Raw genomic sequence first — 56,233 nt, 5'->3', positions numbered from 1 at the left:
AACAGCTCGACAACAATCCCGAGGAGGCGATCGCGCTTCCCGATCAGCGCTTTACCTCCAAGGCGGTCCGCGAGCCGCTGGGCGTCGCCGGCGCGATCATTCCCTGGAACTATCCGCTGCTGATGGCGGCGTGGAAGGTTGCGCCGGCACTGGCCGCCGGCTGCACCATGGTGCTGAAGCCTGCCGAATTGACGTCGCTGACGGCGCTCGAACTGGCGGCGGTCGCCGACGAAGCCGGGTTGCCGCCGGGCGTGCTCAACATCGTTACGGGAGCGGGGTCGGTCGCCGGACAGGCGATCATCGATCACAAGGAGGTGGACAAGCTGGCCTTTACCGGCTCCGGGCCGGTCGGCTCGAAAATCATGGCGGCAGCCGCTCGCGACATCAAGCGCGTCAGCCTCGAACTCGGCGGAAAGTCGCCCTTCGTCGTCTTCGAGGACGCCGATATCGACAAGGCCGCCGAGTGGATCATGTTCGGCATCTTCTGGAACCAGGGCCAGGTCTGCTCCGCGACGTCTAGAGTCCTGGTGCAGGACACCGTCTACGAGCGGTTGCTTGCGCGTCTCATCGAGGAAACGACCAAGATCAAGATCGGCAACGGCCTGGACGCGGGCGTTCTGCTGGGGCCGCTGGTTTCCGAGCGCCAGCACGAGCAGGTCGTTGCGGCGATCGAAGCGGCCCGGCAGGCAGGCGCGACGGTTGCCTGTGGTGGAGCCCGTCCCGAAGGGTTCGACAGGGGCTACTATCTCCAGCCGACCGTTCTGACGGACGTTCCGCTCGACAGCGCCGCCTGGGTGGAGGAAATCTTCGGGCCCGTCGTCTGCATAAGGCCGTTCAAGACCGAGGAGGAGGCGATCGAGCTCGCCAATGATTCCCGCTTCGGCCTTGCAGCCGCGGTGATGTCGAAGGACGACATTCGGGCTGAGCGCGTCGCGGCCGCCTTCCGCGCCGGCATCGTCTGGATCAACTGCTCGCAGCCGACCTTCACCGAGGCGCCCTGGGGCGGCTACAAGGAATCCGGCATCGGCCGCGAACTCGGCCGCTGGGGTCTCGACAACTATCTCGAGACCAAGCAGATCACCCGCTTCGCCAGCGAAGATCCCTGGGGCTGGTACATCAAGCCGGAGGCGGCCGAATGAACTGGGACCGCAGCCTCGACTTGCTGCAGGTCCACTGCCAGGGTGAGATCGGCAAGGTCATCGTCTCAGGCGCGCCCGAGATACCGGGTGCGACGATGCTCGATAAAATGAACCATATCAACACGGTCAACGACAGCCTGCGCCGCTTCGTCACCTTCGAGCCGCGCGCCAATGTCGCCATGTCGGTGAACCTGCTGGTCGCGCCGACGCGCGCCGATGCCGACGCCGGCTTCATCGTGCTGCAGGCCGACCGCGCTCATCCGATGTCCGGCAGCAACTGCATCTGCGTGGTCACCGCCCTTCTCGAGAGCGGGCGGCTGCCGATGTCGGAGCCGGAGACGATCGTCCGCCTCGATACGCCGGCCGGTCTCATCGTCGCGCGTGCCATCTGCCGTGACAACAGATGCCTGTCCGTCAGTCTCGACAACGTGCCCAGCTTCGCGGAAGCGCTGGACCGGGAAGTGGAGACGCCGAAATGGGGGCGCATCAAGATCGATGTCGCTTTCGGCGGCGTCTATTATGCGCTGGTCGACGTCGACCAGCTCGGCCTCGATATTGCGCCTGTCAATGCCCGACTGCTGGCGGAAGCCGGTATCGAGCTCAAGGCGCTTCTGGCTGGCCAGGTCTCGGTCGCTCATCCCGTCCTGAGCGGCGTCGACGAGATCGCTTACGTGATGTTCCGCGGCCGTGAAGCCGATGGCGCGGTGAGGACCTGCACGACGCTGCAGCCGGGCCGCGTCGACCGCTCGCCCTGTGGAACCGGCAGTTCGGCGAACCTGGCAACGCTCTATGCCCGCGGCGAGGTCTCCGTTGGAGATGCGAGGACGTCGCGGTCGATCATCGGCGGCGAGTTCCTGGCAGAGGCGATCGGCGAAACCGAGGTGGGCGGCCGCCGCGCCGTGCTGCCGAGAATAACCGGCCAAGCATATATCTATGGCCGGGAACAGCTGCGTATCTCCGACGACGATCCCTTCGCCGCAGGATTTGCCCTGTCCGACACCTGGGGCCCCCAGGTCGACCTGCTCGGTTAGGAGTCACGATGTCCCACGTTCAATCCCTGGCCGGCCAGACGGTCCTCGTCACCGGAGCATCGGGCGGGATCGGCGCCGCCATCGTCGAGCGCCTGTCTGCCGAAGGCGCGCGCCCCGTCATCCATTACGGGCGTGACAAAGAGAGGGCGCAAGCCCTGCTCCGCAAGCTCGGTGGCAACGGCCTGATCGTCCAGGCCGACCTCTCCAGCCTGGACGGCGCCTTCGCGCTATGGCGCGACGCGCTCGCGGCGGCGGGGCGCATTCATGCCGTCGTCAACAATGCCGGCATCCGCAACGAGATTTCGATCGACGCCGATCCGTCCGATTGGCGGGCCGCCTGGCAGAAAGAATTTCAGGTGAATTTCTTCGCAGCGGCGGACCTCTGCAAGGAGGCCATCATGTATTTCAAACAACAGGGCGGCGGGCGGATCGTCAATATGGCCAGCCGCGCCGGACAGCGCGGTTACGCCGCCGACGCCATGCCCTACGGCGCGACCAAGGCCGCGCTCATCAATCTCACAAAATCGATCGCGCGCAGCTTCGGGCGCGATGGGGTCGTCGCCGTCTCCATTGCGCCGGGCTGGGTGCGCACCGACATGGCCGAAGAGTTCGTGGCGAAACACGGAAAGGACGCTGTTGTCGGCGACATCCCGATCGGCGAGATGGCAGAGACAGCCGAGATCGCCGAGCTGGTGGCGTTCCTGCTCCGCCCTTCGCAGGCGTCGGTCAATGGAGCGACCTTCGATGTCAACGGCGGCAGCTATATCAGGTAGGAGAGTGACATGAAGAGATTTTCGGGCAAGGTCGCGGTCGTGACAGGCGGCGGAGGCGGCATCGGGTCGGCCATCTCAAGGAGGCTCGCCGATGAAGGCGCTCTGGTGGTGGTGACGGATGCCAACGCCCAGGCCGCAGGCGAAGTCGCCGCGCTCATCGAGGCGGCAGGCGGATCGGCGACCGCCATTGCGGCCGACATCTCCCGCAAGCCGGAATGCGTCGAGTTGGTCGAGAAAGCCTTTGCCATCAAGGGGCGGCTCGACGTGCTGGTCAACAATGCCGGTATCAACCGGCGCGGCAACTTGCTCTCTCTGTCGGATGAAGATTGGCAGACGAGTTTCGCGGTCAATCTGGATTCGATGTTCCATCTCTGCCGCGCGGCCCTGCCGCATATGATAGCGGGCGGTGGCGGTGCGATCGTCAACACGGGCTCGCAATGGGGGCTCCATCCCGCGCCGAACCACATTGCCTATAACACGACGAAGGCGGCGGTCGCCGCCTTCACCCAGAATCTCGCCAGGGACTACGCGCCCGACAAAGTGCGGGTCAATGCCGTCTGTCCTGGCGAAATCCACACGCCGATGCTGGAGGCCGGCGTCACCCGCTCGGGCCGGACGATCGCCGATCTTGACAAGCTCGTTCCCTACGGTCGCATCGGCAGGCCGGAGGAGGTCGCGGCCCTCGTCGCATTCCTCGCCTCCGACGAGGCGGCATTCATGTGCGGCTCGCTCGTGGAAATTACCGGCGCACAAGCCGTGGCGTGAAAGTGCCGATCGGCTTTGCATCCGGATCGTTCCTCGAACATCTCCCCGAAAAAAGCCCCGCTGTGCGGCAGTTCATGATCGACGGGGACCCGTCAGGCGCCCGCAATCTTCACGATGGCTTCGAATACCGCGCGCGGCATTTTCAGCCCTTCCGACCCTGGCCTGGGATGTTCGATGCCGCTGACGCCAGGCACGAACACGCCGTGCTCTTGGAGGCGGGCTGCCTGGCGACGTGCACGTTCGACAAGGCCATCATCAGGGCGCCCGGGCATCATCGCCACGACCGTCAAGCCCACTGCGGGGCTGGCGCTCCCCTCTCTGAAAGACGGCGTGTCCAATGACCAGGGGCCGCCGGACAGGCCGGCCGACAGCATTTCCACCATCAGCGCCACATTGGCGCCCTTGCGCCCGCCGAAGGGAAGCAGGGCTCCGCCGAGCGCTTTTGCGGCATCGGAGGTGTTCATTCCCGCTTGGTCGACGGCCCATCCTTCCGGGATGCTGCGCCCCTCGGCTGCTGCTGCGACGATATTGACATAGGCGGTGGCGCTGGAGGCCTGATCGATGATGAGAGGCAGCGACCCTTCTCCAAGCGGAAAGCCGAAGGCCAGCGGGTTCGTGCTGTAGACAGCCGGGCCGCCTGCTTTGGCGACCACCATGGCATTGGCGTTGGTTGCGGCGATGCCGACAATCCCTTCGCCGGCGAGCCTGCGAACATAATAGCCGAGTTCTCCTGCCGTATAGCTGTTCGTCTGTGTGAAGACGGCGAGCCCGAAATTGCGCACCGCGGCCGTGAGATCGTCGAACGCAAGATCGAAACCGAGTTGGGCGATGCCCTGATCGGCATTGGCGACGAAGAAGGCGGGATAGGGACGCTCGCAGGTCGGCGCAGGATCGCAGTTGATGCGGCCCTCGCGGAAGCTGTCGAGGTAATCCACCATGTGCGGAAATCCGAGTGTCGAAGGCCCATAAAGCGCGGCGGACAAGGTGGCGCCCACAAGGGAGCGGGCGGTGGCTTCCCGAGCGCCGGCTGCCAGGCAGGCTCGCATCGCTAAAGCCTCGGCTTCCGCCTGATAGACTACGACCTCATCCGGCATCTCAAATCTCCGCTCTTTCAGGGCATCCGGTCCGATCGGTGCCGTGGCCCGACCGTCCTAGCAAAAGCAGGGGACCGCCAACAGCAAAATGTACAATAGTGTCTGCAAGACTAAAGCATGTCGCGCAAAAGTGTGCAGCGGTTTTGCGGCAACGACATGCGCAAAAACAAAGAGCTAAAGCGCAAGGAGCGAATCTGAAAGATCGCGACGCGCTTTGATGCGTGAATTCGCCATTGGATTGAGACGCCGCCGGACTCGCTCGCCGTCCCGGCGGGGCAACATCCCTTCGCCTGGCGCCTTTCCATTGACGGGGCACCGATCCATGGGTGTGGCCCGCTGGTCAAGCAGGCCGGTGCTACGAATTGCAGTGGCTGCCGGGATCTTGCGGGCATTGCCGATCTCAGGATGCCGCGACGACATATGCGAACGCAGCGTGGTCAGCAGAACGAGGGCGCGCCGCGGCGGCGGTCGTCCGTTACTCTTCTGACCCATGCCTCGTCACTTACGGTCTACTTGTAGGTGATCGTATCGCTGGTCCGCGGTCGATTGAAGAAATGCTGATCGAAGCTGTAGCCGTTCATTCCGGTAAAGCTTGAAAAGAACGCCGAGACGGGTGTCGTCAATTTGTATTGCACCCGCGTCAGTACGACCTGAACGCCTTGATCCTGGATTTGCGACGGGATTTCGATCGCGCTCGCGGTACCGGATTTGAGCGCGGTGGTGTTGAATGCGGCAGACCAGTTGACCGTCGCGCTGCCAGTCTTGCTGATATCGTTGACGGTGACCGTTATCGTGAGACCCGTCGTGTCATAGGGTTGGAGGATGAAGCTGGCGCCGGAAAGAAGCTTGGCGACGTCAGACGTCGTCCAGGTGTTCTGCTGCGAGATCATGTCGCCCGTTGTGGAGGCGATTTCGTCTATCTTGCGGCTGACCGTGAGCGCATGGCCGAGGTCGACAGTGCCGAACAGCAGCATCACCAGGAGCGGCAGCACGAGCGCGAATTCGACCCCCGAGGCGGCTCTGCGGTCGCGCGTAAGATGGAGGATGCGGGATAGGACGCATCGGAAAAAGGAGAGATTCCGCTTTATCATCATCTCAGAAAGGCTCGTTACGAAACAGCACGGAAGATCCGATGAGATAGCGGCCGTCGGAAAGCTTAGCGCTCGAAAGACTGAGGAAATTGACGACGGCCGTCCAGGGCAGGAAGGTCTGGACCAGGATATAGTCGCTGCCCTGACCGATATTGTAAGTCTCGGTGACGGCGAGCTTGCCGCTGGTGTCGATTGGATTGCCGCTGGTCGCGGACGACAGATCGGAAAGCACACTCACCTTGACCAGGAGATCGCTGGAGCAGTTGAACGAGAGCAGCATGTCATTACAAATTCTGGCTTTGAAATCGGCCAATGTGATCTTCGAAGACGCTACCTCGCCGGTGCGGATCATCCGCGAGATCTTGTGCACCGAAGCGTCAAGCGTGGCGTTGACGAAGAACATCAGCGACACTTCGATAATGCCAAATATGATGATGAAGAGCGGCAGGGCCAGGATCGCAAATTCAATTGCAGCGACGCCATCGCGATCACCCAAGATGCGGCGAAGCAAGACAAACAATCCCCTTCGCCTCATTGGGTCAGCCGAACGGAAGAGAGATATTGTGTGAAGAGCGCCGACAGACCTGCCGTGATCTCGGCTGATGACGCTGCTGAAATGAACAGGCTCTTGGAGGATGCGCAGTCCGAGAGCGCATAGGGAATGTAGTCGCGTCTCGTGATGCTTGTAGACACGCCGCTCTGCATGGTGCCGCCCCAGGTATTCTTCCAGTTGGCGCTTGCCATGGTCGAGCCGACGGTCGCGTTGTAACCCCAATCCGAGGTGAGCGGCAGGTATTCAGTGTAAAGCACGGCCATCGTGTCGGATTGATTTTTCAGATAACCGCACCAGTCCGGATTGAGCGGCGCGACTTTATTCCAGTATGCTCCGGATACAGCCTTGTTGTTCTTCCATACGACGCTGTCGGTAACCCATTCGCGCTGCGACTGGACGCCATCCGTCAACAGCAGAACGAGCTTGAGCGGCGTGCCTGAGGTAGTTCCGTCCCCTCCGGTGCCGACCTTCTGCTTCAGCGTCGCCAGCGACACGTCGAAATAGGTGGCCGCCTTCGAGGTCGCGCTGGTGAGGCCGTAGCTCGAATCCGCGAGGCGGCTGCGCGCGGTGTCCGTGCTCAGCGTTGGGGCCAGAACCTCCGTCAGCGTATCGCCCAGGCTATATAATCCGACCTTGATTCGTTGATGATTGCTGTCGGACGTGTCGACCAAAGCAAGCACGTCCTTGACGGCGTCACCGGCGACATCGGCGCGCAGCTTTATGTTCTTGGCCGTGCTGTATTCATAGTTGTTGGCGTATGTCTTGTTGCCGATAGTGTGGGAATCGCCCGTGTGGCAGGCGAACTGGCAGCCGATCCCGGAATACATGGTCGCCTGACCTGCAGTCGTTGCCGCCAGAAGCATCGAAGGCGACGTGTCGATGACGATATAGACGTTGAGGTAGGAGGTGGCCGGCCCCTTGACGGCGCTGCCGACGCTGATGGGAACGGTGTTGATGTTGGCAATCTTCATCAACGTCGTCGGAACGGTGCCGCTTGCCGTCGCGGTTATCTTATGGTTGCTGGTATCGATATTGATGTCACCAAGCGTATAGCTGCTTTCCACCTGCGCGCCGAACCAGTCGGACACTTTCTGTTTGAGGGCGGTGCTGTCGTCGGTGTCGATCTCTTTGACAGCGGCAATCAGGGCAGTGTCAAGATCGCTCTGCATCCTCTGTCGGATATTGTAGGTGCGAATGTAGTCGAAGCTCGCGCCGACCGCGATGATCATCGGGACCAGGGTGAGGGCGACGACGATCGCGACGTTGCCGCCTCTATCTCTTCCGAGACTGCGAAGGGTTCCGAAGACCCGGGCAAGTGAATGTGAAAGAGTCGACCGCAAAGAAACACCGCATATGGATTATGAAAATAGTCCCGTGCGAGATGTCGCTAAAGCGCTTAAGCCTCTGTTAATTCCTGCAGTTCCTGTAGAAAAACGGGTAGCCGACGCACGGTTTCCTGCGCATATTGTACATGCCTGCGAAATTTGGATATCGCAAGGATACGCATCGAACTGAGTGCGGCTCGTTCAATGGACGCCCTTTTGATCTCCCCCGTCTTTGTCAGTGGCTGAAAGCCGCGCCTGAAGTTCGGTGGTAAGCCACCTTGCCGCCGGCCCCGGCGGGTTTGCGACATTGCGTATCACGTGGATGGGGTACTCACCCTGGTCGAAGATGGGAAACTGGAGATGGACGAGACGGCCATCGGCGAGATCATCTCTAACCAAGGATGCCGGAAGTCCGCCCCAGCCCAATGCGCCGCGGATATAGAGATGTTTTGTCGCGTTGTCGCTGACACGCCAAGTCTTGAGCGAGAACACGTTGAAATCGCGTCCCTTCGTCAAGCCCGAAGCGTCGTAGACGACGAGCTGGGTTTCGTCCCGCACATCAGCGAGGGTCATCGGCCGGCGCAACTTTGCAAGTGGATGGTCGGGGGCGGCGACGGGGATCATCGCCGACTGGCCGATCCGTTCGAAAACGATCTGATCGTTCCTCGTCGCCATGGCGCCGCCAAAGCCGACGACGGCCCTCGCATTGCTAACCGCATCTATGACGATCCCCAATGTGCCGACCGTTACATTCAGGGAGACGGTGGGATAATGACTGCGGAAGGCACGCAGCACGTCGACGACAATGTCCGTCGGCACGATAGCGCTCATCGCCACATTGAGCTCGGCCTCCAGCCCGTCGCTCAGGGCCTGGACGCGCGCCCGCATCAGATCGAGATCGCCGAGCAACCGGCGGGCATCCTCGAGCACCGACCTTCCGGCTTCCGTCAGCTGCGGCCGTTTGGTGCCGGAGCGGCTGAAAAGCGCCACCCTGAGCTGCGCCTCGAGATTGGCGATCGTATAGCTGACGACCGACTGCGTTCGGTTGAGGGCGCGGGACGCGGCTGAAAAACTGCCTTTCTCCACCACGGTCAGGAAGACCTGAAGCTGATCCAAAGTCGGGTGGGGCTGCATATCTCATCGATCCTGTCGATAAATTTTCACGAAAATATAACGGTTTTCACGATGAGCTTCCAGTTGTATCTGTTCGCTCGACGGGATTGCCGTCATCCCTTATCAAGGAGGTTCGAATGTCCAACACCGCGACTGGTTTGCCTGCGCCCCAGGGGAAGTTGCTTCTAATCGGGCTATGGTCCGCTCAGGTGCTTCTCTTTATTGCCTTCACGCTGTTCGGCTGTATGAAGTTTTTCATGCCGGTCGACCAACTGGCGGCAATGTGGGTATGGCCCGGCGACGTTCCCGCATGGTTTCTGCGCCTCATGGGTATTATCGATTTCGCCGGCGGAGTGGGCGTGTTGCTGCCGGCCCTAACTCGGATTCAGCCGCGTCTGACCGTGCTTGCGGCGCTTGGCTGCGTGCTGCTGCAGATCACTGCGATGATCTTTCATCTCTCCCGCGGCGAAGCGTCCGCCTTGCCCCTCAATGTCATCCTGCTTGCCCTTTCAGCTTTCATCCTGTGGGGCCGTGGCAAGAGGGCGCCGATTACGCCGCGCCAATGACGGACGCCGCCGATCGGGAGGCGCGCGCCCGGATCCAACAGGTTTTGGACGAACTCGACAGATTGAGTTTTGAGCTGCATCGCCAGTCATGATGTCTTTTGGATTAGGCTCAGGACCCATAAACGGACTTGTGGAGCGGGGCCAGTTTGATTCAGTGGCGGCGTCGAGGTGGCGCTGCCGATGACCGACATGTTCCTGCTGAACGAGGCGCAGATGCGCCGGATCGAGCCCTACTTCCCCTTGTCGCGTGGTCGAGCGCGGGTGGACGACCGGCGGTGCTGTCGGGCATCGTCTAGGGCAGGTAGGGCGCGAGGCCGACGTCGGAGTGGACCTCCGCCAAGGCCGAGCAACGCTGCCAAGGCCGCCGCTTCGATAGGGGCCTTGGCCGACGAATTCTCGAGGAGGGTTTGAGCTTCTTGTTCGTTCCTTCAACAATACGACGAAACCCGAACCCTCCTCAATTTACGAACCCAAGTGTTACCACTATACGATGATGGACAAGAGGTGTCGTCAAGACCTGATGAAAGACAGCAGGTCAGGGTTGAGGACATCCGCATGTGTGGTTAGCATGCCGTGGGGGTAGCCCGGATAAGTCTTCAGCGACCCGTTCTTAAGCAGGTCGACCGCACGCGGCACTGAACTTGCGAACGGGACGACTTGATCAGCCTCGCCATGCATCACCAGCACCGGCACAGTGATCTTCTTGAGGTCTTCGGTATAATCTTCGAGCCAAGAGTCGACGGTCGCGTAATGAGCGAGGGCACCGCCGGCCATGCCTTGGCGCCACCAGTTCGCAATGATTGCCTCCGAAGGCTTCGCCCCATCGAGGTTGTAGCCGTAGAACGGGTTCTCAGGGACGAAACGGTAGAACTCCGACCGGTTGCCCAGCACGCCGGCCCGGATCGCTTCGAACCACTCCGGCGGCTGACCGGCCGGGTTGTCCTCGCTCCGGTACATGTTCGGCGTCAGAGAAGCGACCAGCACCGCCTTCGCAACCCGCTCCTGGTGGCGAGCGACATAGCGAGCTACCTCACCGCCACCCGTCGAATGCCCGATATGGATCGCGTCGCGCAGGTCGAGGTGTTCAGTCAGCGCCGCGAGGTCGGCAACCCAGTGGTCCATGTCGTTGCCGGTGCTGGGCTGGTCGGACCGGCCGTGGCCGCGCCGGTCGTGGGCGATCACCCGATACCCGTGATGAAGGAAGAATGTCATCTGGGCATCCCAGTCGTCCGCTGTCAGCGGCCAACCGTGGCTGAAAACGATCGGCTGACCTGATCCCCAGTCCTTGTAGAAGATATTTACGCCGTCTGTAGTAATTATCGTGGACATGATTTGCTCCTTTGATTGCCGCGGATAAAGGTCAGCACTCGTTGTCGCGGCGTTCCAGCGAGAAACTTGTCAAATGCATGACCGGTCGTATATTTACCGGCCAAAATTGTTCAGGTTACAAGGGCGGGCAAAACGAAACCTTCAAAGCTGTCGAATGGCGACCGGTTACGTTCGACCTTGGCACGCGTGACCGCGCCTTCGAACGCGTCGATCAACGCGACGGCAACCTGTCCCGGGTCCTTTCCGGCCGGCAATTCGCCCTGGGCCTGGGCTTCCCGGAGGCATTCGGTGAGCGAGGCCATCCATTGGCGATAGATTGCCGCCAGCGTAATGCGTACATGCTCGCTCGACGGCGTGACCTCGAGCGCCATATTCCCGATCAGGCAGCCAACCGCGTAACCGCGGCGCTCGTGAAACTCTGCTAGGCTCGCGAAATAGCGCGCGATACGCGCGAGCGGCGCCATGTTGTGATCGGCCAAGATCGGGCCGTAGGTAGCAACCACCGAATCCCAATACTCGGTCAGTACTTCGACAGCGAAGGCCTCCTTGCTTTCGAAATAATTGTAGAACGAACCCTTGGGCACACCGGCGACCGACGTAATCTCCTGCACGCCCGTGGCATTGAAGCCGCGGGTGCTGATGAGGTTTCCCCCCTTATCCAGGAGGCGCGATCGCGTTTCGGGATTGGCTGGTCTAGGCATGAATAGATATATGACCGGTCGTCTTGTTATTGTCAAGCAGTTTTTGGTGGGGACACGGGTAACACATTCACACCCGCTACGATCGCTGCGCCAACACCTTCATGGGCGCAATCACCCTCGCCGCCATCCTCCTATTTGGCTACCCCGTTGTGAGTCCTGAGCCTAGGGCGGCAATGACGCGATCGGCCATGAAAGCGCACCGGGCGCCATTGAACGGAAACAGCGCCGAGAATGCGCCGGAGAGCCGTTTTTCGATCGACTGACGCATCATCTTCCGCGCCCGGTGCAATCGGGTCTTGGCAGTTTCGGGTCTTATGCCGAGATAGGATGCGGCCTCGTCGGTGCTCATGCCCTCGACATCACGCAGTACGAAGACGGCGCGAAAATCATCCGGAAGTTCGTCGACCGCATGTTCGAGGAGATGCCGCGCCTGGCTCCGCGACAGCTCGGTTTCTGGATCGGTTGCGGACAAGGAGGAAGGAAATTGTAGTACTTCACCGCCCGGCGATGTCGTCTGCATGTCGATTTCCTCGAGCCTAGCTGTGTTCTTTCGGCGCCGCACGCGGCCCAGCGCTTCGTTGATCGCAATTCGGGTCAGCCACGTCGAAAACTGCGCATCGGCTCGGAACGCCGCCAGATTGGTGAATGCTTTGATATAGGCGGCCTGAACGACGTCTTCCGCCTCGGCATCGTTGCGGATGATGGCGCGCGCGGTGCGGAACAGGCGCTGGTTGTGGCGTTGAATGATGGTGCGGATGGCGGGCTCGTCGCCCATTTTCGCCAAGGGCACGAGATCTGCGTCGGAGAATGTCGACATCTGCTGCTGGTGCTGCTGCTGTCGCTCGGTCGGAACCGGAATGGCTGTCATGGGAATCCTCCGCCTGCCGTATTTGATTGAAGCCCGGCCCTATGGCCGGACGTCCAGTTTGCCCGTCATGGCCGGATGAAAGCGGCAATAGAAGTCGACTGCTCCCGCTCGGCTGATCGTCATGCGACCTTCCGATTTCGGCGGCAGGTCGATATCGAAGCTTTTGTCGCGGGCCGTCACCGTGTGCCGGAAGATATCATCATTTCGCCAGACGATCACGTCGCCCACATGCAGTTCGGCAGGCGGCGCGCTGTATTTCATCCCTGCAATGGTGACTTGGTATTCCGCGGCAGAGGCGACGCCGCCGCCTGTCCAGAGTAGCGCACACAGCAGCGGCAGCGATTTCGTCAGCAAATGCATCGCCAGTCTACTTCATCGTCGAGGCAAGATGCTCGGCATGCATCTGGTGCTGCTTGAACAGGGTCAGGCCCGTTTCCAGGAGCGACTTGAGCTCGTTGTTCTGCGCCGAGGGGATCAGCACCTTGGCAAGCGCATCGTTGACCGACTTGTGATAGGCGACTTCGTTTTCGACATAGGCCTTGTCGAAAGCCGCGCCGTCGAGAGCGTCAAGCGTCTTCAACTCCTTGCTTGCTTGAGTCGAGAGCGACTGGCTGATCTTGTTGTCTTCAGGCGTCACCTTTAGTTTCTTGACGAGGGCGAGCGCCTGATCGTTGACGGCCTTGTGGTCGCGCTCCATGGTCTTGGCGAATTCAATGACTTCGGCATTCTTGCTTTTCTTCAATGCCTGATCCGCGGCGGTGACGTCGATCTGTCCCGCCGTATAGGCGATATGAGCAATCTGAGGGTCGGTCGGCTTTGCATCGGCGGCGATCGAAGCCGTGCCGAGCGAGGCTGCCAGGAGGGTTGCGCCGAGAATCTGTTTCAACATGATCTGTCTCCTTTGTGTCCATGTGACGGAATGGCTTCTGCGGCGGTGGCGCCTTTGGAAGCAGGCATTGGATGCAGATCGGCCGAAAAGGTTCCCGGAAATTTTTGCAGGCAAGCGGCGCCTCATCGGCGTCGGCCGCCGCCAAGCCCCTCGGATCACCAGCAGCTTTCGAAACGCGTGGCAGGCCGCTCAATCATAGTCAAAAATACGTCGATGCTATCCGTTTCGCGCGCAAAACATCCGACCGGGGATGGCGCCGAGAGCACTTTTTTTAAGCCTTGCCGCCTTGGATGGGATCGCGCTTGTCACGGGGACAGCGGCACGATTGGTCGGCAGGGATACGGGAATACGACATGGTCCATAGCAGTTGTGCACTTATGATCCGCCGCTGGTTCTACGGCTGCGGTGTATTGCGTTAAGGCTCGATGTGCATGGTCGAGACAACGAACGGTTCGGGTTGGAATGCGGCGCATCAGGATCGAGTTCCCGATGATCCCGGCAGCATTGAAGCGCCAACTGATCTCAAAGATCAGAAAGACAGATTCTGCGCGGAGATCGCGGCATTGGCGACGGCTGTCCTGAGCGGAGATCTGACGCGGCGGATGAATGCCGACTACGCCGATCCGGATCTCTCCCGTTCGGCTGTCATCCTCAATGAGCTGATCGTGTCGATTGACGATAACTTGTCCGATTTCAACGATGCGATGGCCGCTCTCGCCCACGGGGATCTCCATTGAGGCATGCGGGACAAACATCGCGGCGCCTTCGGACAATTGCAGAAGAACTTCAATCTCGCCCTGGCGACGGTCCGCACCGTGCTGGGCGAACAGGGTTCGGGCCCGTTCACGGAGAAGGCGACGAAATTTCGCCGGATGCTGGCGGGCTTCAGATCGAATGGGGTCGCTTTCGAAATCCGGATCTCCGATGAAGATTCACGGCCAATTCCTTCGCCTCCCCATGATCTCTGGCTGAAACTTGCCGATGCGCTGGATGGCTTCTCAGCCTGAACATTGACCGCGCCACAACTGCAATAGCCGTTGTGGCACGGTGATGTGTTTCGTCGTCAGAAGGGGTAATGCTGGGCGGAATCCTCGATCGTGATCCAGCGCAGGTCGGTGAATTCGGCGATCGCCGCCTTGCCGCCGAAGCGGCCGTAGCCGCTGCCCTTGACGCCGCCGAAGGGCATCTGCGCCTCGTCGTGCAGCGTTGGGCCGTTGATGTGGCAGATGCCGGATTCGATCCGGGCCGCAACTGCCATCGCCCGTTGCACGTTACGGCTGAAGACGGCCGACGACAGGCCGTATTCGGTATCGTTGGCGATGCGGATCGCTTCTTCCTCGCCGGAGACGCGAATGATCGGCTTGACCGGGCCGAAGGATTCTTCCGCATAGACGCGCATGTCGGATGTGACGTGATCGAGCAGCGTCGCCTCGACCACGGTGCCGGAGCGCTTGCCGCCGGCTACGAGTTTTGCCCCCTTGGCCGTCGCATCGGCGATCAACTCTTCCATCTTTTTGGCTGCATCGAGGCTGATCAGCGAACCGAGAACGACATGGCCGCGTGGGTCGCCTGCCGGCAGCTGGCTGGCGCGGGCGGCCAGCTTGGCGACGAACTGATCGGCGATCGTCGCGTCGACGATGATCCGCTCCGTCGACATGCAGATCTGGCCCTGATGCATGAAGGCGCCGAAAATGGCGGCATTGACGGCGCCGTCGATATCGGCGTCGTCGAGGATAACCAGCGGCGCCTTGCCGCCGAGTTCGAGGAGAGCGGGTTTGAGATGCCTGCCGCAGGTCTCGGCGATGATCCTGCCGACTTTGGTCGATCCGGTGAAGTTCACGCGCTTGACCGCGGGATGGGCAATCAGCGCGGCGACGATCTCAGGCGCATCTTCGGGCGCGTTGGTAAGAACGTTGATGACGCCAGCTGGCAGGCCGGCCTCGGTCAGCACTGTGGCGATTAGCCGGTGTGTGCCCGGGCATTGTTCGGATGCCTTGAGGATGACGGTGTTGCCGCAGGCGATTGGCATGGCGATGGCGCGGGTGGCGAGAATGACGGGCGCGTTCCAGGGAGCGATTGCCAGGCAGACGCCGGCCGCCTGGCGAACGCCCATGGCGAGCGTGCCGGGCTTGTCGGACGGGATGATTTCGCCTGATATCTGCGTCGTCATGGCGCCGGCCTCGCGCAGGATATTGGCGGCGAGCATGACGTTGAAGCCGGCCCAGCGCGCGGTCGCGCCGGTTTCCTCGATCATCAGCCGGGTAAATTCGCCCACTTTGGAATCCATGATGTCGGCAGCCTTCATCAGGATGGCGCGGCGCTGGCCAGGGCCGGTCTTTGACCAGGCGCCGAAGGCGACGGCGGCGGCATCGACGGCTGCGGCAACGTCTTCCAGATTGGCGGCGGCGGCGCGGCTTGCGAGCTTCTCGGTGAAGGGATCTAGGCGGTCGTAGGTCCGGCCGCCGGAGGCTGCGCGGTCCGCGCCGTTGATGAGGAGGGAAATATTCATCTGGGGTCTCCTGAGGGAAAGAACTAGAAGCCGAGGACTTCGGCGTTGATGGATGCTTCGAGGCCGCCGTCGGTGGCTAGATTGGCGCCGTTGATCCAGCGCCCGCCGTCAGAGCAGAGGAAGAGCACGGCGGGCGCGATATCGGCGGCGGTGCCGGCGCGGCCGACGCGGGTAATGTCGCTGTCGACCCTGGCGTCGCCGAGCACGGCGCGGAACTGTTTAAGGATCGGCGTTTCCACCGGCCCGGGGCTGACCGCATTGACCCGGATGCCACGGTTCTTGAACAATGGTTGGTGGGCCGCGCGCATGGTCCAGAGTAGGAGCAGTTCCTTGGAGAGCGGGTAGCCTTGCTCGTCCTTGAGGCCGTGTTCGCGAACGATCGCCGCCACATCGGGAAAGCCCTCGATTGATGTCAGCGACTTTGCTCGCTCGAGATTGGCGCGCCAACCGTAGCCGGCGATCGAGGCGACGTTGACGATGGCGCTGCCTTCGCGCAGGCGGGGTGCCACGGCTTCCGACAGGGCGCGAAGACCGTAGAAGTTGACCGCGAGCGTCGCGACGACGCCGGTGCTGCCGGAAAGGCCGGCGACATTGGCGAGCGCATCCAGGCGCGTCGGGAGCCGTGCAACGATCTCGGCAACGCCCGATGGCGTGGACAGATCGCCCGTGATGAAGGCGGCGCCTCCATTGGCCGGCTCGCGCACATCGACACCGATGACCTCGGCGCCCATCTGGCCGGCCAGTTCCGCCGTCCGGGCGCCGATGCCGGAAGCCACTCCGGTTACCAGGATTGTTTTACCAAAAAGCATCAACGTCACCTTTCACAATAGAATCCGGAAGCCGGCTCATTCTTCCCATTTGATCTTATTCGGACCGGGCAATTTCAGCCGGTAGCCGACGGGAAGAAGTTGCAGGTCGAAGCGGCGCTCGATTTCGCCCCAGAGGCCGCGCGGCAGGTAGAGCGAGAAAATCAGGGCGGTGGCGCCGAGGCCGATCAGGTACCACACGCCGGCTCCGCCGAAGAAGGTCTCGATCATGAAGAACAGGACGGCGCCGATGATCGCGCCTTCGAACTTGCCGATCCCGCCGACCAGCACCATGAAGATCATGTAGGCCGTCCATTGGACGCTGAAATAAGTCTTCGGCTGGAAGGTGGTGGCAGTCGCCAGCCACAGGCCTCCGGCGATCGCGATGCCGAAGGCGGCGAGCACGAAGAGCAGCCTCTTGGTGGCGATCACACGCACGCCGACCGAGGTCGCCGCCTCTTCATTGTCGCGGATCGCCTGCATGGCCGCGCCGGCGCGGCTGCGCATCAGCATGAAGAGCGCACCGAGCAGGGCGGTCATGGACGCGAGCGCAAGCCAGTAGATTGTCGCCCGCCGCGTGCCGCTGTCATAGACGTTGAGCGAGATCAGCGAGGTTCCGGTTTCTCCCTGGATCAGCCGGTCGAGGTTGACGAGCAGGTGGGCGAGTTCGGCGATGACCCACATGCCGATCGCGAACTCGCCGCCCTTCAGCCGCAGCATGAACAGCGAAAGCGGGATCGACAGCGCGCCGGTCACGATCGCGGCCGCAAAGAGCGCGATGAACGGATCGAGCCCGGCATCGGCGAGCCGAATGGTGAAGTAGGCGCCGAGCCCGAAGAACACCTGTTGGCCGACCGAAACCAGCCCGCCAAAACCGGCGAGCGCATTCCACATGGCAGCAAGAATTACGTAGATGAACAGGGCCGTCATCCGGTCGATCGCGCCGGCGCCGAGGACGGCGGGGGCGAAGATCAGCAGGACAAGCACCGCGGCCATGGAGCCAAGCGCCACCCGCGACGATTTCGTCCAGCGTTCTATCGATATGCCGTTGGAGACAAAGGTCATGTCGGGCTCCGGAGACGTGCACGAAGGTTGAAAAACGCACCGAGCTTGTCGAGTTGAGGCATGCCGAAGCGGGACAGCCTGATGAAAAGTACCAGCAGAAATACGGCGTGGCCGCCAATCAGGAAGCCTTGCGGATGCAATTGCGCACCGAGCGATTGGGCAAGGCCAAGAACGATGCCGCCGGCAAGCGTGCCCCACAGCGATCCCGCTCCGCCGATGACAGCCGTCTCGAAAGCGAAGAGAAGCTGCGGGCCGCCGGCATAGGGGCTGAAAGTTGCCCGCATCCCGAGAAAGGCCCCGGCAATCCCGATGGTGACCATGGTGATCGCGGTGGCGACGGCATTGACCCTGCGCGCATCGATGCCGACCAGCCCTGCCGTATCGGGATCCTCGGCCGTGGCGCGGATGGCGCGGCCGAGCGCAAAGCGGCCGAGGAAAAACTGCAGCCCCCCGAGAATGAAGACTGCCGTCACCATCATCATGACGGCAAGCTTGCCGACGAAGATGTGGCCCGGCAACTGCCAGGACGCATAGGACAGGTTGCCGATGAAGGGCGCGAGCGACCGTGTGTCGGCGCCGAACTGCTCAAACAGCAGGTTGTCGATGACGATCGACAGGCCGAAGGTTGTGAGGATCGGCAGCAGCGTCCCGCCACGGGCGCTGCGTTCCAGAATGAATCGCTGCAGCAGCCAGCCGAGGATCGCCATGACGGGCAGCACGATCAGCAGGCCGGCGAAAGGCGGAATGCCGGCCTTGGCGGCAAGCAGCCACAGCCCATATGCGGCCGCGACCGCCAGGCTGCCATGGGCGAGATTGATGATCCGCATGACGGAGAACATGAAGGACAGGCCGCAGGCGATGACGGCGTAGTAGCCCCCGAGCAGAATGCCCTGGATCAGAGTGTTGATCATGATGCGCTCCTTTCGCCGGCGGCCCGGTGCAATCCGAAATAGGCCTGGGTGACGTGCTCGCGAGTGACGGCTGCGGCCGGCCTGTCGAGGACGATGCGTCCTTCCAGCATGCAGATGACGCGGCTTGCCACGCTCATGGCGCGGGCAAGGTCCTGCTCTACGAGCACGATGGTCGTTCCCGAGGTCAGCAATGCCTGCAGTTGGGCGTAGACGCGATCGACGACCAGAGGCGAAAGTCCGAGCGAGACTTCGTCCAGCAGAAGAATATCGGGATTGCTCATCAGCGCCCGGCCGATGGCAGTCGCCTGCTGTTCCCCGCCCGAGAGATGCCCGGTCTTTGCGTGGCGGCGGGGTTTGAGGTTCGGGAAGGCGTCGAGGACGCGGTCGACGCTCCATTCACCCTTGCGGCCGCAGCTCTTTCCGAGAAGCAGGTTCTCTTCCACGGTCATCTGCGAGAAAAGGCGCCGGCCTTCCGGCACCAGGGCAATGCCCTTGGCGATCCGTTTGTGGGAAGGGACGGCGGCCAGGTCTTCATCGTTGAGAAGGACTTGGCCGGAGCATGGAAGATGGGCGCCGGCGATCGATCTGAGCAGCGTCGTCTTGCCCGCGCCGTTGGCGCCGACCAGTGCCAGCACCTCACTCTTGGCAATATCGAAACTGACGCCGCGCACCGCCTGAAGCAGGCCGTGGCGGACGTCGAGGTCGCGGATGGAGAGAAGGCTCATGCGGGTGTCCCTCCGAGATAGGCCTTGACCACCTCCGCATTGCTCATGACCATTTTCGGCTCGCCGTCGGCGATAATCCTGCCCGCGTCCATGCAGATCAGCCGTTCCGCCACCTGCAGAAGGATATGGACGATGTGCTCGATCCAGACGATGCCGATACCGCGGCGGCGCAATTCGAGGATGGTTTCGACGAGCTCGCTCGCCTCGCCATCGGTCAGTCCTCCGCCGATCTCGTCGAGCAGCAACAGCCTCGGCTGCGTGGCCAGCGCACGGGCAAGCTCCAGGCGTTTGCGATCGAGAAGGCCGAGCGTGTCGGCCGGGCGGTTGGCGACGTCGAGCATGCCGCAGAGCGACAGCGAATCCACCACCCGCTGATATGCTTCGTCGCGGCTTGCGGCATTGCCGTGCGATGCGGCGACGAAGACGTTTTCGAAGGTCGTCATGCCGCTGAAGGGTTTGGGAACCTGATGGGTCCGGACGAGCCCGGAGCGGCAGCGCTCCGCCGCCGTCCGGCTCGTGACATCGGCGCCATCGAAGGTGATGGTTCCCGCACTTGGCGGGAAGGCGCCGGCGAGCACGCTGAGCAGCGTCGTCTTGCCCGCGCCATTCGGCCCGACGATGCCGACCGCGTCGCCATCGCCCATGGAAAAATCCAGGTTTTCCAGGACGACGAGCGCGCCGAACTGCTTGTGGATCCCCTTGGCCGAGAGAAAGGCTCCCCCCGGCCGATTTTGAGCTAGCTGCTGCACTATCCGTTATCCGTTATCCGTTATAAGCGATGAGCTTGGCGCCGACCGGCACATTGGGGTCGGTGGCGTTTTCGGTGACGACATAGTCGAGCGCGAATTTCGAGCCCTCTGCCGCCTTCACCCATTGCGTGCCGATGATCGGCCCGGGAGAGACGTTGGCGACGGGGCCGCTGGTGAAGTCGACCTTGCCGGCGATCGTCGTCGTCTTCAGCGTGCTGATCGCTTTGGCCACTGCCTCTTTGCTCTTGACGTCGGTACTGGCCTTCAGCGCATCGAAGCCTGCATCGAGAAGTGCAAGGCTGGCGCCGAGCTGCTGTGTCCACTGTTTGCCGCTTGCCGTTTCGTAGCCGTCTGCGAGCTCGGTTCCGGACACGCCCGTCAGCGTCGATTTGTAGGGGAAGGCCTTATGCCAGTAGGCGGCGCTGCCAATGTTCAAGCCGAGGTCGCCGAGCGCCTCGATGTCGGAAGGAAACAGCCCCGTCTTGGCGACCTGGCAGATCTTGATCTGCTGGGTGAGGCCCTGTTGCGCGGCCTGGCGCCAGAAGGCGGCGAAATCTGGCGGTATCGGGAACGAGTTGAAGATCTCGACGCCCTCCTGCCGGAAGAGAGCGATCTGCGCCGTAAAATCGGTGGTTCCGGTTTCATAGGCGCCGGGATCGACGATGGTGAAGCCCGCCTTGGCAAGCGCCGGCGCCAGATGGGTGCGGATCGCATTGCCATCGGCGTCGTTTGGATACATGACGCCGACCTTCTTGTTGGTCTCGATCAGGTTCCATTGCGAAACATAGGCCTTGTGGAACTCTTCGACGCCGAAGCCGAAATGATAGGTCCACTTGAACGGTGAAGGCGCGCCCGGCTTGGCGCCGCGACCGAAATACCAGGCTTCCCAGGGCATGACTGTCGAGAGGCAGGGAATACCGGCCGCTTCACAGGCGTCGGCCACCGGATTGATGGTTTCGGGCGTCGAGACGGCGAGCATCAGGTCGATCGCCTTGTTGTTGATCAGGTCCTTCGCCAGTTGGCCGGCGCGCGAGGGATCGGACTGGGTGTCCTGGTCGAGGATCTCCACCTTCCAGGTCTTGCCGCCCGCCTGCAGGCCGTTCGCCAGCGCCTTGCGCGCGAGGTCGAGCACGTAACCGTCGGTCTCGCCGAAGCCGCCGAGCGGGCCGGTGCGCGGGCTGATGAAGCCGACCTTCAGCGTATCGCCGCTCTGAGCGAAGGCCGTGCGACCGGAGAGCGCCAGTGCTGTTCCGCCCGCTGCGGCCGATGCGATGAAAGAGCGGCGGGTGAGCGATGCTGCGTTGAATTTTCCGTTGCGGAAAATGCCGTTCATGAAATCATTCCTCCCTCTTGATGCTGGCCTCTTGGGCCTGCTCCCATTGTTCATCCCGCCCGATCTGGTGATTAGATCGGGTAGTGCCGTTTTCCCGATGCCATGGTGATCCATCTCAGCTCGGTGAATTCGTCGATCGCGGCCTTGCCGCCGAAGCGCCCGTAGCCGCTCGATTTGACGCCGCCGAACGGCATCTGCGGCTCGTCGGAAACTGTGGCCTCATTGATGTGGCAGATGCCGGATTCGAGCCGCATGGCAACGGCAAGCGCGGCACTGACGTCGGCGCTGAAGACGGCGGCCGAGAGCCCGTATTCGTTGTCGTTGGCGACCGTCACTGCCTCGTCAACGCTGCCGACCCTGACGATCGCCGCGACAGGCCCGAAGCTCTCCTCACGGTAGATGCGCATGGCCGGCGTCACGTGATCGATGACGGTCGCGTCCATCAGCGTCCCGTGGGCCTGACCGCCGCAGACGAGGACTGCACCCTTCTGCAGCGCGTCGTCGATAAGCGACCTGACGCGGCGCACCGCCTCTGCGTTGATCAGCGTCCCGAGCGGCGTGTTGCCGTCCCCTGGGTGGCCTGCAACGAGGGTCGCGGCTTTCGTCCCGAACTTGCCGACGAAGTGGTCGGCGATCTCGTCCATCAGGATGATCCGCTCCGTCGACATGCAGATCTGGCCCTGGTTCATGAAGGCGCCGAAGGCGGCGGCGCTGACGGCCTCGTCGATATCGGCGTCGGCAAGCACGATGAACGGCGCCTTGCCGCCGAGTTCGAGCAGGCAGCGCTTCAGATGGCGTGCCGAGGCTTCGGCGATGATCCTGCCGACACGCGTGGAGCCGGTGAAGTTGATGCGGCGCACGGCCGGATGGGCGATCAGGGCGGCGACGACTGCGGCGGCATCGCTCGGCGCATTGGAGACGACATTGACGACGCCGCGCGGGAAACCGGCGTCACGCATGATGTCGCCGATCAGGCCATGGGTCTTCGGGCAGAGTTCGGAGGCCTTCAGGACGACCGTGTTGCCGCAGGCAAGCGGCATGGCGACGGCGCGGGTGCCGAGGATAATGGGCGCGTTCCAGGGGGCAATGCCGACGCAGACGCCTGCCGGCTGGCGCAGGGCCATCGCGAGGCTGCCGGGAATGCCCGACGGAATGAGTTCGCCTGATATTTGCGTGGTCATCGCCGCCGCCTCGCGAAGAATATCGGCGCCGAGCCCGCAATTGATCGCCGCCCATTGGGCGGTGGCGCCGGTTTCGCCGGTCATGGCGGCAATGAGCTCCGGCGTGCAGGCCTCCAGCAGATCGGCGGCGGCATTCAGCAGCCTGCGCCGTTCGCCGGGGCCGGTCTGTGACCAGTCGGGAAAGGCTGCCGCGGCCGCATTGGCTGCCCGCGTCATGTCGGCGACGGATCCCGCCGAAGCAATCGTTGCGACATCGCCGGTCAGCGGATCCATGCGTTCGAAGGTGGCCCCCTCGAAAGCCTCCATCGCCTCGTTATTGATCATCAGCTTTGCCGAAAACACTGTTTCACCCACCCGCCATGTGCTGGCGCTTGCATTGTTGCCATGGGGAGAAAGACGAGCCGACGCCGCAGCCTCAAGGCCGCTTGACCATCTCTGTGTCTGTCGGAATGCCTCCTCCCAAAGGCTGATGACGGTCAGGTTACGCCGATCATCGGCGGATGGAATGCGATTTATTGGGTTAATATTGTAATTATCCGGCGATTGCTGCAATGATTGGTGGAAGCGGAGGAGAGGCGTTGGCGACGGACGGAGGCATTCATCATTATGCCAGGGGCGAGTGGCACGCGCCGTCGCTTTCGCATCGGCGCATCCGTCTTCAGAAGGGACTCTATGCCGATTTCCACCATTTCCTTCTGCTCGGGGAGGGGCGGGCCGAGCTTCACTTCGACAGCGGCGAGGATCGGCCGTTGCAGGGACCGCTGCTTGCCTTCCTGCCGCCTCAGGCTCGCTGCGACCTGTCGATTTCTGCCGGAACCGCTGCCCATCTCGTTGGAACCTCGCCGCAGATCATGGTCGATGCGATCGGCGACAAGGTGGAATCCTATTCGCTGCGCATCTTCACCGAGCAGCGCAGGCTGGTCGAGGCATTGGATCCCCTGCTGATAGCCGAAATCAGTCCGCTGATTTTGGGTTTCGTGCGGGAACTCAGTGATCCCTTGCGTTCCTCCTGGATGGTCGCGTCCGCCTATATCAGGTTGATCCTGATGGCGCTGTGGCGCGGGGATGGCGAGAGAAGCGAGCCGCGCGGGCAGGGCGAAACCGGATCGATCCTGCAAAGATATCGGCAACTCGTCGAGGCCGGCTTCCGCCAGCACCGGCCCATCAGCGACTACGCCGCGGAATTGGGCGTCACGGCCGACCGGCTTCATTCGATCTGCCAAAGGGCGCTCGGCCGCTCGCCGATCCAGCTTTTGCATGAGCGCGTGGTGCAGGAGGCGAAGCTGAGATTGGAGCGCTCGGCCCGCAATATCCAGGAAATCTCCGACGGCCTCGGCTTTCGCGACCCGACCTATTTCAGCCATTTCTTCAAACGCAAGACCGGCCTTTCCCCCGCCGGCTACCGCGAGATCGCCCGCGCGTCGGCCGGATCGGAAAACAGCATGCTCTCCTCGGGTTATGCCGACTGGCCTTAGGCTCGGGGCTCATTGGTCAAAGCTGGAATTTGCCGGTCTTGGATCGCAAATCACATCCAACAGACGTAGGACTGCAATGCGCCAATAGTAACCGTCACAACGGATCGGTCGAGCGTCCGCTTTGGGCCGCAAGCTGCCGGTCCGCTATGGAATGAAAAGACGTGGATAGCGGCATTTGGCCTAGGAACCGCCTGCGCGGCAAGGTTGAGCCTGCCAGGCGGGAGTGGAGGCGCTTCGCGTTGCTTTGAGCTGTTGAGCTCTGCCCGTAATGCGTCCGGCGCAGAAGCGGGCAGTCTCCGTCTCATACCTGATCCGTCCCGGACTTACGCTTTGACGGCGTTCTGTGCAGCCTCGAATACATCGCGTGCGGACATCGTACCCGCTACGTGCTCCGTACCCGCGACTCCGAGGTCCATCCATCCTGCATTCACGGCCTCAAACATTTCTTCGGCAGGTCCGGTGTGGCCCTTCGGGATGCCGAATTGCTCGAACGCTTCCGCCCATCCTGCACGCGGGACTGCAAAGGCTTTCACGTCGAGATTCAGGACTTCACCCAATTGCTCCGCGACTTCATCCGCGGTGACCATCGAACCAATCTCGACGACGCGCTGCCCTGACCACGCTGGCCCGGTCAAAAGGGTTGCGACTTCCGCGCCGATGTCGTTCGTCGCGACCATGGTCGATTTGCGGTCTGTCGGATTGTAGTAGACCGGTAGCGTTCCGCCCCGGGCGACCTGCAAGCCGTAGAGGAAATTTTCGAAGAAGCCGCCTGCGCGCACAAATGCGATTGGGGATGTCAAGTCGCGAAAACCTTGCTCCAGAAGCGACAAGGCCGTGATCATCCCGAGCCCGCTGGTTCTGTTCGCACCCATCGACGAAAGGGCAACCACTCGCGGCGGCGCTGCCTTGGTGAGCGCCTCAACATAGTTTGCAATCACGCCCTTTGCTTCTTTGTAATCGGGCGAGGGCGCCCAGACAGCCGGCAACATGACGAACGCGCCTTCGACGCCTTTGAGCGCTTGCCCGATGGCTGCCGAATCATTCCAATCGCCGTCTACCAGTTCCACGCCCTGGTTCGCCCAGTTAGCCGCCTTCTCGCGATTGCGGACGAGCGCGCGTACTTCCTTGCCGTGCGTCAACAGATGTTCTGCCGTTGCGCCGCCCACTTTTCCCGTGATTCCCATTACTAAAAACATGTGTTTTCTCCTGATGATGAGGGACAGAGCACTGCCCCTGTTGGTTCAATGAATGAGCGGTAGAATGGCCCGGATTCGGGGATCGCGCGCGTAGAGGCCGCTCCAGGTCATCGCGCCCAGAAGCAGGGAAATGATTTCCGGCGGCGACCCCAACTCACCAATGCGGACATGGGCGCAGATGGCACCTCCCAAAAAGCCCGTCACTAGGATCGCGCCGAGGACGGCAGTGGCCGGGATGGCGTAAAGGATGGCGCAGGCGAGTATGATCGGACCCACGACACGGGTCAGGTCCATCGCGAACCCGGTTTCCTGCAACATGCTCGCGATCTGTGCCGGCGCGAAAAGCTGAATAGTGCCGTCTGCCACCAGAGCGAGAACGACAAACGCGCTCATTATCCGGCCGGCCCACAGGGCGCGATGCAAGGTCATAGTTTCAGGCACCTGATGCAGGTTCATAGTTTCGGACACTTGTCATTCTCCGATGAGTGGATCCCATATTCGGAGCTTACTGTGTCACCTAGGTATGATAAACACCGAGGAAATGAACTAACTGTTCTCTCTGTGGAGGACAATGCCGAGGCACGAAAATGCAGAATCTCGAACCCATCCTCATTTTCATAACGGTAGCAGAAATGGGGAGCTTCACCCGCGCGGCCGATAGCCTGGGCATCCAAAAGGGGAGAGCCTCAACGGCGGTCCGGAAGCTGGAAGAAGATGTCGGTGTCAGGCTCCTGCACCGCACGACGCGCAGCGTGCAGTTGACGGAGGACGGGCGCGCATTTCATGCCCGTGCCCGCGATCTGCTTGCTGAAGTCGATGACCTACACTCGATGTTCGCAGGCGATCACGTGGCACTTCGCGGGCGTTTACGGGTCGATCTTCCGACCGAGGTGGCGCGCACAACGATCGTGCCGGTCTTGCCGGATTTCATGGCGACTTATCCCGAATTGGAGCTGGAGGTGTCGAGTACGGACCGCCAGGTTGATCTGGTTCAAGAGGGGTTCGACTGTGTATTGCGGCTTGGACCCATAAGGGACGAGACGCTAATTGCCCGCCCACTGGGACTGTTGCGCATGGTCAACGCTGCCAGTCCCGCCTATCTGGCGCGCTATGGCACTCCTCGATCGCTAGAAGATCTCCAGCGTCAGGAACACCGGACAATTCATTTTTCGACGATGCTAGGCGCAAGACCCTATGGATGGGAATATCCGGACGGCGACAGTTACGCGACGATTCAGTTGCCAGGTGCGCTACACGTCAACAGCGCGCAGACCTACGAAGCTGCTGCCCTCGCCGGCCTTGGCTTGATTCAGGCGCCACTCTTGGGGATTGGCCCATACTTAGAGAGTGGAGCGCTTGTGGAGATCATACCCGATTTTCGTCGCCGGGCGCTCGCCGTTTCCCTCGTCGTAGCACATCGGAGCAATCTTTCGCGCCGAGTCCGCGCATTCATGAAATGGATCGAAGATGTGCTGACACCGTATCTGGAATAGGAGACGAACATCTTCATCCGGCCCTCGAAATCAACATTCTGAAGTTATGTCTGTCGGTCGGCGGCCGGCGGTCCAACAGAATGCGACACTGAAACCGGCGACCTTTTGAAATCTGACAGAGATATCCTCAAACTTTCCGCCTTCTGTCTCCACTACGCCGTGCCAATGCAACAGAACCATTCCGTATCAGGTTCGGAGCTATCCTGTTGCTCGCAACCTTATCCGGGGCCGCCCGTCGATCTCCGTAAGGCAGCAAATGGGCAATGGGAACGAATGGTCGCTTTCGGGGGCGGCTCACTTTGCCTGGGAACGGCGAGGATGAAGGCGCGAAGCTGCCGAAGCACTTCTGCAGCTGTCGGCCCACGCCAGACGATTTTTGCTGCCGCCGCCGCGGCGTGTGACCTCGGATGCCCGGTCTACGGCGTGGAAAGGTCGGGACGCTTGTGCTTCCTGCGCGAACAGGGTAGATACTGAACTAGATGGTTCAGTATATAGGTCCTCCTCTCGATCTCTCGTTTGCGGCACTGTCCGATGCGACCCGCCGCGGGATTATCGATCAGCTTGGGCGAGGCGACGCGTCGATCACCAGTCTCGCGGATAAGTTCCAGATGACGCTGACCGGCATGAAGAAGCACGTCCAGGTTCTCGAGCGGGCGGGGCTCGTCGTCACGCAGAAGGTCGGACGGGTAAGAACCTGCAACCTTGGGGAACGCGGCCTCAAGGCGGAGGCCGAGTGGATCGAGGCGCATCGCAGGCTCTTCGAGGCCCGCTTCGAAGCATTGGACGCATTCATCAGCGAAATGAAACAGGAGGGAAGCGATGAATCAGCAAGTTAACAGTGCAGGCGGTGCGCAGAACCGCACGTCAGTCGAGCGCAGAGGGGACCGCGAACTCGTCGTAACGCGGACATTCAATGCACCGCCGAGCACGGTTTACAAGGCATGGAGCCAGCCCGAGCTGTTCCAGCGCTGGTGGGTGCCAAAATCGGCATCCGGCGTTTCGCTCGTATCGTGCGATATGGACGTCCGTACCGGCGGCAAATATCGGCTGGAATTCGGCGCCGGCGGTTCGGACACCATGGCCTTCTATGGCAAGTATCTCGAGGTGGTGCCGAACGAGCGCATCGTCTGGACCAACGACGAGGGCGAAGAGGGCGCGATCACGACCGTGACCTTCGAAGACCAGGGCGGGAGGACACTACTGAATTTCCGCGAAGTCTATCCTTCCAAGGAGGCGCTTGAGGAAGCACTACAGGGCTCGGCGGCCGCATTGCCGGAGCAGTTGGATCAGCTCGACGAATTGCTTTCCAGCCTAGGCGAGTAGCGCGGGTCGGGAAACTCGCCTCGGGGGAACGTCTGCTCTTGGGAAGTGACTCCACGGCCTTTCTGGCCGGAGCGAAAGCGCGAAGCTGCCAAACACTGATTGCCCAATGAAAGTCCGCAATGGACCGTTAGCGGAAACTGCTGACGTTCACTTGACCTCGAAGAGCAGACCAACCTCACGACAGGGCAAAGATTTTGACTTCCCGCCCGATGCCCTGAAGTTCCGCCATCCGAGAGGCGGATTTGATGCCGCTGTCACGCAGGATCTCCGAAACCTGGGCATCCCCGACAATTGCTTCCGTCGTCATGATCACGTTGGGATCGGCAAGGCCCTGAACGCGGGAGGCGATGTTGACGGTCTGGCCGAAATAGTCCTGCCGGTCGTTCAGGTTGACTGCAAGGCATGGTCCTTCATGGATGCCGATCTTCAGCAGGAGATCGTCGCTGCCGTGTTCGGCATTTAGACGAAGCATCGCCTCCCGCATCCGAAGTGCGGCCGCCACTGCGCGGTCCGGGCTCGGAAAGGTCGCCATCACGGCATCGCCTATGGTTTTGACCACCGCTCCGGCCTCCGTGGCGACGATCTCGTGCAAAACCCTGAAATGCGCCCGCACCAGATCGAAAGCGGCAAGATCTCCGACGCGCTCGTAAAGCGCGGTCGAGCCTCTCAGGTCGGTGAAGAGGAAAGTCAGGCTGGTGATTTTGAGGCGCTGGTCGACGTCGAGCGTGTCGGTCCGATAGATGTCGCGGAAACTCTGGTTCGTCAGCAGACGTTTGGCTGTCAGAAAAGCGCGCCTGCTACCCAGCAGATCGTGCAGGTCATCTCCAGCGATGCAAACGTTTGGTACGACTCTGCTATCGGTGTGGTTTTCAAGGGTCAGCCGCAGCAAGCCGGGACGCAGCGTGACCGTTTCGTTCAGCGCATGCCCCCGACTGATGACCATTGAGAGGTTTTGACGTTCGTCGGTGGGCTCACCCTTCACGTCGATGAACTGCGCCGAGTGCGTTACCGCATCGAAGATGATGACGAATTGCGCCGGCAGTTGCAGTGAGACGAAAGCCTTCTCGCCCGGAGCCAACTCGATCATCTCCAACATGATGCGGGCGAACTTCGCTTCCAGATCCTCCGGCAAGTCGACGCCGGAGCTGAAGAAGATTTGGCGGTAGTATTCAAGCGGAGTCAGCCGATTGGGGTCGTGGGCAGCGATCCTGCGAACGCGCGGACTGACTGTGAACGTTACCTCGACCATCTCGTCGAGGGTGGGTTCGTATCCGGCGGCGCAAAGCGCACAATGGTACGTCTCATGGACGACCCCTTTGAGAGTTGCGCCACTGTCAAGAACTCCGCCGCATCCCGGGCAAAGGACATTCCAGGTCATCTCGAACGCGCCTATGCGGGCTGCATGCAGAAGCGCTGCGATCGTTTTCTCTTCATCGAGATGATGCGTCTTGGCGAAGGCGAGCGCATTGATGCGATTGAGATCGCGATCCGAGCCATGCATGACGACGTTTTCTATACACTCGACCGTCTGCGGGTCAGCCGCCTGTCGCAATGTGGCAAAAAGCACGTCCATTTCACTCATGAGACAAGTCTCCGTGTGCATAACCCACGGCGGACTACGCCAGGGCCGAGATCATAACACGGGAGTTTCCCAATAGAAATCTATGGGCTTAAATGCTGCTTGCTTCACAAGCGGAAGCGGTTCAGCCCCCCTTATAGATCCGCTTCAGCGCGGCCAATAGCGCATCCATTTCGTCCGGCGAAAACAGCTCGATGAAGCGCTGTTCATGCATGGCGATCAGCGCGCGTGCCCGCGCGAGCATGGCGCGTCCCGCCTCCGTCAGATGCAGTTCCTGGCGCCGGCGATCTGCCGCGGAAGGACGGCGCTCGATGAAGTCACGGGCCGCCAGCCGATTGACGAGGGCCATCATGGTCGCGCGATCGGTGCCGAGCGTATTGGCAAGGTCGATCTGCGATACGCCGGGATTGCCCGCGACAAGTTCCATCACTGCGAGCTGCTTCTGCGTCAGCCGAAGCTCCTCCATGGTTTCAGCGAAGTCGCGATAGATCGCGACATGCGCCATGCGCAGATGAAAGCCCAGGAGATCGCCGAGCCGACCGACGTCGAGCGGCGGCGTAAAGGAGGCCTCCTCGGCTTCGACATCCTCCGGCGGGGGTTTTGTGCGCATCGTTCGCTCTCGCTTCGTTCGGGATCATAACCATCAAAATCAGCGGGTTAGTCAATATCCTTGTTGGCGGCAGCAGGGATATTTTCCCGCGATCCTCCGAAGGCTCGGATTTGCCGAAAACAGCCTCTTGCATCTCGTCGGAAAAAGATATTAGTATGTGTTGCATACAAATTTGATGCTTGCGGCGGAGGAGCGGCGGGCATGGGAGGAGAAAATGGTGCATTCCTTTTCCGGGATGGCTTCTTCGGCGGATTGCGGACTGGTGAAGGATGATCCGATCCTCTACCGCGCCCACGTCGCGCCGGATCGTCGGGCTCTGTTCGAGATCGCCACCGGCCGGCAGCTGACCTATGCCGAACTCGATGTGCGGATTGCCCGCTGCGCCGGTTTCCTCCGCGATATGCTGGGAGCGCGGCGGGACGGGGCGCGTGTCGCCATGCTGGCGCGTAATTCGATGGATTCGCTCGTGCTTGCCTTTGCCTGCCAGCGCGCCGGCGCCATCTACGTGCCGCTTAACTGGCGCCTCAATGCCGCCGAGCTTCGGCCGATCCTTGCCGATTGCGCGCCAGCTCTCCTGGTCCACGACCAAGAGTTTTCGGCAGCCGTGGCAAGCCTTGCGGACGTTGATCCCCAGATGGCGGTGATCGCGACGGCCGATGGCCCGGGCGGGTTTGCCGCGCGGATCGAGGCGAGCCTCCCGGGGGAGCCCGTGCCCGTCGAAGCGGATCAGCCTTGCGTCCTGCTGTACACGTCGGGCACGACGGGCCAGTCGAAGGGCGTCGTCATCACCCGCAGCAACGCCTTCTTTGCCGCGGTCAATTTTTCCTTCGTCGGCGAGATCGGGCCGGGATCGGTCGCTTTGTGCGACCTGCCGTTCTTCCACACGATCGGCCTGATCGCCGTGGCGCGCACAACATTGATGCTGGGCGGCACGCTTGTCGTCTCCGACCGGTTCACGCCGGCGCGCACACTCGCAGCTCTTGCCGATCGGCAACGCGCCATCAGCCATTATTTCGCCGTGCCGCAGATCGCGCTCGCCCTGCGCGGCGACCCCGCTTATAGCGCCGCGGCACTTTCCGGCCTGCACGCGCTCTTCGTCGGCGGCGCGCCGCTGACCCAGGCGTTGATCGAAAGCTATCTCGGCGATGGCGTGGCACTGGTCAACGGTTACGGCCTGAGCGAGGCGGGAACGGTGCTGCATGTGCCGATCGACCGGCGTGCCGTCCAGGACAATCCCGGCAGTGTCGGTCTTCCCGCACCGCTTCTCGACATCCGTATCGTCGGCGAAGAGGGCAGCGACGTCGGGGAAGGCGAGATCGGCGAATTATGGCTGCGCGGGCCGGCGGTGACGCCGGGCTATTGGAACAAGCCTGAGGAGACCGCTGTCGCCTTCACCGACGGCTGGTACCGCACCGGCGATCTTGGCCGCCGCGAAGCCAACGGCTTCTATCGGATCGTCGACCGGCTGAAGGACATGTATATCAGCGGTGGCGAGAATGTTTATCCCGCCGAGGTCGAAGCAGCGCTCGCAAGCCATCCCGATATTCTCGACGTCGCGGTCGTTGGTATTCCCGATATCAGGTGGGGCGAATGCGGCGTTGCGTATGTCGTGCAGCGGCCGGGTGCCGCGGCAACGGGCGAGGAGATTGCCGGCCATTGCGCGGCAAGGCTCTCCGCCTTCAAGCGCCCGGCCCGCATCCTCTTCATCGAGAGTATTCCCCGCACCGCCTCCGGCAAGGTGCAGAAACATGTTCTGCGCCGGTTGCATTCCGACGAAACCCTTCAACGACAGGCCTGATGAAGCGGCCCCGGCATTCAATGCCGAAACCAATGGAGTAGACCCATGACTGAAAATCAATCGCCGGTTCTGGTCGAATTCGATAACGGCATCGCTTTCGTGACCCTCAACCGCCCTGAAAAGCGCAATGCGATGAATCCGGCTTTGAACGCCCGGATGATGGAAGTGCTCGATGAACTCGAGGGCGACGAGCGCTGCGGCGTTCTCGTCCTGCGCGGCGCCGGCGAGTCCTGGTCCGCCGGCATGGATCTGAAGGAATATTTCCGCGACAATGACGACAAGCCGCGCGATGCCACGCTGAAGGCGCGGCGCCAATCCGGCGGCTGGTGGGGCCGGCTGATGTATTTCGAAAAGCCGACGATCGCCATGGTCAATGGCTGGTGCTTCGGCGGCGCCTTCACGCCGCTGGTTTCCTGCGATCTCGCCATCGCCGCCGAGGAAGCGAATTTCGGCCTTTCCGAGATCAATTGGGGCATCCTGCCGGGCGGCAACGTTACCCGCGCGGTCGCCGAGGTGATGCGCCATCGCGACGCGCTCTACTACATCATGACCGGCGAATTGTTCGGCGGGCGCAAGGCCGCCGAAATGGGTCTGGTCAATGAGGCCGTGCCGCTGGCCGAGCTTGAAACCCGGGTCCGCAAGATCTGCGCCAGCCTGCTCGAAAAGAACCCGGTGACGCTGAAGGCCGCCAAGGATACCTATAAGCGCGTGCGCAACCTGCCCTGGGATCTGGCCGACGATTACATCTACGCCAAGCTGGAGCAGATGCTGTTTCTCGACAAGACCAAGGGGCGCGACGAGGGGCTGAAGCAGTTCCTCGACGACAAGACCTATCAGCCGGGGCTCGGTGCCTACAAGCGCGGCCGCTGAGGGTTCGCGGGCAAATCATCAGGAGGAGGAAACCATGAAGATTCATGCCGCGGTGGCGCGTGCGCCGCATATGCCGTTTTCGCTGGAAAGCCTCGATCTGGAGGAGCCGCGCGAGGGGGAGATCCTGGTTCGCGTCGTCGCGACCGGGGTTTGCCACACCGATATCGTCATGCGCGACCAGCATCTGCCGGTGCCGCAGCCGGTGGTGCTCGGCCATGAAGGTGCTGGAATCGTCGAGCGTGTCGGGCCGGGCGTTGCCAAGGTAGCGCCAGGCGATCACGTGGTCATGACCTTCAATTCCTGCGGTCATTGCCCGAGCTGCAACGATCACGAGGAGACCTATTGCCACGAATTCTTCCCGCGCAATTTCTTCGGTTCGCGCGCCGATGGTTCGAGCGGGCTCTCCTATAGAGGGGAGCGGGTGAACGGCAATATTTTCGGGCAATCCTCCTTTGCCAGCCACGCGCTCTGTCATGAGCGCAATATCGTGAAAGTGCCAAGCGATGCCGATCTGGCGCTGCTCGGGCCGCTTGCCTGCGGCATCCAGACCGGCGCCGGCGCGGTCATGAATGCGCTCAAGGTCGAACCGGGAAAAGTGCTTGCGGTTTTCGGCATGGGGTCCGTGGGCCTCGCCGCCGTCATGGCGGCGCGGATCGTCGGCGCTTCGCGCATCATCGCCGTCGACGTCAACGAGGCGCGGCTGGCGCTTGCCACTGAACTCGGCGCGACCGATATCGTCAACGGCAAAGCGAGCGACGCCGTCGCCGCGATCATGGCGCTGACGGGCGCGGGCGTCGATTATGCGATCGATGCCTCCGGCGTGCCCGCCGTCATCGACCAGTGCGTGCGGGTGCTGGCGCCGCGCGGCACCTGCGGCATTGTCGGCGCTTCGCCCCATGGCGCGACGCTGACGCTCGATCTCACTCATATTCTCTCCGGTGGACGCCGGGTGCGCGGCATCGTCGAGGGTGATTCCAATCCCGACGTGCTGATCCCGCTGCTGATCGACCTTCACCGACAGGGCCGCTTCCCCTTCGACAGGCTCGTCACCTTCTATGATTTCGCCGACATCAACCGGGCGGTGGAGGATGCCGAAAAGGGCATCGTGCTGAAACCGGTCGTGCGCCAGCCGGCCGTCTGACACCGTTCAAGGGAGGAAAGAATGAACACCGTCGCCCCAATCGCTACCGATACCAGTCCCGATGCCATGAAGGCGCTGCTCGAACGGCAAAGGGCGTCCTTCCTGAGGGAAGGGCCACCAAGCATCCAAACCCGTGCCGATCGCATCGATCGCGTCATCGCTCTTCTCGTCGACTACAAGGATGCGATCGCCGCGGCGCTGTCGCAGGATTTCGGCAGCCGCAGCGTCGAGGCGAGCCTGCTTCTCGATGTCTTCACCTGCGTCGGTTCGCTCAAATATGCCAAGGGCCATCTCGCCGAATGGCTGAAGCCCGAGCGGCACGAGGCATTATTCCCGGACGCGGTGGCCGAAGTGGTCTATCAGCCGAAGGGGGTGGTCGGGATACTCAGCCCCTGGAATTTCCCGTATCAGCTGGCCCTTGCGCCGCTTGCCGGCATTCTCGCCGCCGGCAACCGCGCCATGATCAAACCGTCAGAGGTGACGCCGGCTTCCTCCTCCTTGATGGCGCAACTCATTGCCGGCGCCTTCGACGAAACGGAAATCGCCGTCGTGCAGGGCGGACCGGCCACGGGCACGGCCTTTACATCACTTGCCTTCGACCATCTGATCTTCACCGGCGGCACCGCGATCGCCCACCACGTCATGCGCGCGGCGGCGGAAAACCTGACGCCGCTGACACTTGAGCTCGGCGGCAAGTCCCCCGTCGTCATCGGCCGCTCGGCCGACCTCGCGGACGCGTCGCGTCGCGTCATGACCGTCAAGACGCTGAACGCCGGCCAGATCTGCCTGGCACCGGACCATGTTTATGTGCCCGAGGAAAGTGTGACGGCCTTCGCCGAACATGCGGCCGCGGCGGTCGGCGCGATGTATCCGGGGCTGAAGGAAAATCCTGATTACACCTCGATCGTCAATGCCCGCCATCATGCCTGCGTCCAGAGCCTGGTCGCCGACGCCAGGGCCAAGGGTGCCCGCGTCGTCGAGATCAACCCGGCGGCGGAGAATTTCTCCCAGCAATCGGCCCATCGCATACCGCCGACCCTGATCCTCGATCCCACCGAAGACATGCGCGTGCTGCAGGAGGAAATCTTCGGGCCGGTGCTGCCGGTTATTGCCTATCGCGATATCGCCGACGTCATTGATCGGATCAATGCCAAGCCGCGCCCGCTCGCTCTCTATTACTTCAGCCAGGATGGTGACGAGGAGCGCCGGGTTCTCGACAATACGACCTCCGGCGGGGTGACGGTCAACGATTGCATGAGCCATGTCACGCGGAAGGCTTACCCTTCGGCGGCGTCGGCCATTCGGGCATGGGCGCTTATCACGGCAAATTCGGCTTCCTCGCCTTCTCGCATCCGCGCGCCGTCTACCACCAGAGCAAGATGGTGGAAGCGGAATATATGATGCGCCCGCCCTTCGGCGAGGCAATGCGCGGCTTCCTGGCCGCGGCGATCTGCAAGTAACGACAGAACAGGGATCGATGGCACCGCATATTTGCGAGGCCATCGATCCCTGTTCATTCGACGTACCGTCAAGCGTCCCTTATCCGAAGGCGTGGCGGCTTAATCGAGCCGCAGCGTCTTGCCCGATCCAGCATCAAATAGATGGAGCTTTTCCGTACGGGGAGCCACCGTCACGACTTGCCCGGGCTCGAACTCATGGCGTTCCGAAAACACCGCGACAAGTTCGCCCGGCCCGTAGCGCAGGAACACCATCGTTTCATGGCCGGTGGGTTCGGTGACGCTGACCGTTGCCTTCAAGCCGCGTTCGGCGAGCGACAGATGTTCGGGGCGAACGCCGAGGAGCACGGACTGCCCGTCTGTTGCTTCGGGTGTGAAACCAAGACTGATCTCGTCGCCGGTCTCGGTGACGAAGATAGCGCCATCGGCCTTGTACCGGCCTTTCAGGAGGTTCATCGACGGCGAGCCGATGAAGGTTGCCACGAACGTGTTGTTGGGACGGTCGTAGAGTTTCAGCGGCGTGCCGATCTGTTCGACCTTGCCTCCCTGCATCACCACGATCTTGTCGGCCATGGTCATCGCTTCGACCTGGTCATGCGTGACGTAGATCGTCGTGGTTTTCAGCCGCTGGTGCAGTTCCTTGATCTCCTTGCGCATCTGAACGCGCAGCTTGGCATCGAGGTTCGACAAAGGTTCGTCGAACAGAAATACCTGCGGAGATCTGACGATGGCCCGCCCCATCGCCACACGCTGCCGCTGGCCACCCGAAAGCTGGCGCGGATAACGGTCGAGGTAAGGCACGAGATCGAGTGTTTCGGCCGCCGCCTGCAGGCGCTGTTTGATAACGTCGGCTGGCTGCTTCTGTAGGCGAAGCGCAAAAACCATGTTTTCGGCAACGGTCTTGTGCGGATAGAGCGCATAGCTCTGGAAGACCATTGCGATATCGCGGTCCTTCGGGGGGAGATTGTTGACGACGTTTCTGCCGATTGAAATCGTGCCGTCGGTGATGCTTTCGAGCCCTGCCACCATGCGCAACAGAGTTGACTTGCCACAACCGGAAGGGCCGACAAGCACCACAAACTCGCCGTCGCGGATTTCTATATCGACGCCATGCAGGACATTTAACGCGCCGTAGGCCTTGCGTGCCCTCGAAATATTGACCTCAGCCATGTGCCTCCCACTCGCTTTCTGCCGGCCCCCGGGCGCTCCCCAAGGGCCGTACATCTCACGACAGGTGCTTCCTGCAAGAGGGCCGATGAGCCGCCTTTTGCCGATTTGAAACTACCTGTCAGGCCTCCTCCATGAAACGTTTCATTTCCTGTTGACTTTTTCCACCTGCCGTCTAATTCTCGAAATCGAGACCGGGAGGAGCGGTTTCAGGCAAGATATGAAACGTTTCATTTTCTTGTTACCAGATAGTTCCGCACGAGGCCAGTGTAAAAAAGCACTGGAGCCAGCCCGGCAAGGCCAGCTGGCGGCAGCACAACGAAACATGGAGGAGGAAGGCATGAGAGTTGAAATATATGATGCATTGATGCGCCGTCAGGCAAGTCGCCGCGACGTCTTGCGCGGAACGGCAAGTGCCGCAGCTCTGCTCGGGCTGTCTGGCGCGATGGGCGGCATTGCCGGCACGGCGTTTGCTGCCGATGATCTGCGCGCCCAGATCCTGAAAATTCCAGGTGTCGGCAAGGGCTCGCCGACGGACTCAGATTGGCAGAAGGTCGGCGAGCTTTGCCTCGGTCCGACCAAGGCCAATGTCAAGCAGGGCGAGTTCGCCGGTGTCGAGCTGACCTTCATGGGGCTCAACAATCAGAACCTCCACAACTTCCTGTTCCGCGGATTCCTGAAGCCGTGGGAAGCCTATACGGGCGCCAAGATCAACTGGATCGACCTTGCTCAGGCTGATTACAACGCTCGCCTTCAACAATCGATCGCAACCGGCACGGTCGACTTCGACATCCTGGAGATGGGTGCACCGTTCGAAGGCGACACCGCCGGACGCGGGCTTCTGGACGAGATGCCTGACTGGGTTGCAAAGCAGATCGAGGCGGACGACATGGTCAGCTACCTGAAGCCACCGGTCGGCACCTGGGATGGCAAGACCTATCGCGTGACGATCGATGGCGACTGCCACACCTTCGCCTACCGCAAGGATTACTTCGGCGAAGGCTCGATCAGCGGCATGGCCGAGCCGCCGAAGACCTGGCAAGAAGTGAATGCAGCTTCCCAGGCGCTGATCGGCAAGACCGATCCGCTGACCAGTCAGCCAGCCTACGGCTATCTCGATCCCCTCAAGGGATGGGGCGGTTTCGGCTTCTATTTCATCGAGAACCGCGCAACGGCCTATGCTAAATATCCGGGCGACCCGGCCTGGCTTTTCGATCCTGAAAACATGAAGCCGCTGGTCAATAACCCGGCATGGGTTCAGGCGATCCAGGACGTCTTGGATCTGATTGCGGCGAAGGCCTATCCAGCCGACCAGATCAATGCCGATCCCGGCACCACAGCCTTCTCGCAGTTCCTGGCCGGCACCGGCGCAATGTTGATGTGGTGGGGCGATGTCGGCTCCAGCGCACGCACCTCCGACACCTCGGTCGTCGGCGACGTGGTCGGCTTCGGCATCAACCGCGGCTCCAACCGTGTCTACAACCGCAAGACCGGGCAGTGGGAAGACAAGTATAACGAAGCGCCTAACATGGCCTATCTGGGCTGGGGCATTTACGTTACCAAGCAGGTCTCCAGCGACGAGAAAAAGCGCAAGGCGGCCTGGTCTGCTGCTGCCCATCTCGGCGGCAAGGATCTTTCTCTGTGGACGTCGGCCTATCCCTCCGGTTTCCAACCCTATCGTCAGTCCAACTTCAACTATGACGAATGGGAAAAGGCAGGTTACGACCGCGCCTATATCGAGGACTATCTGGGTTCGAACGTCGATAGCTACAACCATCCGAACGCCGCTATCGAACCGCGTATCCCCGGCATCTTCCAATATTACTCCGTCGCCGAAGACGAACTGGCGAAGGGTTTTGCCGGACAGTACGAGTCGGCACAGGAGACCGCGAATGCGATTGCGGCCGCTTGGGAAAAGATCACCGACCAGATCGGCCGCGATAGCCAGCTGAAACTTTATCGGACGAGCCTTGGGCTCTGATCGGTGACTGCTGCATAATTCCTTAAATTGGAATCGATTTGAGGATAAAATTATGCAGCAATTCAAGGTGTACGGCGTCCTTTGCGCGTCTTTCAGACGCGCGGCGCTGTGAGCGCGCTGGCGGATCGGGAACGATTTCGCCAGCGCCCATTCTGTTCGGGCGAGGAATATCATGTCGACAGTCGAAGGCGACCTGCTGCACACGGTCGAAGCCGGCTCAATTTCCGTGAGCCGTCGTTTCTGGGGCCAAGCGGTTCTGTGGCTGAGCGCCATATGGTTCGTAACGTCATTTGCATTGCAGGGTGCCCATGCGTTGGGCTGGATCGATTGGGGTTTTTCGAACTGGCGCCCGATACTTTATGCCTATTTTCTCTGGGCCGCAGTTCTCTGCGTCACGCGCGTCGTCATTTACGGCGAGTCGGGCAAGAAGGCGCTTTTTGTTCTGCCGGCCGCGCTTTTCGTCGTGTCGATGGTGGTCTTTCCGCTGATCTTTGCGCTCTGGATCGGCTTTTCTGATTGGAACCTCGCCTCTTCGGCAGGGCGGCGCTTCAACGGGCTCGACAATGTACGCCGGATGATCACCGATCCGTTCTATGGCAATGCCCTGCTCAACATGATCCTTTATTGCCTGGCGATCGTCGTCGAATACGCAATCGCGTTCGGCCTGGCGTTGCTCCTCAATCAGGAAATCCTTGCCCGCAAGTTCTGGCGCGTCACCTTTCTGGTGCCCTTGATGTTATCGCCGGTCGCGGTGAGCTGGATGGTCGGCAAGTCGATGATGGAAACCCGCTTCGGCCCGGTCGCGCGGTTTGCCCGCTGGCTCGGCTGGGAAAATCCCTCCTTCTTCGGCGATCCGCTCGTGGCGCGGCTTTCGATCATGATCATGGATGCCTGGACCTTCATTCCGTTCATGATGATAATGCTGCTCGCCGGACTGCAGGGCCTGTCGCGGGAGGTGCTGGAGGCGGCCGAAGTCGATGGTGCCACCAAGTGGCAACGCTTTTGGAAGGTGATTTTCCCGCTCATGCTGCCGGTTTCGGTAACGGCGGTGATGATCCGCATCATCTTCAAGCTGAAGCTCGCCGACATCATCATAACGGTGACATCGGGAGGTCCCGGCGGGGCGACCGATTCCGTCACCAGTTTCATCTATCGCGAATATCGCGACCGTTCGAATGTTGGATACGGCACCCTTCTCGCGCTCGTCTATCTGGTGATCATCGTTTTCGGCATGACCGGGCTGATGAAGATTTCCGACCGTATCGTGAAGCGCATGACAGGAAGGCTCTGATGGTTCGGATCGATTTCGAAAAATACGCGCGCGGCCAGCGCATTCGTTGGTGGGTCATGCGTTTCGCCATCTACGGCCTGCTGGTCACCTGGGCATTTGTCTGCGTATTCCCGCTGTTCTGGACGGTCTCGACCTCGTTCAAGACAGCGGCTGACGTCATGCGCGGCAATCTGATCCCCTGGTTCAACTTTGCCCCCAACTGGCTCGGCTGGCGCTCGCTCGGGCTTTCCCCGGATACGATTTTCGAGATCTCGACGGTGCGCGACGAGTTCATGCGCAGGCTGTGGAACAGCATCATCATTTCGGTCGCGGCATCGGCTCTTGCGGTCGTGCTCGGATCGCTCGCGGCCTATGGCCTCAGCCGTTTTTCGTACAAGTTCGGCCATATGCGCAACTCCGACATTTCGTTCTTCTTCTTGTCGCAGCTCATAATGCCGCCCGTCGTTCTCGCCCTGCCGTTCCTCGTTCTCTACAAGGAACTGGCGCTGCTGGACACTTATGTGGGAATGATCGCCGTCTATACACTGATGGTCCTGCCGATTGTCGTCTGGATCATGCGCGACCAGTTCGCCACGGTGCCCGTTGAGCTCGAGGAGGCAGCGCTTGTCGACGGACTGTCGATCTGGGGTGCGTTTGCCCGCATCATCGTGCCGCTCGTTCTGCCGGGCATGGTGGCCGCCTTTCTGCTGGCGCTGATCCTGTGCTGGAACGAATATTTCTTCGCCGCGCTGCTGACTTCCACCAATACCAATACATTGCCGGTGATGATTGCCAGCCAGACGGGCAGCCAGGGCATCAATTGGTGGTCGATGGCCGCTCTTTCCACCGCCGGCATCCTGCCACTGGTTGTTGTCGGCGTCATGCTGGAAAAGCACATCATCGCCGGGATGACCGCGGGAGCGGTAAAGTAGCTGCGGGACGTTCGAAAATGTCAAAGATGCCTACAATCAAGGATGTCGCCGAGTATGCGGGCGTATCAGTGGGCACCGTTTCGCGCGTGCTGTCGGGCGAAGCCGCGGTCAAACCTGTGCTGCGCGAAAAGGTCAGCGCCGCCATTTCTGCGCTCGGATACCGGCCGAATGTGACCGCGAGAGCGTTGCGCACCAGCAAAACCGACGTCATTGGTCTCGTCGTTCCCGACATCACCAATCCGTTCTTCGCGCAACTTGCTGCAAGCGTCGAGCGCGCCGCGCTCGAATGCGGGCATAGCCTCATGCTGGCTAGTTCGCATGACGATCGCGAGGCGGAGCAGAGCCACGTTTTCGCGTTCCTCGACCGGTCGGTGCGCGGCATCATCGTGGTGGCTTCGAGCGACGGTTCGGGCCTCCCCTTGGAGGGAGCGGTTCCAATCATATCGCTGGACCGGCGCTTCGGCACCTTTCCCTTGGTGTCGACCAACCATGCGCAAGCTGCCGCGCTAATTGCAGACCATCTCTATGGGTTGGGCCATCGCCACATCGCCTACATCGCTGGGCCACCCGACACGGAGGCGGGGCGCATGCGTAAAGAGGGCTTTGTCAGCCGCATTGACCTGTTTGGAAAGACCGGCGAGGCAGTTGAACTCGAAATCGCGTACGGCAAATTCGATTATGAGTCCGGTGAGAAAGTTGCCCGCGACCTGCTTTCGCGCCCACCACAGGATCGACCCACGGCAATCGCGGCTGCCAGCGACCAGCAGGCCATCGGCGCGCTGCGCGCTGCACGCGACCTCAAGATCGATGTGCCGCGCAAGCTGTCCGTGACGGGGTTCGACGACATTTCGCTCGCTAACCTCGTCGTGCCACGGCTGACAACCATACGCCAGCCGGCCGACACGCTGGCACGGCGCGCGGTCAGCCTTCTCCTTGAGGAGCCGCCAGGCAAAGGAGACGAGATGATCGACGGATCGCTGATCGTGCGGGGTTCGAGTGGCCCGTGCGCGCAGCCCAAGGTCGCCGGGCATAAAAATTGAAGCAAGGCCGGCACTGCCGCCATTATAAGGGATGGAAAGATCGAATGCTCAAGGGAATCAGGGCCGAACTCAACGGCGATATTCTTCAAGCACTTTGCAACATGGGACACGGCGACTATCTCGTCATCTCCGACACGAACTTTCCGTCGGATTCGATCGCCCGCCAGACGCGTCTGGGTAGGCTTCTGACGATGGAAAACATTTCCGCGCCGCAGGCGATAGATGCGGTCCTCTCCGTCTTCCCGCTGGACACCCCGATTCAGCCTTCGGCGGGGCGCATGGAAGTGATCGGCAAGCCTGACGAAATCCCGCCGATTCAACAGGAAGTCCAGGTCATCGTCGATCGCGCCGAAGGCAAGTCATCGCCCATGTATCCGGTCGAGCGGATGACGTTCTACGACATCGCCAAAAAAGCCTATTGTGTGATCGCAACGGGAGAACTGCGATTTTATGGATGCTTCCTTCTGACCAAGGGCGTCATCCCGGCGGAGGAGGCGGTCAGATGAGCGGGAAAAGCGGAATCGTCATTCTGGGTATTTTTGCCGCCGACACCGCCTATAAGGCCAAGCGCCTGCCCCATATTGCCGAGACGCTGATGGGGTCGGGCTTCACGCTTGGGCCGGGAGGCAAGGGCTCCAACCAGGCAATAGCCGCGGCAAAGGCCGGCGGCACGGTAACCTTCATCTCTCGGGTCGGCAACGACCCGTTCGGCGAGATGGCCCTTGCGGCCTATGCCGCGGCCGGCGTCAAAGCCAATGTGATGAAGATGGACGGCGTTTCCAGCGGTGCTGCCTTCATCTTCGTCGACGAAATGAGCGGCGACAATGCCATCATCGTCGCGCCGGGTGCTGCTGGTCTAATCGGCATAGAAGATGTCGATGCGAACCGGGCGGAGATCGAAAGCGCCGCCATTTTTATGACCCAGCTTGAACAACCGCTCGACGCGGCTGTCCATGGCCTGACGATGGCGAAAAGGGCAGGGGGCACCACGATTTTCAATCCGGCGCCCGCCCGCACGCTACCGGACAGCATCTATGGCCTGTGCGATTTCATCGTTCCAAACGAGGTGGAGGCGGCCGAATTGGCGGGGCATGCGATCGAAACGGATGACCAGGCACGAGCCGCGGCCCGTACCCTGCTGGATCGCGGAGCGAGAGCGGTCATCATCACCCTCGGTGCACGCGGCGCTTTCTATCACACGGCCGGTCAGAGCGAATTTGTACCCGCCTTTTCTGCGGGCAACGTCGTCGACACTACGGGCGCTGGCGATGCCTTCCTGGGCGGCTTCGCGACAGCGATCTCCGAAGGATATGCGCCGATCGAGGCCGTCCGCTTCGGTTGCGCGACGGCGGCAATCGCCGTGACCCGGCCAGGCACGGCCCCCGCCATGCCTTCGCGCGCCGAGATCGACGCCTTGCTGCGCTAGGAGTTCGTGCCAGGCTCGCGGGCGCATCAGCCAAAGAATGAGGCTGACAGGCCCCGGTTTAACGAAGCTCAAACTAGTGTTGTCGTATGACAGCTTCGTTACATAGCTTGGAAGGTGGATCCAGCGCGGTGAATGGCAATTGGACGCAATTCGGTGGCAACCTTTCATTCGTGTGCCTGGCGATCTCGCTGTGGGCGCTTTTTTCCATCCAGTTTCAGCGCCGTGCCTTCAGGCAGGAAAAAATCGCCTTCGGAATCATAGCCGGCGGCGCCTCCATCGGATCCATATTGCTGGCCGTTGAATTCCATCCCGGCATCTATGTCGACCTGCGCTTTTCGCCACTTGTATTGGCCGGCATGTTCGGGGGGCCGATCGCGGCGGCTTTTGCCGCAGCGCTGGCGATTGCCTTTCGTTTTGCCGTCGGCGGTACGGCGATGGTCGACGGGATCATTACAACGGCCATCGCCACCGGTATCGGTTTGGCCGGTCATGTCTGGACCCGCAAGAGATCTCCGGGACCGATGGATGTTGCGCTGCTGAGCCTGGCACTCGGCTTTGCATTGGTCCTGTCGATGGCTATGCTTCCCACCTTGGTGAATGCCCATGTGCTGGCCGGCGTCGGTTTTCCCCTGGCCGTATTGAATTGCCTGGCGACCGTTCTGGGCGGTTTCGTTCTCCTGAAGACGCAGCAATGGGAGTTGGAACGAAGCATATTGGTGACCGCATTTTCGCAGTCACCCGACTATCTCTATGTGAAGGACCGAAACAGCCGGTTCATCACCGTCAATGAAAACATGACCCGCCTCTTCCGTTTCAGGACGACGGCGGAGATGATCGGATTGTCGGATTTCAATCTGATGTCGCGACCACTCGCCGAGGAATTATATCATCTCGAGCAGCAGGTCATTGACACCGGGGTGCCGCTGATCGATTCCACCGAGCGTATCGAAGGCAGATTTCTGCTCGCCTCCAAGGTTCCGCTGAGGGACAAGCAGGGGCGTGTGATCGGCCTCGCAGGCGTAACGCGAGATGTTACGGAGCGCACCGCCCTGGAGCGGGAATTGCGCGAAAGCAAGAACCTGCTCTCGCATGCGATGGCCGGCATGTCCGATGGCATCGCCATGTACGACAGCAGAGGGTTTATCCTCTTTTGCAATGATCAGTATCGCAATGCGTTCCCGCTCTCCGGAGAGGCCCGCGTGGTCGGCGCCCATATCAGCGACATCCTGCGCCGCGTCGCCGAAACCGGTGAGCGGCCCGGTGTTCCGGAAGGGGATGTGGAGGAGTGGATCAAGGCTGCTACTGCTTCACTGCACAGCAACAAGGACGAAGAAGTTCAGCTTCATAACGGCGACTGGCGCAGCATCCGGACAAGGCTTGCGGAAGACGGTGCGGCAATGGCTGTGGTCTCGGACATCACGGCGACGAAGCAGGCAGAAATCGCACTCAGGCTATCGGCGGAACAGCTGAAAAATCTTGCCGAGACCGATGGGCTGACCGGCATGGTCAACCGCCGGGCCTTCGACGAAGCTTTCGCACGTGAGACGGCAGGCAGCGCCCGGAAGAACACGCCGTTCAGCCTTCTGATGGTCGATATCGACCGGTTCAAAGCCTATAATGACACCTATGGCCACCCCGCCGGCGACCAATGCCTGCGTGTCGTCAGCATGTGTTTGCGCCAGTCGGTCAGCCGACCGGCGGATATCGTTGCCCGCTACGGTGGAGAGGAATTCGTGGTGTTCCTCCCCGACACCAGCGCCAAAGGAGCAATGATCGTTGCCGAGCAGTTCGCTCGTCGCCTGGCCCAAGAGAGTATCGTTCATTCCGGCAGCGAATTCGGAAGGGTGACGGCCAGCATCGGCGTATCCTGCGCGACGGGAGCGGTCCTGCGGGCCAACCCGAACCGTCTCCTGACCGAGGCCGACGCCGCCCTCTACGACGCCAAAACGCAAGGCCGCAATCGCATTATGGCCCATTCGCCCAGCGGCGAACGGCACGAGATAAAGGAAGCTGGCTAGGCCGCTCTATCAACGGACGCGGCCAAATCTGCTCATCCTGTTTTTTCTGTCGAACCATCGCGCCAGCGCCCCGGATGGTTTATTCACTTCGGCAATGCACGGCCATTATCGCCGCATCGCGCGCTTCCTGGTGTCGGACGGATATTCCCCGTATGTCGTTTTATAAACCGCGGAAAACCGGCCGAAATGAAAGAAACCCCATTTGAGGCAGACGGCCTTCATGGTGTCCTTGCTCTCTGGATCGAGCAAATCCTGGCGCGCTGCGCGCAGACGGAGCGTCAGCAGGTATGCTGCGGGAGAGGTATCCCTGAAGGCACGAAAACCGGTTTCCAGCGCCCGACTGGATACGCCCGCCGCTTCGGCCACCTTCGGCATGGTGATCGGCTGATCGATATTGGCGTGCATGAATTCGATCGCCTTGCGGACATGCCGGGGTGCGATCAGGGCAGGCCCGTTCTCCAGGAAATGCGACAGCCGGTGAGGCACCAGGCGTACGACCAGATCGGCCAGCGCCTGCGTCAGGTGCGCCATGGCAATCGGCGACTGCAGCAAGGGGCCATCGTCGCGCATGCCCTGGATGATCGTTTCCGTGAGGCTGCCGATCATCCGGCCGGCCGGCTTGGATAGATCGAGTTCTGGCAGCAGGTCGAGAGAGCCGCTGAAGGGCATCTCGAAGGTCTGGCCGATCGTCTGCAGGATGACGGGCCAGTTGACCAGCAGCTCGTCGATGACGTTCGCTTGCCCGTGCATGATGACGCTGTTGGGTTCGAAATTATTGTAAAGAAGCAGTTTTCCTTGCCCGGCCTCGGCGACGCGGGGGCCATAGGTGACCCCCATACCGCCGCTGCGTGGCACAACGATCGACAGATACTCCGCCGTATCGACGGTCGGCTCGATATTGAACTGAAACTCGGCCTCATGATAACCGGTGAGCAGTACCGCATCGTCAGTCGCGGCAAAATCCAATCCCCAGTGGAACTCCTGAGCCCGGCCGACAGGCTCTGCATCGAATGCGCCAAAAGCGCCTCCGAGGGTTTCGACCATGTTGTCGAAGGACGAGCCGCGAAATCGAAATGAGAATTGCGGCGCGCTATTTTCCGACATGCTGCCCCCATTGTTCCACGTGGCTGCGTTGACTTGTCCTTCTCAACCGCTCGCAGATTTCGACGCGACACGCGATCCGTGTCGACGGATTGATGTGCGTACCTCTATTGGCCCCGCCGGTCGCCATCGATCGGTGTCCTCCGCTTTGTCAGCGCCTGCGGGCGGGAGTGATGGGCGATGCTTGGCTATATCTTAGCCGAACGGGGCCTGGAACGCAGCACGCCTCGGCGGAGCATGTGGATATCCGCGTGGTATCGGCAGAGAGATCAGCACCATGTGCAAGTCGACACAGGTCGAGTTCGAGCGTGGCATGCGTCAAGGAAACCAAGCGGTTAAATGCATTTGTCGACAGATCCAATCCGGTCAGCTCTCCGCAGCCTGAAGCCAGGAACTGGCAGACCTTTGAACAATAGGCAAGCCTTCGCACCACCTGCTATAATGATAAGCCGGTGATGAAACGATTACGCAGAGGGGCAATTTTATAGGGTGTATCCGTGAGGCCACGAAAGGCACAAACGCTACGGTCTGGCCTTGATGCGCATCATCATCTGAAGCTATGGAAAACGCCCCAATCCGGGATCTGCGCAGTCGCCTGCCGAAGGTTCTATAGTGGACCGCTTATAGCCTTCGGCAAGCAGACAGGCATGCAGGCATACGCACGGGATGGGGTGCGTATGTATGATCCCTTCCATCCTTTTTTGGGGGGTGATGGGTGGAGGGGCTTGGCTCTGGGACCGTGAACCATCATGGTTTGGTCGAAAATCATCTTATTACTCCGTGGCGATGGAGCAATTGCCGGCGCCCGATAAAGTCGGCTAAGCGGCTTTTCGCGACGCAGTCTGGACTGGCCTTGCGCAAAATGTATACGCAAGCGCTGGCGAGAGGTTGTTCGTGCGCGGCTTGCGGACACAGGAAGAGGTCGATTAGGGCGTAGCGGGAGCGGGCGTCACAGCTCCAAGGCAGCTCGCCTATCCTCATAGAAGGCATAGGGCGCCTGGCGCGGGGCGGCGCAATCTCCGATCTCTATGACATCGATACTCTGCGAGCGCAATTCCTCGCCCAGCCAGTTCGCGGACGCATCGGTGGTGGCCAGCACCAGGCTGTCGCCTTCCTCGAAGAAATGCTCACTGGTGTTGTTATCGAGTAGGCTGACGCCATTCCAGCACGCTGTCGGGCAGCCTGCACGAATCCGTCGATGATTTCCCAGATCTCGGCCTCGCTCATGGCATGCGAGCCGTCGCTGTCGTGATAGCTCGGCAAGCCGGACGGAGACCGATGCGAGCGGTATGAGCTATCGGAATCCCCATGCGCGCCGACATGAGCTGGCGACGTGCCTGAATCGGTGTCGCCAGCAAACGGAAAGACGGCCGCATCTGGAGCGTCAGAGGGCGACCGACAGGGCACTATCGCGTCGGGGGGCAACCTCCTGCGAATTCACCATCGCGCCCGCGAGCTGCCGGAAAGTGACAAGCCCCAATGTTTCCCCGGAGGGCGAAACGACCCTGGCATCGCCCTCTGGCGCCGATGCCAGCATTCGGACGGCCTCTTCGACGGTCGTGCCTGCCGCAATCGCCAGTCCAACCGGCGCCGCACCGGAGTGCAGCGGCGTCATGACGGCTTCGACATGGATGACCCGGCCTCGATTGACCTCCTTGACGAAGTTGGCGATGTATTCGTCCGCCGGACGCAGAACGATGTCCTGGCTGGTGCCCTGCTGGATGACTTCGCCGTCGCGCAGGATGGCAATCTGGTCGCCCAGGCGAAGTGCTTCATCGAGATCGTGGGTGATGAAGACGATAGTTTTTTTGATCTCTTTTTGAATGTTGAGAAGCACCGTCTGCATGTCCGTGCGGATCAAAGGATCGAGCGCCGAATAGGCTTCATCCATCAGAAGGACCGGCGCGTCGTTGGAAAGGGCGCGCGCCAGGCCGACGCGCTGCTGCATGCCGCCGGAAAGCTGGTTGGGATATCTTTGCTCGAAGCCCTTCAGGCCGACCCGCTCCAGCCAGCGCATGGCGATGTCGGTCGCTTTCGCGCGCTCCACGCCCTGCACTTCGAGGCCGAAGATGGTGTTGTCGAGAACATTCCGGTGCGGCAGAAGCGCGAACTTCTGAAACACCATCGCCGTCTGGTGCCGACGAAACGCCCGCAATTCGGTCTCGTTCATCTTCACGACATCGACGCCGTCGACCAGCACTTCGCCGGCGGTTGGATCGATCAGACGATTGATGTGGCGGATGAGCGTCGATTTCCCCGACCCCGAAAGGCCCATGACTACCTGGATGCGGCCGGAGGGAATCTCGACATTGATATCCCTCAGGCCCAGCACGTGACCGTGCTTTTCGTTGAGTTCGGTCTTTGACATTCCCTTCTGGACGGCATCGACATGCGCGGAGGGGTTGGGACCGAAGATCTTGTAGAGATGGCGGATCTTGATGCCGCCGAAACGCTGATCAGCCATGGACGATCTCCCGATGCTTCTGGAGCCTCTTGCCATACGCCTGGCTGACTCGGTCGAAGATGATGGCGATGCCGACGATGGCAAGGCCGTTGAAAATACCCAGGGTGAAATACTGGTTTGCAATCGCCTTCAGCACCGGCTGGCCGAGGCCCTGGACGCCGATCATCGATGCGATGACCACCATGGCCAGCGCCATCATGATCGTCTGGTTGATGCCGGCCATGATGGTGGGAAGCGCGAGCGGCAGCTGCACCTTGAACAGCTTCTGCGCGCTCGAGGTCCCGAAGGCATCGGCTGCCTCCAGCACATCCTTGTCGACCAGCCGGATGCCGAGGTCCGTTAGCCTTATCATCGGCGGAATGGCGTAGATGACGACGGCGATCAGTCCCGGCACCTTGCCGATGCCGAGCAGCATGACGACAGGGATGAGATAGACGAAACTGGGCATGGTCTGCATGACGTCGAGGATCGGATTGATCACGCGCTGCAGCCGGTCGGAACGTGCCATGAATATTCCCATCGGAATGCCGATGGCGATGGAAAGAACCGTGCAGACGAAGATCATCGAGACCGTCCGCATCGTATCGTCCCACATGTCGAAATAGCCGATCAGCAGCAGCGTCACCAGACAGCCGAAGACGACCTTCAGGCTGCGGCTCCCAAGCCATGCGATGGCTAGGATGATCGCGGTGATGATCGGCCACGGCGTCTGCGTCATGAACCGTTCGGCGGCGATGAGGAAATGCTGCAGCGGAATGAAGAGGGTTTCGATGCCGTCGCCGTAGGCGCGGGTAAATCCGCGAAAGCCGTCATCGATCGCCTTCTTCAAATTGCGAAGCGCGTCGTCATCCATATGTGGGAATTTATAAAACCATTCCATTCGGATCCCCTTTTTCTTCAAAGAGCCGCTGCAGTCTTTTTGATTTTATCGGCTGTGAGAGGCGGTGCGCTTTTCGCGCACCGCGATAGTCAATGTTAAAGCGCAGCTTCGATCTTCGTGGCCGCCTCAGGCGAGACCCACTTGGTCCAAAGGTCCTTGTTTTCCTTCAGGAAGTGCTTGGCGCCGTCTTCACCAGTTGCCTGGTTGTCGGTCATCCACGACATCAGCTTGTTGACCGTGTCATTGCTCCAGGAGCGCTTCGCCAGATAGCCCATGACCTCAGGCCCGACCTTTTCCGAAAAGGGCTTGGCAACCAGGGTGACGACATGATCGACCGGCCAGGCATTGGGCTTCGGGTCGGCGCAATCGGCGACGGTGATGCAACGCTTCCATTCGGCGGCATCCTGCGGCACCCCGGCTTCGAGCTTGACCATCTGATACTTACCGAGCAGCGCGGTCGGCGCCCAGTAGTAACCGGCCCAGCCTTCCTTGCGCTCGTAAGCCTTGGCGATTGAACCATCGAGACCGGCGGCCGAGCCGGTATCGACGAGGGTGAAGCCCGCCTTCTCGGCTTCGAAGGCCTTGTAGAGCTGCGAGGTGACGACAGTGCCACCCCAGCCCTGCGGGCCGTTGAAGATGGCGCCCTTCTTCGCGTCTTCGGGATCGGGGAAGAGTTCCGGATGCTTCAGCACGTCGCCGATGGTCTTGATATCGGGATGAGCGTCGGCGAGATATTTCGGAATCCACCAGCCCTGCACGCCGCCATCCGGCAGTGGAGAACCGACCTGAACGATGCGGCCTTCTTCCGTGCCCTTCTTGACGACGTCGGGGAGAAGATCGATCCAGGCTTCGGGCGCGATATCCGGCTGGCCTTTTTCGGCCATGGAGGTGATCGTCGGGACGGTGTCGCCAACGGTGATGTCAGCGCTGCAGCCATAGCCTTCGTTCAGGATGAACTTGTCCAGGTTTGAGAGAACTTCGGCGCTCTGCCAGTTCATGCTGGCGATGGTCACGCTGCCGCATTCGGCGGCGCTGGCGAAAGACGCTCCGCCAATCAGGCCGAATGTCAGACATGTCGTTGCGAGTAGTTTTTTCATTGTCGTTCCCTCTGTTTAGCGGCTGGTCTTGCCGAGCGGGGTGCCGCAGTGCCCGCCCCAACGGTCGTCAGGAAACCTTTCCCATACTCACCGATTTCTCAAATGCCGCCGACAAACCCTTGGCGATCGACGCGTCGAATCCCGCAGCGCGCATGCTTTCGATGGCCGCCGCCGTCGTACCGCGATAATCGAGAAAGGTCTGAACGACGTCTTCGGGACTTTCGTCGCGGCGCTCCAAAAGGCGACCGGCGCCTGTCATCACCGTATTGACGGCGCGGCGCGCAATCTCCGCCGGCAGGCCGCGGGCGACGGCGTCATCCATCATGGCAGCCGCAAGCAGCGCCGGCAACGCCGGTCCGGAGCCGGAAAGGCCGGTGAGGTAATCGATGTCGCTTTCCCTTGCGACCTCGTCCTGCGATCCGCAGGCCTCGAAAATGGCGCGGACGACGGCCCCGTCATTTTCCGTGACCTCGCTTGTGCCGATCCACGGCGTATAGGACTTAGCCACTTCGGCAGCCGCATTCGGCAGGGCGCGGACGACACGGCCGGTCTTGTGGTGTTGCGAAAGGGCGGCGAGACCAATCCCCGCCATCACCGAAATGACGAGCTTGCCGCCGGCATCGACATCAAGGGGATGCCAGTCATCAGGACGGACTGAGAGGAAGATCACGTCCGAGCGGTCGGCCAGCGCCTGATTGTCGGCCGTCCAGAAAGAATTCAAGAAACGATCCGGCTGTTTACCGCGATAGGAGAGAGAGAGCTTTCGAGGCTCTAGCAAACCCGCGTCGAGGATCGAGGCGGCGATGGCTCCGCCAAGCCAGCCGCTGCCGCCAATAATACCGATCCTCAAGGAAACGCTCATCTCGGCTTTCCTCTAATCGGGCTTGTGGCCATGCCGGGAGAAGAAGCGATCGAGCTCCCTCTGCTGCGGCACTTCGCCCGTGTAGATCGCGATATATTCGGGAATCCGTTTCATGCGGACGGCGAGTTCCTCCCTTGATTGCATGGAGATGTATCCGATCTGGACGAGGTAAGTTGTACGCGCTCTGACATCCGATGTCGTTTCTGGTAACCCGAACCGCATGAACATGCGCTTGAGCGCCTCCAGCCGAATCTGATCGGCCTTCTGGACCTCTGCGAGAAGCTCGTCGGACTGCAGCGCCCAACTGCGCACGGCAAATTCGAACTTCGCGTCGAACAGATCGTTGTCGAGCCAGCAATCGAAGACATTGAGCATCGCTTCGGCGAGCGATTCCGCATAAGCCTCAGATCGCTTGACGATGTTGCCGGTGTTTTTGTCGCGCCATAGCGCCACGAGTGCACTCAACAGCTCCTCCCGATCCTTGAAGAACCAGTAGAAGCTCGTGCGCGAGAGATTTAGCTTTTTCGCCAGCGGCAGAATTTTCACCGAATCCACGCCGGACTCCAGCAGTGAGTGGTAAGCTGCTTCCAGCCATCCTTCCTGTGATCCGCGCCAACCGGTGTCGTTCAAAGCCTGATCCATAGGTTATCTCCTATCAAATTCCGAGGTCGCGCACAAGAAAAATGTACAGAAGTGTCAAAAATAACGACCATAATGTTTTCAATATTGACACATATGTACATTACGCCTAGCGTTTCCTCTGGTATTTTTAATCGGAACCGCGGCCCATGTCGAACGATCCTCTCCTTCAGCCCTATCAGCTCAAGCACTTGAAGTTGCGTAACCGTATTATCGTCACCTCCCACGAGCCGGCCTATCCCGAAGACGGTATGCCGAAGGAGAAGTATCGTGCCTACACGGTGGAGCGGGCAAAGGGCGGAGTGGCATTGACGATGACGGCGGGCTCGGCTGCGGTGTCCAGGGATAGTCCGCCGGTTTTCAACAATCTGCTGGCTTACAAGGACGAAATCGTTCCGTGGATCAGGGAAATGACCGACGCCGTGCACGAAGAGGGGGCGGCGATCATGATCCAGCTCACCCATCTCGGCCGGCGCACACGCTGGGACAAGGGCGACTGGCTGCCGGTTGTCGCCCCATCGCATCATCGCGAGGCATCCCATCGTGCCTTTCCGAAGAAGTTGGAAGATTGGGATATCGAGCGCATCATCAAGGATTTCGCCGACGCAGCCGAACGCATGAAGGCGGGCGGTATGGACGGCGTCGAACTCGAGGCCTACGGCCACTTGATCGACCAGTTCACGTCGCCGCTCACCAACGAGCTCGATGGTCCCTATGGCGGCTCGCTCGACAACCGGCTGCGTTTCTGTTTCGATGTGTTCAAGGCGATCCGGCAGAGGGTCGGGGACGAGTTCATCCTGGGCGTGCGCTACACGGCCGACGAATGTCTTCCGGGCGGCACCGGCAAGGCCCAAGGCATCGAAATCTCCAGGCGCCTCAGGGACAGCGGCCTTATCGACTACCTGAACGTAATCCGCGGTCACATCGATACCGACGCTGGCCTGACCGACGTGATCCCGATCCAGGGCATGGCGAATTCGCCGCATCTCGATTTCGCCGGCGAAATCCGCGCCGCGACAGACTTCCCGACTTTCCACGCCGCGAAGATCCCTGATGTCGCCACCGCGCGCCATGCGATCGCCTCCGGCAAGGTCGATATGATCGGCATGACCCGCGCCCACATGACCGACCCGCACATCGTCCGCAAGATCATCGAGAAGCGGGAAGAGGACATTCGTCCCTGCGTCGGCGCCAATTACTGTCTCGACCGCATTTATCAAGGCGGGGCCGCCTACTGCATCCACAATGCCGCCACCGGCCGCGAACTGACCATGCCGCATATGGTGGCGAAGGCCGACGCCAGGAAAAAGGTCGTCATCGTCGGCGCCGGCCCGGCCGGTCTGGAAGCAGCGCGCGTTGCCGGAGAACGCGGCCACCAGGTGGTCGTTTTCGAAGCGGCGAACAATCCCGGCGGCCAGATCCGGCTCACCGCCCAGAGCGAGCGCCGAAAGGAAATGATAAGCATCATCGACTGGCGCATGAGCCAGTGCGAGAAATACGACGTCACCTTCCATTTCAACACCTGGGCGGAAGCTCACTCGATCGAAGCCGAGAATCCCGATGTCGTCATCATCGCGACGGGCGGTTTGCCGCATACCGAGGTTCTCTCGAGCGGCAACGAGCTGGTGGTCTCGTCATGGGACATCATCTCCGGCGACGTGAAGCCTGGAACCAACGTGCTGATCTTCGACGATGCCGGCGACCATGCCGGCCTTCAGGCGGCGGAGTTTCTGGCCAAGGCCGGCGCCAAGGTCGAGATCATGACGCCGGACCGGTCCTTCGCGCCCGAAGTTATGGCCATGAACCTGGTGCCCTATATGCGCTCGCTTCAGAAGCACGACGTGACCTTCACCGTCACCTATCGCTTGGAAGCTGTCGAGAAAAGCGGCAATCAGCTCGTCGCTCATGTCGGCAGCGATTATGGCGGGATTGCCCGGCAGCACAGCTTCGACCAGATCGTCGTCAACCATGGGACCATCCCGCTCGACGAGCTCTATTTCGAGCTGAAACCCAGCTCGAGCAATCTCGGCGAGATGTCGCACGACCAGCTTCTTTCCGGGGAACCTCAATCCGTCATTCGCAATCCCGAGGGCAAGTTCCAGCTGTTTCGGATCGGCGATGCTGTCGCTGCGCGCAACACGCATGCCGCCATCTATGACGGCCTGCGCATCGCCAAGGATATATGATCGCAAGAGGGGCCGCTCGCCGGCCGCTCATTTCGGGGGGATGACATGAGTTTACGCGGAGAAAGCCTGCAGCTTTTCGTGGATGCGGCGTCTGCCGCTTTCGACCAATTCGCAAAGGCGCCGGAAGCACGCCGCTCGATCGGTCAGTTTTTTGCGGCGTTGGAACGGCGGGGAGCCGCACGTGCGGGAGAGGGAAGCCGGTTGCCGGTGTGTCATCACCTCGATCTGGCGCTCGCGATCGATACGTCCTATCCTTCGCTGACGGGATTAATCGAGGCCTTCAAAGGCATCGAGCCGATGCTTGAATGGCGTCGGCGCACCAAGTATGACCACACGGCCGACGACAATTTCGTCGATGGGCATGCCAATGCCATGATCATCGGCCCGGGAGGATTGGAGGAGCGGAACGACCTGTGGCTCGGTGTGACGTTAATGGCGCCTCAGGTGCGCTATCCGGACCATGACCATGCGCCCGAGGAAGTCTATCTGGTGCTTTCCGAGGGAGAGTTTCAGCAAGGGGAAGGGGACTGGTTTTCGCCTGGTATCGGCGGATCGTTCTACAATATCCCTGGAATCAAACATGCCATGAGGTCGGTGGGCACACCGCTCTTCGCCTTCTGGGCGCTGCTTGCCGAACGGCCGCACTGACGGCCGGCAGTCTAGGAAATAAAAGGAGTTTTGCAAATGAAGATTCTCGTACCCGTAAAACGGGTCGTCGACTACAACGTGAAGATCCGGGTGAAGCCGGACGGCACGGGTGTCGAGCTTGCCAATGTGAAGATGTCGATGAACCCGTTCGATGAGATCTCGGTGGAAGAGGCGCTGCGGCTGAAGGAAGCCGGCAGGTGCGAGGAAGTGATCGTCGTCTCGATCGGTCCGGCCAAGGCCGAAGAGACGCTGAGGACCGCCCTTGCCATGGGCGCCGACCGGGCGATCCTGGTCGAGACCGACGATGCGGTCGAGCCGCTCACCGTCGCCAAGATCCTCAAGGGCATCGTTGATGCCGAGCAGCCGGGTCTTGTCATCGTCGGCAAGCAGGCGATCGACGACGATTCGAACCAGACCGGCCAGATGCTGGCAGCACTGCTGGGGTCCGCCCAGGCGACCTTCGCCTCGAAGATCGAAATCGCTGACGGCAAGGCTCAGGTCACCCGCGAAGTCGATGGCGGCCTGCAGACGATCGAGATCAAGCTGCCGGCGGTCGTAACCACGGACCTCAGGCTGAACGAACCGCGTTACGCCTCGCTGCCGAACATCATGAAGGCGAAGAAGAAGCCGCTCGACAAGAAGGTTCCCGCCGATTTCGGCGTCGACACGACGCCGCGGCTGAAGGTGCTGAAGACCGAGGAGCCGTCGGGCCGCAAGGCCGGGGTCAAGGTCAAGTCGGTCGCCGAACTGGTCGACAGACTGAAGAACGAAGCCGGCGTGCTTTAAGCCAGGAAAGAGAGAACACCATCATGACTATTCTTCTTCTGGCCGACCACGACAATCAAAGCCTTTTCGACCAGACCGCCAAGGCGCTGACGGCGGCAAGCCAGATCGGCGGCGACGTCCATGTTCTGGTCGCCGGCAAGGGCGCCAAGGCAGCCGCCGATGCCGCGGCAAAACTCTTCGGCGTCGCCAAGGTGCTGCTGGCCGAAAGCGACGAGCTCGCCAACAATCTGGCCGAGCCGCTTTCCGACCTGATTGTTTCGCTGGCCGGTGCCTACGAC

At 61.1% G+C, this 56,233-nt stretch carries 54 protein-coding genes and 2 pseudogenes (1 of these 56 cut by a window edge); 26 read left to right on the top strand and 30 right to left on the bottom strand.

Annotation, left to right across the window (positions count from 1 at the left end):
• The 4 genes in view from HJB82_RS29340 to HJB82_RS29325 are tightly spaced (at most 9 nt apart) and all read left to right on the top strand, a layout consistent with a single transcriptional unit that may run on beyond the window.
• Nucleotides 1–1,139 carry the 3' portion of an aldehyde dehydrogenase family protein gene (locus HJB82_RS29340; protein WP_221142241.1) on the top strand. It extends 352 nt beyond the left edge of the window, so only the last 1,139 of its 1,491 coding nucleotides appear in the window; the start codon falls outside the window, past its left edge; the stop codon is at nt 1,137–1,139.
• Nucleotides 1,136–2,170 (top strand): proline racemase family protein, encoded by a 1,035-nt coding sequence (locus HJB82_RS29335; RefSeq protein WP_207584558.1) that lies wholly within the window; start codon nt 1,136–1,138, stop codon nt 2,168–2,170. The genes HJB82_RS29340 and HJB82_RS29335 overlap by 4 nt, the downstream gene beginning before the upstream one ends.
• A gap of 8 nt (nt 2,171–2,178) precedes the next feature.
• Nucleotides 2,179–2,943, top strand: coding sequence for an SDR family NAD(P)-dependent oxidoreductase (locus tag HJB82_RS29330; RefSeq protein WP_221142239.1), 765 nt, complete (start codon nt 2,179–2,181; stop codon nt 2,941–2,943).
• A gap of 9 nt (nt 2,944–2,952) precedes the next feature.
• Nucleotides 2,953–3,708, top strand: coding sequence for an SDR family NAD(P)-dependent oxidoreductase (locus HJB82_RS29325; protein ID WP_221117210.1), 756 nt, complete (start codon nt 2,953–2,955; stop codon nt 3,706–3,708).
• A gap of 92 nt (nt 3,709–3,800) precedes the next feature.
• Here HJB82_RS29325 and HJB82_RS29320 read toward each other — a convergent pair whose 3' ends face one another.
• The 5 genes from HJB82_RS29320 to HJB82_RS29300 form a co-directional block, all read right to left on the bottom strand.
• The gene (locus HJB82_RS29320; RefSeq protein ID WP_221142237.1) at nt 3,801–4,802 is read right to left on the bottom strand and encodes an Ldh family oxidoreductase; all 1,002 of its coding nucleotides are present in this window, start codon (nt 4,800–4,802) and stop codon (nt 3,801–3,803) included.
• A 509-nt stretch (nt 4,803–5,311) separates the two neighbouring features.
• Nucleotides 5,312–5,896, bottom strand: coding sequence for a TadE/TadG family type IV pilus assembly protein (locus HJB82_RS29315; protein ID WP_207584562.1), 585 nt, complete (start codon nt 5,894–5,896; stop codon nt 5,312–5,314).
• Between the two features lies 1 nt (nt 5,897).
• Complete coding sequence (locus HJB82_RS29310) at nt 5,898–6,428, bottom strand: TadE/TadG family type IV pilus assembly protein (RefSeq protein WP_207584563.1); 531 nt, start codon at nt 6,426–6,428, stop codon at nt 5,898–5,900.
• A complete protein-coding gene (locus HJB82_RS29305) occupies nt 6,425–7,786 on the bottom strand; it encodes a TadE/TadG family type IV pilus assembly protein (protein WP_207584564.1) in 1,362 nt (453 codons plus the stop codon). The genes HJB82_RS29310 and HJB82_RS29305 overlap by 4 nt, the downstream gene beginning before the upstream one ends.
• Before the next feature lie 186 nt (nt 7,787–7,972).
• Complete coding sequence (locus tag HJB82_RS29300; RefSeq protein ID WP_221117212.1) at nt 7,973–8,905, bottom strand: LysR family transcriptional regulator; 933 nt, start codon at nt 8,903–8,905, stop codon at nt 7,973–7,975.
• Nucleotides 8,906–9,021: 116 nt separating this feature from the next.
• On the opposite strand from HJB82_RS29300, the gene HJB82_RS29295 reads away from it, so the two are divergent.
• Nucleotides 9,022–9,450 (top strand): DoxX family protein, encoded by a 429-nt coding sequence (locus HJB82_RS29295; RefSeq protein ID WP_207584566.1) that lies wholly within the window; start codon nt 9,022–9,024, stop codon nt 9,448–9,450.
• A 510-nt stretch (nt 9,451–9,960) separates the two neighbouring features.
• Here the strand turns inward: HJB82_RS29295 and HJB82_RS29290 are convergent.
• The 5 genes from HJB82_RS29290 to HJB82_RS29270 form a co-directional block, all read right to left on the bottom strand.
• Entirely contained in the window at nt 9,961–10,779 is an 819-nt protein-coding gene (locus HJB82_RS29290) for an alpha/beta fold hydrolase (protein ID WP_207584567.1), read from the bottom strand.
• 110 nt (nt 10,780–10,889) lie between these two features.
• A complete protein-coding gene (locus HJB82_RS29285) occupies nt 10,890–11,480 on the bottom strand; it encodes a TetR/AcrR family transcriptional regulator (RefSeq protein WP_207584568.1) in 591 nt (196 codons plus the stop codon).
• A 139-nt stretch (nt 11,481–11,619) separates the two neighbouring features.
• On the bottom strand, nt 11,620–12,348 hold the full coding sequence (locus HJB82_RS29280) for an RNA polymerase sigma factor (RefSeq protein WP_207584569.1): 729 nt from the start codon (nt 12,346–12,348) through the stop codon (nt 11,620–11,622).
• Nucleotides 12,349–12,387: 39 nt separating this feature from the next.
• The gene (locus HJB82_RS29275) at nt 12,388–12,708 is read right to left on the bottom strand and encodes a cupredoxin family copper-binding protein (RefSeq protein WP_207584570.1); all 321 of its coding nucleotides are present in this window, start codon (nt 12,706–12,708) and stop codon (nt 12,388–12,390) included.
• Nucleotides 12,709–12,715: 7 nt separating this feature from the next.
• On the bottom strand, nt 12,716–13,237 hold the full coding sequence (locus HJB82_RS29270) for a DUF4142 domain-containing protein (protein WP_221117213.1): 522 nt from the start codon (nt 13,235–13,237) through the stop codon (nt 12,716–12,718).
• 431 nt (nt 13,238–13,668) lie between these two features.
• Between HJB82_RS29270 and HJB82_RS31845 the strand changes: the two genes are divergently transcribed.
• Nucleotides 13,669–13,974, top strand: coding sequence for a hypothetical protein (locus tag HJB82_RS31845; RefSeq protein ID WP_246762822.1), 306 nt, complete (start codon nt 13,669–13,671; stop codon nt 13,972–13,974).
• Between the two features lie 3 nt (nt 13,975–13,977).
• Complete coding sequence (locus HJB82_RS31840) at nt 13,978–14,244, top strand: hypothetical protein (RefSeq protein ID WP_246762830.1); 267 nt, start codon at nt 13,978–13,980, stop codon at nt 14,242–14,244.
• A gap of 56 nt (nt 14,245–14,300) precedes the next feature.
• Here HJB82_RS31840 and HJB82_RS29260 read toward each other — a convergent pair whose 3' ends face one another.
• The 8 genes from HJB82_RS29260 to HJB82_RS29225 form a co-directional block, all read right to left on the bottom strand.
• Complete coding sequence (locus HJB82_RS29260; protein WP_221117214.1) at nt 14,301–15,746, bottom strand: aldehyde dehydrogenase; 1,446 nt, start codon at nt 15,744–15,746, stop codon at nt 14,301–14,303.
• Between the two features lie 23 nt (nt 15,747–15,769).
• Nucleotides 15,770–16,555 (bottom strand): coniferyl-alcohol dehydrogenase, encoded by a 786-nt coding sequence (locus HJB82_RS29255; protein WP_207584573.1) that lies wholly within the window; start codon nt 16,553–16,555, stop codon nt 15,770–15,772.
• A gap of 36 nt (nt 16,556–16,591) precedes the next feature.
• Nucleotides 16,592–17,617, bottom strand: a complete 1,026-nt coding sequence (locus HJB82_RS29250; protein ID WP_207584574.1) for a branched-chain amino acid ABC transporter permease — start codon at nt 17,615–17,617, stop codon at nt 16,592–16,594.
• Complete coding sequence (locus HJB82_RS29245; protein ID WP_207584575.1) at nt 17,614–18,528, bottom strand: branched-chain amino acid ABC transporter permease; 915 nt, start codon at nt 18,526–18,528, stop codon at nt 17,614–17,616. Before HJB82_RS29245 ends, HJB82_RS29250 begins: the two co-directional genes overlap by 4 nt.
• On the bottom strand, nt 18,525–19,253 hold the full coding sequence (locus HJB82_RS29240; protein WP_207584576.1) for an ABC transporter ATP-binding protein: 729 nt from the start codon (nt 19,251–19,253) through the stop codon (nt 18,525–18,527). The genes HJB82_RS29245 and HJB82_RS29240 overlap by 4 nt, the downstream gene beginning before the upstream one ends.
• A complete protein-coding gene (locus HJB82_RS29235) occupies nt 19,250–20,002 on the bottom strand; it encodes an ABC transporter ATP-binding protein (protein WP_405049117.1) in 753 nt (250 codons plus the stop codon). The genes HJB82_RS29240 and HJB82_RS29235 overlap by 4 nt, the downstream gene beginning before the upstream one ends.
• 13 nt (nt 20,003–20,015) lie before the next feature.
• A complete protein-coding gene (locus HJB82_RS29230; RefSeq protein WP_207584577.1) occupies nt 20,016–21,335 on the bottom strand; it encodes an ABC transporter substrate-binding protein in 1,320 nt (439 codons plus the stop codon).
• Between the two features lie 71 nt (nt 21,336–21,406).
• On the bottom strand, nt 21,407–22,840 hold the full coding sequence (locus tag HJB82_RS29225; protein WP_259674023.1) for an aldehyde dehydrogenase: 1,434 nt from the start codon (nt 22,838–22,840) through the stop codon (nt 21,407–21,409).
• Nucleotides 22,841–23,094: 254 nt separating this feature from the next.
• Between HJB82_RS29225 and HJB82_RS29220 the strand changes: the two genes are divergently transcribed.
• Nucleotides 23,095–23,991 carry an AraC family transcriptional regulator gene (locus HJB82_RS29220; RefSeq protein ID WP_221117215.1) on the top strand — a complete coding sequence of 299 codons (897 nt, stop codon included), beginning with the start codon at nt 23,095–23,097 and terminating at the stop codon, nt 23,989–23,991.
• A 323-nt stretch (nt 23,992–24,314) separates the two neighbouring features.
• Here HJB82_RS29220 and HJB82_RS29215 read toward each other — a convergent pair whose 3' ends face one another.
• Both HJB82_RS29215 and HJB82_RS29210 read right to left on the bottom strand, forming a co-directional pair.
• Entirely contained in the window at nt 24,315–25,187 is an 873-nt protein-coding gene (locus HJB82_RS29215) for an NmrA family NAD(P)-binding protein (protein WP_221142234.1), read from the bottom strand.
• 45 nt (nt 25,188–25,232) lie between these two features.
• On the bottom strand, nt 25,233–25,655 hold the full coding sequence (locus tag HJB82_RS29210) for a DoxX family protein (protein WP_221142232.1): 423 nt from the start codon (nt 25,653–25,655) through the stop codon (nt 25,233–25,235).
• A gap of 119 nt (nt 25,656–25,774) precedes the next feature.
• Here HJB82_RS29210 and HJB82_RS29205 point away from each other — a divergent pair, with 119 nt between their 5' ends.
• The 3 genes from HJB82_RS29205 (at nt 25,775) to HJB82_RS29195 (ending at nt 28,003) form a co-directional block, all read left to right on the top strand.
• The gene (locus tag HJB82_RS29205) at nt 25,775–26,680 is read left to right on the top strand and encodes a LysR family transcriptional regulator (RefSeq protein WP_221142230.1); all 906 of its coding nucleotides are present in this window, start codon (nt 25,775–25,777) and stop codon (nt 26,678–26,680) included.
• 479 nt (nt 26,681–27,159) lie between these two features.
• The gene (locus HJB82_RS29200; protein ID WP_221142228.1) at nt 27,160–27,516 is read left to right on the top strand and encodes a helix-turn-helix transcriptional regulator; all 357 of its coding nucleotides are present in this window, start codon (nt 27,160–27,162) and stop codon (nt 27,514–27,516) included.
• Complete coding sequence (locus tag HJB82_RS29195) at nt 27,500–28,003, top strand: SRPBCC family protein (RefSeq protein ID WP_221142226.1); 504 nt, start codon at nt 27,500–27,502, stop codon at nt 28,001–28,003. The genes HJB82_RS29200 and HJB82_RS29195 overlap by 17 nt, the downstream gene beginning before the upstream one ends.
• Before the next feature lie 175 nt (nt 28,004–28,178).
• Here HJB82_RS29195 and HJB82_RS29190 read toward each other — a convergent pair whose 3' ends face one another.
• Together HJB82_RS29190 and HJB82_RS29185 are read right to left on the bottom strand one after the other, a co-directional pair.
• Nucleotides 28,179–29,585 (bottom strand): adenylate/guanylate cyclase domain-containing protein, encoded by a 1,407-nt coding sequence (locus tag HJB82_RS29190; RefSeq protein ID WP_221142224.1) that lies wholly within the window; start codon nt 29,583–29,585, stop codon nt 28,179–28,181.
• Between the two features lie 121 nt (nt 29,586–29,706).
• On the bottom strand, nt 29,707–30,192 hold the full coding sequence (locus HJB82_RS29185) for a MarR family winged helix-turn-helix transcriptional regulator (RefSeq protein ID WP_221117219.1): 486 nt from the start codon (nt 30,190–30,192) through the stop codon (nt 29,707–29,709).
• A gap of 214 nt (nt 30,193–30,406) precedes the next feature.
• On the opposite strand from HJB82_RS29185, the gene HJB82_RS29180 reads away from it, so the two are divergent.
• The 4 genes and pseudogenes from HJB82_RS29180 to HJB82_RS29165 all read left to right on the top strand — a co-directional run bounded on the left by HJB82_RS29180 (nt 30,407) and on the right by HJB82_RS29165 (nt 35,461).
• A complete protein-coding gene (locus HJB82_RS29180; RefSeq protein WP_221142222.1) occupies nt 30,407–31,990 on the top strand; it encodes an AMP-binding protein in 1,584 nt (527 codons plus the stop codon).
• Nucleotides 31,991–32,035: 45 nt separating this feature from the next.
• On the top strand, nt 32,036–32,860 hold the full coding sequence (locus tag HJB82_RS29175; RefSeq protein ID WP_207584588.1) for a p-hydroxycinnamoyl CoA hydratase/lyase: 825 nt from the start codon (nt 32,036–32,038) through the stop codon (nt 32,858–32,860).
• Between the two features lie 34 nt (nt 32,861–32,894).
• On the top strand, nt 32,895–34,001 hold the full coding sequence (locus HJB82_RS29170) for an NAD(P)-dependent alcohol dehydrogenase (RefSeq protein WP_207584589.1): 1,107 nt from the start codon (nt 32,895–32,897) through the stop codon (nt 33,999–34,001).
• Between the two features lie 21 nt (nt 34,002–34,022).
• Nucleotides 34,023–35,461 (top strand): annotated as a pseudogene (locus HJB82_RS29165) (coniferyl aldehyde dehydrogenase).
• Nucleotides 35,462–35,560: 99 nt separating this feature from the next.
• Here HJB82_RS29165 and HJB82_RS29160 read toward each other — a convergent pair.
• The gene (locus HJB82_RS29160; protein WP_221142220.1) at nt 35,561–36,628 is read right to left on the bottom strand and encodes an ABC transporter ATP-binding protein; all 1,068 of its coding nucleotides are present in this window, start codon (nt 36,626–36,628) and stop codon (nt 35,561–35,563) included.
• Between the two features lie 337 nt (nt 36,629–36,965).
• Between HJB82_RS29160 and HJB82_RS29155 the strand changes: the two genes are divergently transcribed.
• The 7 genes from HJB82_RS29155 to HJB82_RS29125 all read left to right on the top strand — a co-directional run bounded on the left by HJB82_RS29155 (nt 36,966) and on the right by HJB82_RS29125 (nt 45,292).
• Complete coding sequence (locus HJB82_RS29155; protein ID WP_221142219.1) at nt 36,966–38,606, top strand: extracellular solute-binding protein; 1,641 nt, start codon at nt 36,966–36,968, stop codon at nt 38,604–38,606.
• A 172-nt stretch (nt 38,607–38,778) separates the two neighbouring features.
• The gene (locus HJB82_RS29150; protein ID WP_221142217.1) at nt 38,779–39,897 is read left to right on the top strand and encodes a carbohydrate ABC transporter permease; all 1,119 of its coding nucleotides are present in this window, start codon (nt 38,779–38,781) and stop codon (nt 39,895–39,897) included.
• A complete protein-coding gene (locus HJB82_RS29145) occupies nt 39,897–40,808 on the top strand; it encodes a carbohydrate ABC transporter permease (protein WP_221142215.1) in 912 nt (303 codons plus the stop codon). Before HJB82_RS29150 ends, HJB82_RS29145 begins: the two co-directional genes overlap by 1 nt.
• A gap of 17 nt (nt 40,809–40,825) precedes the next feature.
• Complete coding sequence (locus tag HJB82_RS29140; RefSeq protein WP_221142213.1) at nt 40,826–41,848, top strand: LacI family DNA-binding transcriptional regulator; 1,023 nt, start codon at nt 40,826–40,828, stop codon at nt 41,846–41,848.
• A gap of 44 nt (nt 41,849–41,892) precedes the next feature.
• Nucleotides 41,893–42,354, top strand: a complete 462-nt coding sequence (locus HJB82_RS29135) for an RbsD/FucU family protein (protein WP_207584596.1) — start codon at nt 41,893–41,895, stop codon at nt 42,352–42,354.
• Entirely contained in the window at nt 42,351–43,274 is a 924-nt protein-coding gene (gene rbsK, locus HJB82_RS29130; RefSeq protein ID WP_207584597.1) for a ribokinase, read from the top strand. The genes HJB82_RS29135 and rbsK overlap by 4 nt, the downstream gene beginning before the upstream one ends.
• 86 nt (nt 43,275–43,360) lie before the next feature.
• Complete coding sequence (locus tag HJB82_RS29125) at nt 43,361–45,292, top strand: diguanylate cyclase (protein ID WP_221142211.1); 1,932 nt, start codon at nt 43,361–43,363, stop codon at nt 45,290–45,292.
• Between the two features lie 105 nt (nt 45,293–45,397).
• Here HJB82_RS29125 and HJB82_RS29120 read toward each other — a convergent pair whose 3' ends face one another.
• The 7 genes from HJB82_RS29120 to HJB82_RS29090 all read right to left on the bottom strand — a co-directional run bounded on the left by HJB82_RS29120 (nt 45,398) and on the right by HJB82_RS29090 (nt 52,338).
• Nucleotides 45,398–46,396, bottom strand: a complete 999-nt coding sequence (locus HJB82_RS29120) for a helix-turn-helix domain-containing protein (protein WP_207584599.1) — start codon at nt 46,394–46,396, stop codon at nt 45,398–45,400.
• 946 nt (nt 46,397–47,342) lie between these two features.
• The gene (locus HJB82_RS29115; protein ID WP_246762881.1) at nt 47,343–47,492 is read right to left on the bottom strand and encodes a hypothetical protein; all 150 of its coding nucleotides are present in this window, start codon (nt 47,490–47,492) and stop codon (nt 47,343–47,345) included.
• Between the two features lie 285 nt (nt 47,493–47,777).
• Nucleotides 47,778–48,857 (bottom strand): glycine betaine/L-proline ABC transporter ATP-binding protein, encoded by a 1,080-nt coding sequence (locus HJB82_RS29110; RefSeq protein WP_221117225.1) that lies wholly within the window; start codon nt 48,855–48,857, stop codon nt 47,778–47,780.
• Nucleotides 48,850–49,737 carry a proline/glycine betaine ABC transporter permease gene (locus HJB82_RS29105; protein WP_207584601.1) on the bottom strand — a complete coding sequence of 296 codons (888 nt, stop codon included), beginning with the start codon at nt 49,735–49,737 and terminating at the stop codon, nt 48,850–48,852. Before HJB82_RS29105 ends, HJB82_RS29110 begins: the two co-directional genes overlap by 8 nt.
• A 95-nt stretch (nt 49,738–49,832) precedes the next feature.
• Nucleotides 49,833–50,834, bottom strand: a complete 1,002-nt coding sequence (locus tag HJB82_RS29100; RefSeq protein ID WP_207584602.1) for an ABC transporter substrate-binding protein — start codon at nt 50,832–50,834, stop codon at nt 49,833–49,835.
• 67 nt (nt 50,835–50,901) lie between these two features.
• On the bottom strand, nt 50,902–51,696 hold the full coding sequence (locus HJB82_RS29095) for a pyrroline-5-carboxylate reductase (protein ID WP_221142208.1): 795 nt from the start codon (nt 51,694–51,696) through the stop codon (nt 50,902–50,904).
• 12 nt (nt 51,697–51,708) lie between these two features.
• Complete coding sequence (locus tag HJB82_RS29090; RefSeq protein WP_207584604.1) at nt 51,709–52,338, bottom strand: TetR/AcrR family transcriptional regulator; 630 nt, start codon at nt 52,336–52,338, stop codon at nt 51,709–51,711.
• A gap of 146 nt (nt 52,339–52,484) precedes the next feature.
• Between HJB82_RS29090 and HJB82_RS29085 the strand changes: the two genes are divergently transcribed.
• The 4 genes and pseudogenes from HJB82_RS29085 to HJB82_RS29070 all read left to right on the top strand — a co-directional run.
• Nucleotides 52,485–54,521: an NADH:flavin oxidoreductase gene (locus HJB82_RS29085; RefSeq protein ID WP_221142207.1), complete on the top strand. Its 2,037-nt coding sequence runs from the start codon at nt 52,485–52,487 to the stop codon at nt 54,519–54,521.
• Between the two features lie 45 nt (nt 54,522–54,566).
• The gene (locus tag HJB82_RS29080; protein WP_207584606.1) at nt 54,567–55,169 is read left to right on the top strand and encodes a dimethylsulfoniopropionate lyase; all 603 of its coding nucleotides are present in this window, start codon (nt 54,567–54,569) and stop codon (nt 55,167–55,169) included.
• Nucleotides 55,170–55,205: 36 nt separating this feature from the next.
• Nucleotides 55,206–55,955, top strand: coding sequence for an electron transfer flavoprotein subunit beta/FixA family protein (locus tag HJB82_RS29075; RefSeq protein ID WP_221142205.1), 750 nt, complete (start codon nt 55,206–55,208; stop codon nt 55,953–55,955).
• Nucleotides 55,956–55,978: 23 nt separating this feature from the next.
• A pseudogene (locus HJB82_RS29070) lies at nt 55,979–56,233 on the top strand (electron transfer flavoprotein subunit alpha/FixB family protein); the annotation flags it as partial.

The organism is Rhizobium sp. NZLR10, from assembly GCF_019685125.1.
Lineage (GTDB): Bacteria > Pseudomonadota > Alphaproteobacteria > Rhizobiales > Rhizobiaceae > Rhizobium.
This window is presented reverse-complemented; position numbering and strand designations above follow the sequence as displayed.

Coding starts and splice junctions, on each gene's coding strand:
- HJB82_RS29335 (WP_207584558.1), top strand. CDS start 1,136: ATGAACTGGGACCGCAGCCTCGACTTGCTGCAGGTCCACTGCCAGGGT.
- HJB82_RS29330 (WP_221142239.1), top strand. CDS start 2,179: ATGTCCCACGTTCAATCCCTGGCCGGCCAGACGGTCCTCGTCACCGGA.
- HJB82_RS29325 (WP_221117210.1), top strand. CDS start 2,953: ATGAAGAGATTTTCGGGCAAGGTCGCGGTCGTGACAGGCGGCGGAGGC.
- HJB82_RS29320 (WP_221142237.1), bottom strand. CDS start 4,802: ATGCCGGATGAGGTCGTAGTCTATCAGGCGGAAGCCGAGGCTTTAGCG.
- HJB82_RS29315 (WP_207584562.1), bottom strand. CDS start 5,896: ATGATGATAAAGCGGAATCTCTCCTTTTTCCGATGCGTCCTATCCCGC.
- HJB82_RS29310 (WP_207584563.1), bottom strand. CDS start 6,428: ATGAGGCGAAGGGGATTGTTTGTCTTGCTTCGCCGCATCTTGGGTGAT.
- HJB82_RS29300 (WP_221117212.1), bottom strand. CDS start 8,905: ATGCAGCCCCACCCGACTTTGGATCAGCTTCAGGTCTTCCTGACCGTG.
- HJB82_RS29295 (WP_207584566.1), top strand. CDS start 9,022: ATGTCCAACACCGCGACTGGTTTGCCTGCGCCCCAGGGGAAGTTGCTT.
- HJB82_RS29290 (WP_207584567.1), bottom strand. CDS start 10,779: ATGTCCACGATAATTACTACAGACGGCGTAAATATCTTCTACAAGGAC.
- HJB82_RS29285 (WP_207584568.1), bottom strand. CDS start 11,480: ATGCCTAGACCAGCCAATCCCGAAACGCGATCGCGCCTCCTGGATAAG.
- HJB82_RS29280 (WP_207584569.1), bottom strand. CDS start 12,348: ATGACAGCCATTCCGGTTCCGACCGAGCGACAGCAGCAGCACCAGCAG.
- HJB82_RS29275 (WP_207584570.1), bottom strand. CDS start 12,708: ATGCATTTGCTGACGAAATCGCTGCCGCTGCTGTGTGCGCTACTCTGG.
- HJB82_RS29270 (WP_221117213.1), bottom strand. CDS start 13,237: ATGTTGAAACAGATTCTCGGCGCAACCCTCCTGGCAGCCTCGCTCGGC.
- HJB82_RS31845 (WP_246762822.1), top strand. CDS start 13,669: ATGGTCGAGACAACGAACGGTTCGGGTTGGAATGCGGCGCATCAGGAT.
- HJB82_RS31840 (WP_246762830.1), top strand. CDS start 13,978: ATGCGGGACAAACATCGCGGCGCCTTCGGACAATTGCAGAAGAACTTC.
- HJB82_RS29260 (WP_221117214.1), bottom strand. CDS start 15,746: ATGAATATTTCCCTCCTCATCAACGGCGCGGACCGCGCAGCCTCCGGC.
- HJB82_RS29255 (WP_207584573.1), bottom strand. CDS start 16,555: ATGCTTTTTGGTAAAACAATCCTGGTAACCGGAGTGGCTTCCGGCATC.
- HJB82_RS29250 (WP_207584574.1), bottom strand. CDS start 17,617: ATGACCTTTGTCTCCAACGGCATATCGATAGAACGCTGGACGAAATCG.
- HJB82_RS29245 (WP_207584575.1), bottom strand. CDS start 18,528: ATGATCAACACTCTGATCCAGGGCATTCTGCTCGGGGGCTACTACGCC.
- HJB82_RS29240 (WP_207584576.1), bottom strand. CDS start 19,253: ATGAGCCTTCTCTCCATCCGCGACCTCGACGTCCGCCACGGCCTGCTT.
- HJB82_RS29230 (WP_207584577.1), bottom strand. CDS start 21,335: ATGAACGGCATTTTCCGCAACGGAAAATTCAACGCAGCATCGCTCACC.
- HJB82_RS29225 (WP_259674023.1), bottom strand. CDS start 22,840: ATGATCAATAACGAGGCGATGGAGGCTTTCGAGGGGGCCACCTTCGAA.
- HJB82_RS29215 (WP_221142234.1), bottom strand. CDS start 25,187: ATGTTTTTAGTAATGGGAATCACGGGAAAAGTGGGCGGCGCAACGGCA.
- HJB82_RS29205 (WP_221142230.1), top strand. CDS start 25,775: ATGCAGAATCTCGAACCCATCCTCATTTTCATAACGGTAGCAGAAATG.
- HJB82_RS29200 (WP_221142228.1), top strand. CDS start 27,160: ATGGTTCAGTATATAGGTCCTCCTCTCGATCTCTCGTTTGCGGCACTG.
- HJB82_RS29195 (WP_221142226.1), top strand. CDS start 27,500: ATGAATCAGCAAGTTAACAGTGCAGGCGGTGCGCAGAACCGCACGTCA.
- HJB82_RS29190 (WP_221142224.1), bottom strand. CDS start 29,585: ATGAGTGAAATGGACGTGCTTTTTGCCACATTGCGACAGGCGGCTGAC.
- HJB82_RS29185 (WP_221117219.1), bottom strand. CDS start 30,192: ATGCGCACAAAACCCCCGCCGGAGGATGTCGAAGCCGAGGAGGCCTCC.
- HJB82_RS29180 (WP_221142222.1), top strand. CDS start 30,407: ATGGTGCATTCCTTTTCCGGGATGGCTTCTTCGGCGGATTGCGGACTG.
- HJB82_RS29175 (WP_207584588.1), top strand. CDS start 32,036: ATGACTGAAAATCAATCGCCGGTTCTGGTCGAATTCGATAACGGCATC.
- HJB82_RS29170 (WP_207584589.1), top strand. CDS start 32,895: ATGAAGATTCATGCCGCGGTGGCGCGTGCGCCGCATATGCCGTTTTCG.
- HJB82_RS29160 (WP_221142220.1), bottom strand. CDS start 36,628: ATGGCTGAGGTCAATATTTCGAGGGCACGCAAGGCCTACGGCGCGTTA.
- HJB82_RS29155 (WP_221142219.1), top strand. CDS start 36,966: ATGAGAGTTGAAATATATGATGCATTGATGCGCCGTCAGGCAAGTCGC.
- HJB82_RS29150 (WP_221142217.1), top strand. CDS start 38,779: ATGTCGACAGTCGAAGGCGACCTGCTGCACACGGTCGAAGCCGGCTCA.
- HJB82_RS29145 (WP_221142215.1), top strand. CDS start 39,897: ATGGTTCGGATCGATTTCGAAAAATACGCGCGCGGCCAGCGCATTCGT.
- HJB82_RS29140 (WP_221142213.1), top strand. CDS start 40,826: ATGTCAAAGATGCCTACAATCAAGGATGTCGCCGAGTATGCGGGCGTA.
- HJB82_RS29135 (WP_207584596.1), top strand. CDS start 41,893: ATGCTCAAGGGAATCAGGGCCGAACTCAACGGCGATATTCTTCAAGCA.
- rbsK (WP_207584597.1), top strand. CDS start 42,351: ATGAGCGGGAAAAGCGGAATCGTCATTCTGGGTATTTTTGCCGCCGAC.
- HJB82_RS29125 (WP_221142211.1), top strand. CDS start 43,361: ATGACAGCTTCGTTACATAGCTTGGAAGGTGGATCCAGCGCGGTGAAT.
- HJB82_RS29120 (WP_207584599.1), bottom strand. CDS start 46,396: ATGTCGGAAAATAGCGCGCCGCAATTCTCATTTCGATTTCGCGGCTCG.
- HJB82_RS29110 (WP_221117225.1), bottom strand. CDS start 48,857: ATGGCTGATCAGCGTTTCGGCGGCATCAAGATCCGCCATCTCTACAAG.
- HJB82_RS29105 (WP_207584601.1), bottom strand. CDS start 49,737: ATGGAATGGTTTTATAAATTCCCACATATGGATGACGACGCGCTTCGC.
- HJB82_RS29100 (WP_207584602.1), bottom strand. CDS start 50,834: ATGAAAAAACTACTCGCAACGACATGTCTGACATTCGGCCTGATTGGC.
- HJB82_RS29095 (WP_221142208.1), bottom strand. CDS start 51,696: ATGAGCGTTTCCTTGAGGATCGGTATTATTGGCGGCAGCGGCTGGCTT.
- HJB82_RS29090 (WP_207584604.1), bottom strand. CDS start 52,338: ATGGATCAGGCTTTGAACGACACCGGTTGGCGCGGATCACAGGAAGGA.
- HJB82_RS29085 (WP_221142207.1), top strand. CDS start 52,485: ATGTCGAACGATCCTCTCCTTCAGCCCTATCAGCTCAAGCACTTGAAG.
- HJB82_RS29080 (WP_207584606.1), top strand. CDS start 54,567: ATGAGTTTACGCGGAGAAAGCCTGCAGCTTTTCGTGGATGCGGCGTCT.
- HJB82_RS29075 (WP_221142205.1), top strand. CDS start 55,206: ATGAAGATTCTCGTACCCGTAAAACGGGTCGTCGACTACAACGTGAAG.